Source organism: Rhizobium sp. BK512 (assembly GCF_014194915.1).
In the GTDB taxonomy this organism is placed as follows: Bacteria; Pseudomonadota; Alphaproteobacteria; order Rhizobiales; family Rhizobiaceae; genus Rhizobium.
Window position 1 is genome coordinate 573,454 of sequence record NZ_JACIAS010000003.1, and the last position, 57,197, is coordinate 630,650.

Genomic DNA, 57,197 nt, shown 5'->3' on the forward strand with positions numbered 1-57,197 from the left:
CTGTACCCCTGTCAGGCGCTTGCCGCCGGAGCCGACATCGAATTCCAGCCCGATCGACAATACATCGTCATAGAGATCGAGCGCATCGAACAGTTCGCCCATGATCAGGCGGATGCGATCGGAAGCATCGGCCTGCTGATAGGCGATGCGGCCGAAGAGCACATTGTCCATCAGGCTCGCGGAGGCCGTGAAGCGGCTGATGTCATAACGCTCGATCAGCTCGGCGAGATCATCGGGGATGTTTTGATGGAACTGCTTGCGGGCATTGACAATCTTGTCCATCAGCGCCTGCGTCAAGAGACCGAAGCGGTGCCGCGGTTCGATATAGGCAAAGCTCAGGCGGATGATGCTTGCCCGGTCTTCAGGCGTAGCATCCTCGAAGCGCTTGCCCTGCAGCTTCTGCAGCAATGCCTGGTAGGTCGGAATGTCATCCGCCGTCATGAAGGTAAGCTGCTGGAAGAAGGGGTGGTCCGGCGGCAGGTCGTGGAAGAGTTCCACCGCGTTCTCGGCAATTTCCAGGCCCATCGCGTAAAGGTCTGTGCTCAGCCCGGTGTCGCGGAAGAGCTGTTGGAAATAGGGATGGCCGGCAAGCCGGCGGTTGTTCATCAGCGGCCGTTTCATCGTGCCGAAGAGCAGGTTTTCGCCAACAGTCGCCTGCGTGTTGTAGGCGTCGAAATCAAAGGGCACGACGATTGCGTCAAGATTTTCAGCGGCAAGTCGTTCGCGCAGCGATGTTCTGAGCTCCACGATATGGCTGCCAAGTGCGGTATGCACTTCGGTATTGACGGTCGAGCGCAATGCCAAATCCAGAATGTCCTGCGACATCAGCACGGCGTCGAGTACCGGCCGGATCGCTTTCAGCAGATCTTCAGGTCCCTTGGCGCCGGCAGAGTTATAGTCGACCCAGTCGCTGTTGAGATCGAGGATCGGATTGCCGGCCTTCTGTGATTCCGTGACATGCCATTTATATTCCTGCGCTGTCTTGTCGTCATATTCAGGCTCTTTCATCGGCGCGTGCTTCAGGCCGTAGAGCAGGTTATCGCGCAGCGTGCCGTGGAAGAAATAACTGTCGGCAGAGGCATAGGAGATGCGCCGGCCAGTGATGGATTCGGGTAGATCCAGCAGGTCCTGTCCGTCGATGGTGATGCGGCCGGAATCCGGCCAGACGAGACGGCCAAGCGCTTCGGCGAAGGCTTCCGCACCACTGCCGTTCGGTCCGACGATCGCAACCGTCTCGTTCGGCTTGATCTCGACCGAGACGTGATCGACGAGACGTGCGCCGCTATCGTCGCTGACGGAGAGGTTGGTGACGACGAAGGCGCTCGTCAGGGGTGCCACCGGCGCGGTCGCGAGTTCCTGGATACGGCTGTCGATCAGCGGCTCAACATTGAACTGTTCGTAGACCTGCGCGTACTTGACCTGCACGTCCTGGCGCATCTGGTCCCAGTCGATCAGTTCTTTCAGCGGTCCAGGCAGATCCTTGTAAGCGGAAATAACGGCGACGAGCTGACCGATGTCGAGCCGACCCTGCAGCGCGAGATAACCGCCGATCGCGTAAAACAGAAAAGGTGTGACCTGGGCCAGGAAGTTGTTGATGAACTTGACCAGGAATTTCCACTGATAGAGGTCGTAGCGAATCGAGAAGATGCGTCCGAGGCGGGTCGCGATATCAGCGCGCTCGAAGTTGGATGTGTCGTTGCCGTGGATCGTGCCGATGCCGTCGACGATCTCGCCGACGCGGCCCGAGAGTTCACGTGCGGTCAGCTGGCGCTGACGGCCGAGTTCAAGCAGACGCTTGCGCATGCGGGGAATGACCACCGCCTGCACGCCGACAATGGCAGCCGCGATCATACCGAGCCAGAAATTTTGAATGATGATGAAGGCAAGTGCGGTAATCGCCTGGCCACCGAGAAGTGCGGGGGAGACGAATGCGTCGCCGGTGAAGCCCCCCATCGGCTCCACTTCGTCCTTGATCATGGTGGCGATTTCAGCGGATTTGACCCGCTTGAAATGGGCAGGCGGGAAGCGCAGCACGCGATCGATGAGTTCGAAGCGGATGCGGCGCAACATGCGCTCGCCGAGCCGGCCCTTGTAAGTATTGATGTAGAACTTGAAAAGGCCGTTCAGCACCACCAAGGCCAGGAAGACCAGGCTCAACGCCATCAGCATCTGGAAGCGATTGAGTTCCAGGCCCTTGAAGAACTCGACATGCCCGATCAGCGGGATGTCATAGGCGATGTGCATGAAAACCTGTCTTGCACCAGGCCCGTCGAAGCCGTCACCCTGGATAGGTCCGTTGACGATTTGCTTCGGCAAGTCGAAGGACAAGAAGTAGGGTACCATGGAAGCGGCGACGACCAGCAGAATCCAGAGCTGCTGCAGCCGCGTGTTCTTCCAGATGTAGCGCGCGAGGCTTTTTTCCATGGTTAACCGTCAGACTGTGGGAAAAGTCCGCACTGCAATCCTGATGCTGGGGAAGGGGGAATCTCCGAGTACAGGACCATGCAGTCAGACCGCCGATATCGCAACGAAAACAAGGCGGAGCGGACTGATGTCGAAACGCCGATTCTCGCCGGAATTTTCCTTATATCACATGAATTTTAGAATAGGCGAGGGTTTCAGCCGATCATTGAACGAATGATGGCTGCACTTTTTGCGGCACCGTCTAAATCCAGCGAAACGGCCGGGCGCAACGGTGCTGCAAGTGCGCGTTCGACAGCGGTTTTGACATCGTCGAGCGTCAAGCCCGCCTCCGGCAGGATTTCGGCAAGGCCAAGTGCCTGCAACCGTTCGGCCCGCACGGTTTGCTCTGTCTCGCCTGCCGCCACGAAGGGGATGAGGATCGAGCGGCACTGGGTGCGAAGCAGGTCACCGACCGTGTTGTAGCCAGCCTGCGAGATCGAGACTTTGGCACCACGCAGCAGCGAGGGGAAATCCTTGCGGAACCGTACCAGCGTGACATTGGCAGGCGCATCCTGCGACAATAGGGCAAAATCAGCCGCGGGAAGGTTGGGGCCGGTGATCAGCAGCCATTTGATATCGGCAGGCAAGAGTACCGCCGCATCCCGCGCGGCGCGGATCAGTTCCAGCCCGACGGCGCCGCCGCCTGCCGAAGCGATGATGTCGAACGTCTCGGATGGTTCGGGTGCGGGCGGCGGGGCAACGAGACCGGTGTAACGAATTCGATCGGCGATCTCAGGCGTCAGCGGGAACGTATCCTCCAGACGCACGAAGTTCGGATCGCCATGGACCAGCACGGCATCGAAATGCTCCTTGACCAGCTCGACAGTTTCCTCGTCACGGCCGGGCTTGCGGTTTTCCTGCAGGATATCGCGCACGGAGCTCAAAAGCTTCGGCCGTGGGTTGGCTTTTTCGATCGCATCGAGCAGGGGCAGCAGTTCGAAACGCATCTGCCGGCGGCCAAAGGGGAAGGCCTCGACGATAACGACATCTGGCTTTGCCTCGTCGAAGGCTTTGAGAAGCAGGTCGCGGCGCCTTGAAAGGAACTCCTCGCTTGCTGCCTGCCCATCGGCATAGGCAAGGCCGGAAAAGCCGATATTGCTGGCGACCACCGGCGGCAGCTCGATGGTCTTCACGCCTTCGCCGGGAAAGCCTGGCACCGGCAGGCCGCCGGTGACGACCGTGACGTCGAAGCCATCCTTTACCAGCGCATTGGCGATACGGCTGGCGCGCGCAATATGGCCGATGCCGAGCAGATGCTGGACATAAAAGAAGATGCGGGGAGCCGTCATGACGCCTTCTGCCATTCTGCCTCGAACAGGCCGCTCAACTGCCGGATGCTGGAGTGATAATCGAAATGGCCGCGCACGCGCTCTTCGGCCGCATCCCCCAGCCGCTTGCGCAGATCGGGATTGCGGATCGCCGTCTCAAGCGCTTTTGCAAGGGCTGCCGGGTCTTCCGGTGGCACGACAAGGCCGTTTTCGCCATCGCTCAGCAGCTCCGGCACGCCTGAAACATTGGTGGAGAGACAGACGAGCCGCTGGCTGGATGCTTCGACGAGCACATTCGGCAGCCCGTCGCGGTCGCCATTGGCGGCGATGCGGCAGGCAAGGGCGAAGATGTCGGCGCGGCGATAGTGATCGAGCACGTCTTCCTGCGCCAGTGCACCCTTCCAGGTGATACGGTCGGCAAGGCCGAGTTCAGCGGCGAGCTTCTTCAGCTTGGAAAGCTCCTCGCCGCCGCCGATATGATCCATGCGCCAGTTGATTTCCCGAGGCAGCAGGGCAAGGGCGCGCAGCAGCACATCATAGCCTTTCTTTTCCACCGCCCGGCCGACGCTGAGAATGAAGGCGGGATCGGCGGAATCGCTGCCATCGCGGTTCGAGCGCTCGCCTGCAAAATGGCCGAAGCGGGCGAGGTCGAGGCCGTGATAACTCAGATGTACCGCATCCTTGCGCGCCGTCAGCGCTTTCATGTGTTCGTAGCCGCTGCGGGTACAGGTGACTGCCCAGCGGGCACTTCCGAGCTTCTGGCCAAGGTCCCAGTCGGGCGAAGTCCAGATATCCTTGGCATGGGCCGAGCAGGTCCAAGGCGTGCCCGTCAGGATGCTCGCATATTCGGTCACTGAGGCAGGTGTATGGATGAAATGGGCATGCAGCCACTCGCCCTTGTCGGGCCATTCGCGCGCCAGTACCAGCGCCTGGCCGAGCCTGCGGAAACGATTGCGGGAGATATCGCGCGGCAGATCGGCGAAGAACCGTTTCATCAGTGCGCCGAAGCCTGGCCTGGAAAAACCGGCGAAAAGACCTTTCAATACGCGGATCGGCTCCTCGTGCAGATATTCCGGCAGATAGACGACGCGCGCCTTGATCTCGTCATGCACGGGATGACGCTTCTTGTCGGTCGGTCGACGCATGGAGATCAGCGTCAGGTCGAAGCCGGCCTTTTCGAGGCCGAGCAATTCCTGGGCGATGAAGGTTTCCGAAAGGCGGGGATAGCCTTTCAGCACGACGAGAATCTTGCGGCGTGGCGGCAAAGGAAGGCTCTTTATTCTGCGCCCACGAGAGAAAGGTGGCGTCCACGGCCGTCCAGCCATCCACCAACCGTGCGGGAAATCTGATTCAGCCCCTCCAGGTGCATGTTGCTGCCGCTTTTCGATGGCGGAAGCCGCGAGGGCAGGCGCTTCAGCGTTTCGGCCATGATAGTCGGGTCTCCGGATTGCTCCGGCAGCAGCATGTCGACCAGGCCGAGTTCGCTGGCGCGGCGGGCACGCAGAAGCTGCTCCTCGCGCGGGGCGACGCGGGGGACGATAAGGGCGGGCTTGTCGAAGGAGAGGATCTCGCAATAGGTGTTGTAACCACCCATGGCGACAACGGCAGTGGCACCGTCGATCAATTCTTCCATGTGATTGTCGAACTCGATCACCTCGATATAGGGAATGTTCTCGCCCTTGCGCACGAGTTTCGCGCGCTCGGCGGCCGGCATATAGGGACCGAGCACGACAAGCGCTTTCTGTGTCAGCGTCTCGTCGGCCTCATAGGCGTTCATGACGTCGTGGACGAGGTCGGAGCCATCACCGCCGCCGCCGGTCGTCACCAGGATATAGTCGTCCTTGCGGGCATTCAGCGAGTTCTTGCCCTTGGAAACGCTGCGCTGCAGGAAGCCGACGAAATCCATCTTGCGGCGGACGCCCGAGGGCACGTCGAGGCCGACCAGCGGGTCGTAGAAATCCGGCGGTCCATAGACCCAGATGCTGTCGTAATACTGATCGATCTTCTGCATGATGCCGTTTTTCTTCCACTCGGCTTGGAGCAGATGCGGCGCGTCCATGACCTCGCGAAGGCCCAGCACCAGAGTGGTGCCGCGAGCCTTCAGATAGGCGAGCGTTTCCTCGACCTCGCCTTTTAGCCCCATCGGCTCCTTGTCAACGATGAAGATGTCAGGCTGAAAGGTCTCGGCGGTGTGCCGGATGCTCGATTCGCGCATCTTCAGTGTATCCTGAAGGTCGATATGGCTGGCGAGCGACGTATATTCGCCGTTTCGCAGCTTGATGACGCTCGGGATTTTCACGAAGTCGACTCGGGCACGGTAGTCGAAGGCCCCGGCAATCGTCGCGCCCGATATGATCAGAATATTCAGGCCGCGATAATCCTCGACGAGGGCATGGGCGATCGCCCGGCAGCGGCGCAGGTGGCCAAGGCCGAATGTATCATGGCTGTACATGAGGATGCGCGCATCTTCGAGACGTCTGGCCATCGGTGTGCCCCTAGAGGTGGACGACATACTTCTACCACCCCCGCATGCCGGAGGCCACAATGCGGCGGAGGTGAAACACCTCGCCGAATTCACCGCTATTTGTAGGGATCTGCCGCATCGCGCAAGCCGTCTCCCAGAAAATTGAATGCCAAAATCACCAGGACTACCGGAACGATCGGAAACAGCAGCCACGGATAGAAGGCGATGACGCTGACGCTCTTGGCCTCCGTCAGCAGGATGCCCCAGCTGGTAATGGGTGGCCGGAGGCCGAGGCCGAGGAAGGAAAGCGCCGTCTCGCCGAGGATCATGCCCGGAATGGAGATGGTGGCGGATGCTATCAGATGCGACATGAAGCCCGGCACCAGATGCCGGCCAATGACGCGCGGTGTGCTCGCCCCCATAAGCTGGGCGGCCTGCACATAATCTTCCTCGCGCAAGGCCAGAAGCTTGGAGCGCACGGCGCGCGCAAGCCCCGTCCAGTCGATAATGCCAAGGATGACGGTGATGCCGAAATAGATGACGATCGGGCTCCAGGTCACCGGCATGATGGCAGCCAGCGCCATCCAGAGCGGCAGCGATGGAAGGGATTGCAGGACTTCGATCAGTCGCTGCACGACAAGATCGAAGATGCCTCCCCAATAGCCGGCGAGCCCGCCGATGACGATGCCGAGCACGAAACTGATGGAGATGCCGATCAGGCCGATGGTGAGCGAGATTCTTGCGCCGTAAAGGATACGCGACAGCACGTCACGGCCGAGACGATCGGTTCCGAGCAGGAACATCTGTCCACCGATCGCCGGGCATACAAGATGATAGTTGGCGGCGACGAGCCCCCAAAACTTGTAGCCATCACCACGGCAGAAAAAGCGGATCGGCTGGATGTCGTTTTGCTTGTCGCTGTATAGCCGGTGCAGCGTATCGATATCGAGCGTCATCTGCCGTCCATAGACGAACGGACCGACGAAATTGCCCTCGCTGTCGAAAAGATGGACGCGCTGTGGCGGCGAATGGATGAAATCGACGTTGCGGGTATGGAGCCCGTAAGGCGCCAGGAACTCGACGATCAAGATCATCAGGTAGACGGCGGCAAGGAAAATGCCTGAAGCCAGCGCCAGCTTGTGGCGCTTGAACTTCCACCACATGAGCTGCTTCTGCGAGGCAAGGTGGATACGCGACTGTGCCGAGGTCATCGTCTCCGTTGCGATCGGATCGAACGGGGCAGTCGAAACATAGTGCGGCAGCGGCGCACCGGGCGCGGGTAGGGGCGACATTATTTGGTGCTCCTGCCTTGCAGACGGATGCGGGGATCGAGGAAGCCAAGGGCGATATCGGAAATCAAGACTCCGATGACGTTCAGGAAGGCGAGGAACATCAGGAAGGAGCCGGCAAGGTACATGTCCTGGCTTTGCAGCGCCTTGATCAGCATTGGCCCGGTCGTTTCGAGCGACAGAACGATGGCGACGATTTCCGCACCCGAAATGATCGACGGCAGGATCGAGCCGATATCTGCGACAAAGAAGTTGAGCGCCATGCGCAGCGGATACTTGACCAGCGCCCGCATCGGATGCAGGCCCTTGGCGCGCGCCGTCGTCACATATTGCTTCTGCATCTCGTCGAGCAGATTGGCGCGCAGGCGGCGGATCATGCCGGCCGTACCGGCCGTGCCGACGATGATGACGGGAATCCAGAGATGCGCGAGGATCGACTTCGCCTTTTCCCAGCTCATCGGCTGGTTGAGATATTGCTGGTCCATCAGATGGCCGATGGAAAGACCGAACCAGACGTTGGCGAAATACATCAGGATCAGCGCCAGCATGAAGTTCGGAATTGCAATGCCGAGCAGGCCGAGGAAGGTCAGGCCGTAATCGCCCCAGCTATATTGATGGGTTGCCGAATAGATGCCGATCGGGAAGGCAATCAGCCAGGTTAGAAGGATGGTCGTGAAGGAGACGAGGATCGTCAGCCACAATCGGTCGCCCACGACGTCGGAAACCGGCAGCTGATATTCGAAGGAATAGCCGAAATCGCCATGCAGCATGCCCCCGACCCAGAAGAAGTAGCGCACGATCTCCGGCTGGTCGAAGCCGTATTGATGGCGCAGCTCCTCGATTTCCTGCAGGTTTGCCGTCTCGCCCTGGGCGCGCAGTTCGGCGATCTGGCTTTCGAAGAAGTCGCCGGGCGGCAGTTCGATGATGACGAAGACCAGCGCCGATATTACGAGCAGGGTCGGCACCATGGCGGCGATACGCCAGAGGATATAGCGGATCATCGCTCAGGCCTCCTTGAACCAGAAGGTGTCCGGCATGTAGACGCCGAGGAAAGAGGTCGGATCGAAGCCGTAGAGCGCGTGCTCCGGCACGTTCTGCATTTTGGCGGATCTGAGGATCGGTTGCAGCGTGCTGTTGATGAGGCCGATCGAAAAGACCTGCTGGGTATAGAGGGACAGCATCTTGTGCCAGATAACCTCACGCTCTTCCGTCGTAGCACTTGCGCCCCACTGGTTCAGGAGATCCACAAGCTCGGCCGCCTCCGGCAGATCGGGCGCCTTGCCCTCCTGACCGGCCGAAAGATAGTACATGCCCCAGAGCGGCCATTGAAGCTGGTCATCCAGCGTAGGGGCTAGTCCATAGGGAGACATGTCGGCGGTCGGCACGCCGTTATCCAGCCCGTACCAGATCGACATCATGATCGAACCGCTCATGGCGCGATTGCGAAAGACGTCGCGCTGCGAGGTGCGGGTGAAGAGCGCCAGACCGATATTGGCCCAGTGATCGTGCACGAGTTCCAGAACGTCCGTGTCGAGATTGCTCTCGCCGGCTGTCTCGACGGTGATCTCGGCGCGGCGTCCATCAGGCAGCAGGCGGATACCATCGCTGTCGCGCTTGTCGAGGCCGAGTTCGTCGAGCAGCTTATTGGCCGTGTCAGGGTCGAAATTCACATAGGCGTCGGCATATTCCGGTTTGAAGAGCGGGCTTTCCGGCAGCACCGTATCGGCACTCGCCTTGCCGAGACCGTAGAAGGCCACCATGTTGATCTCATGCCGGTCGATTGCCAGCGACAGGGCTCGGCGGAAGCGTACGTCGCGGAACAGCGCGCGCCAGGTTTCGTCGGCGACATTGAGGTTCGGCAACAGCGTGATGCGCGAGCCGCGCGCCACCTTCCAGAGATTGACCTTCACAGCGAAGCGCTTTTCCGCCTCTTTCAGGAAGGTGTAGTCATTGAAGTCGATGCCCGTCGCCTGCAGGTCGGATTCGCCCGCGCCGGCCTTGGCGGCGATGATCGAGGAAGACGAGACGTTCAGGATGAAGCGATCGAGATAGGGCAGTTGCATGCCATTCTCGTCGACGCGGTGGAAGAAGGCATTACGCTCGAAGACGAACTGGTCGGCCGGCGGCGCCGTGCGGTTCTGCCAGGGATCGAGCGTCGGCAGATCGGGATTGTTGGGCCGGGAAGCGAGCGCCATCTTGATGTGCAGGTCGGCCCACTTCTTGGCGCGGTTCTTCTTCATCAGCTCTTCAAGCTTGGCCTTGTCCTGAAAGCCCTTGTGGAACTGTTTCAGGTAATGGCCCGGGCCATAGATAACGAGCGGCAGAGGTCCGGCAAGCGCCGACAGGAAAACCGGGTTGGGCTTGTCCCAGCTGTAGCGCACAGTCAGCTCGTCGAGCACTTCGAAGCGCGGCAGGGAGCCGTGCGGACGCAGCTCCAGCGCGCCGCCGCCGGGCGTCAGTTCCTTGTTGAGGATGACGTCTTCCCACCAGTAGCGGAAGGCTTCCGCCGTGAAGGGATGACCGTCCGACCATCTGTGCCCCTCGCGCAGCCGGAAGGTGAAGACAGTGTCATTCTCCGAGGTGAAATCGCGCAGGATATCGGGCTGGAACTGCAGCTTGGTGTCGTAGCCAACCAGCCGCGAATAGCCGTAGACGGTCATGTAGCGGATATCGCGCACACCGCCGATGATGGTGCGCACATTGCCGCCATAGGTGCCGGGCACGCGGCCCATCTCCTTGAGATTGACGATACGCGGCTCAGTCGGAATGCGCTCGGCCATTGGCGGCAGACTGCCGTCAGCGACCCTGGCCCTCAAAATTTCTGGCTCGGCGAGCTGCTGTGCCCGGAGCACCGAAGGCGCGATGGCCGAGCCGATCAGGCCGCCGAGAAAGATACGGCGCGTCACCATCAGACCAGTTCCTTCGCATCGGCACCCTTGCGGGCGCGCACCAGATGGCCGCCGCCGAGATCGGCAAAGGCAAGTTCGGAGGCGTCATCGTGGTCCGCCCTGAAGACCGGGCCCCAGTTCTGCTTGTCGGCTGCACCATTTTCCTGCAGCGCCTTGAAGTCGAGCGGCCGGTCGAGATCCGGGAAGGGAACGGCGGCAAGCAATGACCTGGTATAGGGGTGAACCGGATTGCGCAGAATGATTTCGCGCGGCGCGATCTCGACAATACGGCCCTTGCACATGACGGCGATGCGGTCTGCCATGTAGTCGACGACTGCGAGGTTGTGCGAGATGAAGAGGTAGGTGAGCCCCAACTCCTTCTGCAGATCCTTCAGAAGATTGAGGATCTGTGCCTGCACGGATACGTCGAGGGCCGAGACCGGTTCATCAAGGATGACAAGCTTGGGGCCGAGCGCGAGCGCGCGGGCAATTCCGATGCGCTGGCGCTGGCCGCCGGAGAAACTGTGCGGATAGCGGTTGAGATAGCGCCGGTCGAGGCCGATCGCACCCATCAGCGCCTCGACTTTGGCCTTGCGCTCGGCACTGTTGCCGCGATCATGGATTTCGAGAGGCTCGCTAAGGATATTGCGCACCGTCATGCGCGGCGAAAGCGAGGAAACCGGATCCTGAAACACCATCTGGATCTTGGTGCGAAGGTCCTGCAGTTCCGATCCCTTGACCGAGAGGACGTCGATCACATCCTTGCCGTCGTTGAACGTCACCGTGCCACTATCAGGCGTGACCGCGCGCATGAGAATCTTGCTGACGGTCGTTTTGCCGCAGCCCGATTCGCCCACGAGCCCCAGACATTCGCCGCGGCGGATATCGAAGCTGACATCGTCGACAGCGCGCAAGATGGTGGCTTCCTGGCCACCGAAGAAGCTACGCTTGCGCGTCTTGTAGGTCTTGGAAAGATTGGCGACGGAAAGGAGCACGCCGGGCGCTTCCTTTACAGCCGGCTTCTTCTTGCCGATCAGCGATTCCAGATTGACCGGGACGTCCCGCAGGGCCTTCAGCCGTTCGCCTGGCTTCATGTCGAAATGCGGAACCGCGGCCATGAGGGCCTTGAGATAGGGATGTTGCGGATTGCGGAAGATTGCTTCGACCGGGCCGGCTTCCATGATCTCGCCGTGATAGATGACCACCACTTCGTCGGCCATATTCGCGACGACGCCGAGGTCGTGGGTGATCAGCAGCATCGCCATGCCGAGCTTGGCCTGCAGGTCGCGCAGCAATTCGAGGATCTGTGCCTGGATCGTCACGTCGAGCGCCGTGGTCGGCTCGTCGGCGATCAGCAGCGCCGGCTTGCAGATCAGCGCCATGGCAATCATCGCGCGCTGTCGCATGCCGCCCGAGAGCTCGAACGGATACATGTCGTATGTGCGCTTCGGATTGGAAAAGCCGACGAGGCCGAGCATTTCCTCGGTGCGCTCGCGTGCTTCCTTCTTGTCTGCCTTGGTGTGGATCAGCAAGACCTCGCTGATCTGGTTGCCGACCGTGTGGAGCGGCGAGAGCGATGTCATCGGCTCCTGGAAAATAGTCGCCATGCGCCTGCCGCGCAGGTCGCGCATCTCGGCGCTGTCGCGTGACAGCGAGAGAATATCCGTGGCCTTGCCATCCAGCGGGTCGGTAAACAGGATACGGCCGCCAGCATGGGCTGGGGCCGGCAGGATGCCCATGATCGACTGGCTGATAACAGATTTGCCGGAACCGCTCTCGCCGACGAGGGCAGTCACTTTGCCTGGCAGAATCCGAAGATTGGCTTCCTTTACGACACGCAGCCGGTCGCCGAAAACGGAGAAGGCGACGTCCAGATTCTCAATACGCAACAGATCGGCAGCTGACGCCATACCAATGAAATTCCCCAGTCCTTATGTGTTCCCGTTAAGGCACACTATCGTACCGTCAACTGGGTGTCCAGTTGATGACAGGCATGGGGAAAAGCAACCCATGGCGCCTGTTTTACAAAGCGCTTGATGCAGGGGTTGTCATAGACGGCGCTGCGGCCAAAGTGCTGCAATGTTCGCGTGTAGCTACTGGATGAATTTTTCGATAGGCGTGCGTTTTACCTGTTTCTTGTCGCGGTGAAGCATGATGACCTGTTCGGCTTCCGAAAGGCCGTTCTGAACGGCTTCACGGAAACCTTCGTCGACCCGGATTGCAGATGCCGGCGCCCGCGGCTGCAGCACCGTCACCTTCTGGCGGATGCCGCGCAGCTTTTCCTCGCCAAGCGTGATCCATTCGCCGCCACAGTAGCCGGCAAAGGCCTGGCTCGCGACAACCTCGCGGCTATATTTCTTCGTCAGGACCTGTAGACGCTGTACCTCGTTCACTGCCGAGCCAAAGGCGGAGAAGGTAAGACGATCCTTCAGGCCGACATTGCCGAACATGACGTTGCCGACATGCAGACCGATGCCGTAGCCGATTTTCGGCAGCCCCTTTGCCTCGCGATCCTTGTTCAGTTCGGCAACCCGCGCCTGCGCATGATGGACGGCGGAAAGCGCGGCCTCGCAGGCGATTTTGGACGGATCCTTGTGGCGACCGCAGGGATAGACGGCGAGGAAGCCGTCGCCGAGGAAGCTCAGGATTTCGCCGCCGTTGCGGTTGAATGGCGCAGCGATCGCATCGAAAAACTGATTCAGCGTATCGATGTAGGCCTGCCTTCCCTCCTTCTCCGCGTACATGGTTGATTCACGCATATCCGCCATGACGAGGGCGGCTCGGATGGTCTCACCATCGCCACGGCGAACCTGTCCGTTCAAAACGCGCTTGCCGGCATCACCGCCGAGATAGGTGGTCAGCATGTTGTTGGCGAGCTTGGCAAGCACCGCCATCTTGGCAGCGACCGCCAGATGGTTCTGCATGCGCAACAGTGCGTCAATCATGTCGTCGGAAAAGCCGGCCGGGCTGTCGGTCGACCAGGAGCCCATCATGCCCTGCACCGACCCGTCACCGAAGGGTTGCACAAAGGCGAGGTAATCTGTGACCTTTTCTTGCCTGAGATCTTCGAAGATCGGAAATTCACTCGGGCCGTCAGGCATGATGCGGCGGCGGATATGCTGCAGATTGTTGTCGAGAAGATAGAAATAGGGGCTTTGCAGAAAACGGTCCGGCTTCTGGCCGGCCGGCATGCGGAAGCCCTCGATAGTCACGCCGCTCGAGCGCTTCCAGGTAAAGCTCAGCGCGTCATAGAGCGGGTGCAGCATCGAGAAGGTCAGGTGTACGCGCGCGAGTGGCAGGCCGGCGGCCGCGAGCCGCTCGCAGAAACCGCGCACGATGTTTTCAAGGTCGTCACCGGCCAGCGAAGAATTCGTCAGCCATTCAGCAACACGGTCCAACAAAATGGAGGATACGCTGGATTCGATCGTGCTCATTCTTGGTATTATCCTCATGTCGCACGTCCATCCCGAAACGCAAAAAACAGCCCAAACCTGCCCATTCACGATGAACAGATGGTAAGAAAATCAGGATGTACGAGCGGTATTATCGTGTCAACGATTGCCGACAACCGGCTGTGACACCCGCCAGCTTCCGACCTCCTGGAAACGGGCGAGCAATCTTTGCAAAGCAGTTCATTATCATTTGCCAAAATAGGCACGCTGAAAGTGCGAAACAATGGCATCAGTAAATTTTTTGTGCGTTCCGGTTGCCGGGATCGGCCGCCCCCAATCATTTTGTCTATATCCGGCTCACGAATTCAGGCCGCGGGAGGGTCAGGCGCTGCCAAAGAGGCCGGGTTTTATTTGCTGCGATCATGCATTAGATCAGCGTTCGGATTCACTTTTCGCAAGAGGCACGGCCTTGGACGCAAGCTCTTCCACCTTCGAGACGCTTTCAAAGAAGATTGAGGCCCGTACTGCGCGCGCCGGCATCATCGGCCTCGGTTATGTCGGCCTGCCGCTGGCCATGGCCGTGGCGCGAAGCGGCTTTGCCGTGACCGGCTTCGATATCGATCCGAAGAAGATCGTCGCGCTGGATGCCCGCCGTTCCTATATCGATGCGGTGACGAAGGAGGCGCTGGCGGCCGAGATCGATGCGGGGCGGTTCTCCTCGACGAGTGATTTTGCCGGCCTTTCGGATTGCGACGTGATCGTCATCTGCGTGCCGACGCCGCTCACCAAACATCGGGATCCCGATCTTTCCTTCGTGGAAGCGACGTCGCGGTCGATCGCCGCCTATCTGCGGCCGGGCCAGCTCATCGTGCTGGAATCGACAACCTATCCTGGAACGACCGATGATATCGTGAAGGTCATTCTCGAAGGGACCGGGCTGAAATCCGGTTCCGACTTCTTCGTCGGCTTCTCGCCGGAGCGTGAGGACCCCGGCAATCAGCATTACCACACCGAGACCATCCCGAAGGTCGTTGCGGGCGACGGCCCGCAAGCCCTGTCGCTGATGAAGTCCTTCTATGGTGCCGCCGTCTCGACCGTAGTCCCGGTCTCCTCCAATGCCACGGCGGAAGCGGTCAAGCTCACCGAAAACATCTTCCGCTCCGTCAACATCGCGCTCGTCAACGAGCTGAAGACAGTCTACGCCGCGATGGGGATCGATGTGTGGGAAGTCATCGACGCAGCCAAGACCAAGCCATTCGGTTATATGCCCTTTTATCCCGGCCCGGGTCTCGGCGGCCACTGCATTCCGATCGACCCTTTCTACCTCACTTGGAAGTCGCGCGAATACGAGCTGCCGACACGTTTCATCGAGCTTGCCGGCGAGATCAATTCGGCGATGCCGCGCTATGTCGTGGGCAAGCTGGCAGAGGCACTGGATATTCGTGCCGGCAAGGCACTCAGCCGCTCTCGCGTTCTCGTGCTTGGTCTCGCCTACAAGAAGAATGTTGCCGACATCAGGGAAAGCCCGTCGTTGCGCCTGATCGAAATCATCGAAGAGCGGGGCGGCAAGGCGGATTATCATGACCCCTTCGTCGCGGAGATCCCGTCGACCCGTGAATATCAGGCTCTGAAGGGCCGGAAATCCATCGACCTGACACCGGAAGCCGTTGCCGGGTATGATGCGGTTCTCATTGCGACTGACCATGACATGATCGACTACGCGGCTCTTTCGAAGAGCGCCAAGCTGATTGTCGACACCCGAAACGTCTTAAGCCGGCTCGGCCTCTCGGCCGATCATGTCATCAAGGCGTAACGAGCACGCCGGAAAGCTGCTTGCCGGTGATCTGGCTGGCGGCGACGGCGTAACCGCCAGCTGCGCCGTCGATGAAGTGCATGTGGTCGCGCGACAGCGGCGTCGGCACGAAGCAGGTCATCAGTGCCGACGACTGGCGGTGCAGGCCGTAACGCGCCACACCCTTTTCCTGTGCCTGTTTCAACAGCATCTCGATGCGGGCGAGATGTGTGGCGTCAACATCGATTGTCATCTTCAGTCCATCGTCGAATTTACGGAAATCCGAGTTGCCTGAGACGTCCCTCTTGTAGCGGCTTGCGTCGAAATGGGTGAAGGTAATTCCGAATTTATGCAGGAAGACGACCAGGCCGATCTGCAGGAGGATGAAGAGCTTTTGCCGCAGGCGCTTGCCGTCAGGTGCGGTGGCTTTCACCTCGCGATTGATACCCTTCATCGAGAAGGCAAGCTCCGGCCCGTTTTCCGGCACTGGATGCCCGCTCCGGTTCTGTTCTGCGGTGATGGAAACGATGCCGGTAACAAGAGCCTGGAATTCCGGCCCTGGGCCGTCCTCGCCAGGCACGGCGATGATCGAGACGATCTCTCCGTTGCGGGCCTCGATCGGGCTCCAGCGGCAGGAGAGGCCGGTCAGATCCGGCCGGGTGCCGGGTGCGGCCTTCTCGACGCCGTAGCGGCCCATCTTCATATTCTTCTCGGCCCATATCGTGCCACCGCCGGAAAACATCGCATAGGTGACATAAGGACTTGCCGAATAACGGGCGACGCGTACGTCGAGACCCTCCGCGCGAATATCCGCGATCGGTACGATGGCGATGCGCAAATCGAGGTCGAGATCTTCCTTCACCCAGACCTGCGTCGCGGCAAGCGCCTTGCGCGCTTCCTTCTCAAGCGAAACGGGCAAGGCGATCAACGCGCCGTCGCCGGCAAAGACGAAGGGATAGTCGCCCTTGCCGACAGCATTCAGCACCGCGGATATGACGCTGGCACCGGCCATGTTGACGTCCTTGTAGCGGCCGCCGGAAATCGCCTTCGTCGAGCCGACGATATCGGCCATCGCCAGCACCCATCCTTCGGGCAGCGGCTGATAGTTGCTCTCATCGGTCACGCCTTCGAAGTCGCTGAAGACAGGCACGTTGGCGAAGAATGCGTCGTTGGACATCTCGTTCATGGGACTGAGTTTATCACAGACCCGTGTTACCGCTGCAACGGCAATTTGCGTTTCCGACAATCGACTTACACTGCATCGATATGGTAGCACCGCTGACATATTTTATGATGGACGGGACAAGATGAGCCGCCTCGACAGCTTCATTCGCCGATTGACGGCTCAACGCGATATTCTCAACGCGATCATTGACCTGGTGGAAGAGGTGGAGGGGCCGGTGCTCGAATTTGGCCTCGGCAACGGTCGCACCTACGACCATCTGCGCGAGCATTTTCCCGACCGCCGCATTATCGCCTTCGATTGGGAAATACGTTCCTATTCCGCCTCAACACCGCCGGCCGAAAACATGGTGACTGGCAATATCCGCGACACCGGCCAGGCGTTCCTCGGAATCAATGCTGCGCTCGCGCATGCCGATATCGGCACCGGACATGACGAGATCGATGCCGTCACGCTGACCTGGCTGCCGCAGTTGATGGCTGGCGTTCTTACGCGTCACGGAATCGCAGTCAGCGGCTTGCCGCTGGAGCACGCCGAGCTTTTGCCTCTGCCTTTGCCCGACGGCATCAAGGAAGGCCGCTATTTCCTCTACCGCAGGAAATGATCCGCGCTCATGAGGCGCAGGAATAGGGTGTCGCCGAGCGTTCGGCAAATTTTGCCTCGAAGTCGGCCGCGATCTTGTCCAGCGTCACGCTGCCCAACCGCCGCAGGAGCAGCGCCTGTGCCTCCTTCATCGCGTCCTCGAGAGCGGCATTTACGGCTTGCTCCACAAGGCATGTAGGCTGGTCATCGGCCGGCCCGATCGCGAAAAGATGCGGTTCGCCGATGGCGTTATAGACATCGAGCAGGGTGATTTCCGATAGCGGACGCACCAGCGTCCAGCCTCCGCCATGCCCCTTTTCGGAACGGACATAGCCCTGCGCTCGAAGGCCGGCCATGGTGCGGCGGACGACGACGGGATTGGTGTTCAGCATCTTGCCAATCATTTCAGAGGTCGCCGAATGCTCATGCCGATCCATATGGATCAGCACGTGCAGCATGCGTGAAAGGCGGCTGTCATTGCGCATGAGGTTTCATTCCTGTCGATCGAATGCGCCATTATCACAAGCGGATCGTAACAAGACAAGTAACATGATACTTGACCGCTTCATTTCATGTAACTTATGTTGATTCATGATTGAGATGTCGTCGAAGGAGAGTGCTATGTCATACGAGGCTATCGTTGTCGGCGGAAATTTCGCCGGCCTGTCCGCGGCAATGCAGCTCGCCCGGGCGTTGCGCCGGGTTCTGCTTGTCGATGCGGGGGCGCCGCGCAATCGATATTCGCCGGCCTCCCATGGCTTCCTGGGCCAGGATGGCCAGACGCCGGCGGCGATTATGCGGGAGGGAAAGCGGCAGCTTGCGCTTTATCCGACCGTCACCATTCGGGACGGGGAGGTTGTTCATGCGCGTGCCGATGGCGGCGAATTCGTCATCGACATCGAGGGTGGTGGCGAAGAAAGGGTCGCGCGCATCGTCCTGGCAACCGGGATCAGAGATACACTGCCCGAGATCTCCGGTCTGCGGGAGCGATGGGGACACTCCGTGCTGCACTGCCCCTATTGCCACGGCTATGAGGTGAGCGGCGGCAGGCTCGGTGTTCTCGCAAACCATCCGCTTTCAGCACATTCGGCCATGCTGATTCCCGACTGCGGAGAGACAACCTATTTCACCCAAGCGCTATTCGAGCCCGATGAAGAGCAACTCGTGCGGCTGACCGCTCGCGGCGTACGGATCGAGCGCAGCCCCGTCGTGGAATTATTGGGCGATAGTCCCAGGCTTGAGGCCGTTCGCCTCACCGATGGCCGGATCGTGCCGCTCGATGCCGTGTTTGTCGCTCCGAAAACGGCGATGGCCAGTCCGCTTGCCGAGCAACTTGGCTGTGTCTTCGACGATGGTCCGTTTGGTCCTGTCATCCGGACCGGCGATAACAAGGAAACGTCCGTCAAGGGTGTCTTTGCCGCCGGCGACGCGGCGAGCGCCATGCACAACGCCACGCTTGCTTCCGCCTCAGGGGTGCTTGCTGGTGTGCATTGCCATCAATCGCTGGCGATGCAGTCAGCCGGATAGCTCTTGTTCGGTCTAAGGCAGGAACAGCACGTCATATTGATCGAATGCGCCCGGCAAATCACGGACTTTCATCTCTTTCTCGTGGTCCTCGAAGACCACGAGACAATTCTCGTAGAAGCCGGCGAGCATGCGAATGAAGGCTTTTGTGCCCTCAGGGCCGTAGAAGAGCGGCGTGAACTCCATATAGAGCGGCGCGCGGCGGGCAAGCAGCGGCAGCATCGAGCGACAGGCAACCGGCTCATACCCCTCGATATCCATCCAGACGAGACCGATGGACGCCTGATCGATGTCGAGGTCGTCGAGGATGCCGGTCACGGAGCGCACCGGGACGCTGATCTTCTGGTCGCTGGCGCTCTGGCGGATGGCGCTGCTCTTGCCATGATTGGCACTGTTTAGAAAGAAGTCGATCTCGCCTTTACCTTCGCCGGCGGCGCAGTTGACGAGGCGTACCACATCCGCGAGCCCATTCTGACGGATGTTCTGTTCCAAAAGGCGGAAATTGCGAGGGTCCGGCTCGACACTGACGATGCCGGCAAATGCCCGAGCGAGCGCAAAATAGATGGTCTGTGTGCCGATATTTCCGCCGATCTCGAGCAACATGCTGTCTTTTCTCAGCAAGCCGCGCTGGCGCAGGATCACGAGCAGCCGATCGACGGCCTCCCGTTCGAAATGGCCCTTCCGGAAGACCTTGCGGCCGATATAGTCGGCGGGCGAAAAGCTCATCAGGTGATCGCCGGCATCGACCGTCATGGAGATGACGCGCGTCCCGATATTTTCAATCAGCAGCCGGCGGCCAAAACGGGTGTTGAAGAAACGCGTGGCCAGCGCATTGCGCGCCTTGCGCAAACGACGCCTCCAATATTTGCCAGTTAGCCACGCTTGGCCGGACATTATTGCTTTTCCTTGAGCGGTTCGGCGGCCTTCTCTCTCGGAATGACATAGACTTTCAAGGGGAGCGCCCGTCCACGCACATTGATTTCGCAGCTTTCGACCGGTTCCAGATCAATGCCGGCGCCTTTTGCGACCGGCTCGGAGATCACGATCGCGGCATTGAGCTCCTTGGCGGCCGTCTCCAGGCGGCTTGCGACATTGACCGTATCGCCGACGGCCGTCAGGCTGCGCACCCGCCCATAGCCCATCGTGCCGACGACTGCCGGGCCGGCGTGGATGCCGATGACGATTTGCAGCGGCAAAGGCAGTTCGTCGGAAAGTTCGGCGGCGAGTTTTTCCACCTCGGCAGCAATCGCGGTTGCGGCCGCGACAGCCTGTCGGCAGCCTTCCTCTGGCGTGGTGTTGAGGCCGAAGAGTGCCATGGCGCCGTCGCCGATGAATTTGTCGAGCTGTCCGCCGGCCTGTTCCACCGCCTTGCCGACGATCCCGAAATAGCGGTTGAGCAGGAAGACGACGTCGAAGGGCAGGCGGGTCTCGGTCAGCGTCGTGAAATGACGCATGTCACAGAAGAGTACGGCGATGTCGCGCTCGCGGCCGGGGCTGGTTTCCTGGCTATTGGCGGGGAGGGCTGCTTCTGTCTGCGGCACGAGCAGTGGCGCGACGGTCAAGTCCTTGTCCGGGCGGAGCTGACAGGCGAGGCGTACATCGGCTGCCGCATTGATGCGCTTCAGCGTCGTTTGCTCCAGCTTGTCGGGTGGCGGCAGGGTCCAATAATCGCTGAGAATCTGGACCCGGCACGTGGAGCACTGACCCTTGCCACCACAAACCGAATAGTGTGGCAGGCCGCCGAGCCTGCTTGCCTCCAGGACTGTAAAGCCCCGTGGCACACGAACCGTCTCGCCGCCGGGATAGTGAACGGCGACCTGGGTCGCCCGCTCTTTCAACCTGCGGCGCGCCCGTGCCAGAATGACGAGGGCAAGCGCTGCGGAGAAACTGCCGAAGAGCCCGGCGCGGATCTTCGCGATTTCCTCACGCGCCTCGGGATCGTTGTAGTAGCGGGTATTGATTGTTTCTTCGTAGTGGTCGGATTCCGACTGGACGTAGGAGGGATCGGACAGCGTGCGGCCCATCTCGACGAAACCGAGCAGCGCCAGCACCGGCAGGAGAATGGCGATGGCCAGAAGCAGCGACGAGGAATTGACGTACCACGACCGGTAGCGCAGCCAGAAATGGATGCCGATACAGCCGTGGATCCATACGGCAAGCAGTGCGAAAGTCTGGCGTACACCGTCCTTCGGCGAGTTGATCCAGAGCGTGCGGACGATCGTCTCGTAATTGTCGCTATAGCTGTAGAGCGCATGAACGATGCGTGTGCCGATAACATGGTCGATGAGCAGAAGCGGAATCAGAAGGCCGAGAACGATTTGCGCCATCTCGTTCTTCGGCATGATGAGGCTGCGGCGCATATAGAGCCCACGTAGCACCAGCGTCAGATGGACCAGGACCGAGCCGTAGAAGAGCAGAGTGCCGAGCGGATTGCGCCAGATCGCCAGAAACAGTCGGCGCGCATCGTCGGCTGCGGTCAGCGAAACGAGCCCCAACGCATGGTTTGACATATGCAGGATGATGAAGACGAACATTACAAGGCCTGAACCGAGTCTGGCCTTCCTGATCGTACGTTCCGAAAAAATCCCTGTGGCCCAGACCGTGGTCATCAATTCCTGTTCTTGAAGCTCAAATCGCAAATGCACTAGAGAAGACGAAAAAGGGCGGAATTATCGTCTCGTCTAATCACGATCGCTTCGGTATGCCTGCCTGTATCGTTCAAGGATAGTGACAATAGCGGAAATTTTCGCTTACGGCGTGAGCGCCGATTGGAAACACACTGTCATACGCGGAGTGTCGCGATGAGGATCGCTTTCTACGCGCCGATGAAATCGCCTGATCATCCGGTGCCGTCAGGTGACCGCTTGATGGCGCAGCTGTTGATCCGGGCGCTGGAAATGGCCGGGCATTCAGTCGAGGTCGTGTCTCAATTCCGCATCCATGCCGGCACGCCGGAAGCGGCGGCCGAAGCGCTGCCGAGGGCCGGGGAGGAGCTCCAGCGGCTTCGGCACAAATGGCGGGACGAGCCGAAGCCGGAACTCTGGTTCTGCTATCATCCTTACTACAAGTCCCCCGATCTCTTCGGACCGGCGATCGCTGCGGAATTCACCATTCCCTATGTGACCGCCGAAGCCTCCTATTCGCGCAAGCGCGACGCGATGGGCTGGGCATTGTTTCAGAAGCCGGTCGGCGAGGCGATCCGTCAGGCGGCGGTGAATATCGCCTTTACCGAACGCGACCGGAAGGGATTGGAAGACGTCTTTCCCGAAGCGCGTATTGCCGGAGTAAAACCTTTCATCGACACAGTGCTCTTCGAAGCGGCAACGCCTGCTCCCGTTCCGCAACGCTTGGCGAGCGTGGCGATGATGCGGGCCGGTGACAAGATGGAGAGCTACACGATGCTCGCTGCGGCACTGCGCAAGATCGAGGATCGGCCCTGGACGCTCGGCATCATTGGCGACGGTCCGTTAAGAGCTGAGGTGGAGGCGCTGTTTGCGGGCTTTGCCCCCGGTCGTATCGACTGGCTCGGCCAGAGGGAGCCGGAAGAGATAGCCGACCTGCTTTCGAAGAGCGGCATCTATGTCTGGCCGGGCTGCGGTGAAGCCTATGGACTTGCCTATCTCGAAGCGCAGGCGGCGGGGCTTCCTGTCGTGGCGCAGGAAACTGCCGGCGTGCCTGCCGTCGTGGAGGCCGATGTGACCGGGCTATTGACGCCTGCCGGTGATGTGGAAGCCTACGCGCGCGCCGTTGCCGGACTGCTGGATGACCGGACGCGCCGTGACGCCATGGCATCTGCCGCCCGACGCTTTGTTGTCGAAGAGCGTTCGCTTGCCGGCGCATCACATGAACTGGATTTGATCCTCAACCATGCAGGAGCAGCACATGATCGATAGCACCATCCGCGAGCCGTTGTATCGGGAGCTGGAGCGCTGGCGCGACGTTGGCCGCGTCGCACGGCTCTGGCTGCGGGATGACGATGCGATCGAGCCGACGGCGGCGCTCGAGCGACTGCTCGGAGAGACGAGAAACTACGGCATCCCCCTCACGCTCGCTGTCATTCCGGCCTTTACCGGCGTGCCACTAGCTCAGAGGCTTGCGGATGAGACACATGTCAGCGTGGCAGTTCACGGCTGGGCCCATCACAATCATTCCGGACCTGACGACAAGAAGCAGGAACTCGGCGGATCACGGCTGGAAGAAACCATCCTCGGCGAGCTCTACGAAGGTTTCCTGAAGCTGAGGGATCTCTATCCCGCGCGCTTCCTGACAATGCTGGTTCCGCCTTGGAACCGGATAGACAAGGGTCTCATTCCCAAACTGCCGGCGCTTGGCTTCGAATCCCTTTCCACCTACGGACGCGCCAAGGGAGAAAGTCCGATCGCCATCGTCAACTCCCATGTCGATCTCATGGACTGGCACGGCACCCGCGGCGGGCGGCCGATCGCAGAGTTGATCGGCGAACTGGTCGCGGAGTTGCAGGATCGGTTCGAGGGCGGCAACGAGCCCATCGGCGTGCTTGCACATCATCTGGTGCATGACGCGGCGGCCTGGGATTTCCTCGGCGAACTTTTCGAGGCGACGGCAGGCCATCCCGCGGTGGAATGGGTCTCTGCCACCGCACTCGTGCGGGATCAGATATCGACGACCTGATTGTCGCGGGCAGCGAAGGCGCCGGCAAAGGCGGCCTGCGCCTTGCTTTCCATGACGGCAAGCTGCTCATCGGTGCGCGAAGGCGCATGATGGAATAGGGCGAAGCGCTTAGCGCCCGCCATCTTTGCAAGTTCAGTGCCGTGCTGCCACGTGGAGTGGCCGAAGCCCTTGAAGCGCTGCATCTCGTCTTCATTGTAGGTGCAGTCGTAGACCACGAGATCGGCGTCCTTCATCATCTCGAGCGCCACCGGATCGTAGGTGCCCGGAATGTGCTCGATGTCGTAGATCAGCGACACTATGCGTCCCTTCCAGTTGATGCGATAGCCGATCGCGCCGCCTGGATGATTCAGCATGTAGGTCTGCATTTCGACGCCTGCATGCGGCGTCAGCGTCTGGCCCGCATGGAAATCACGGAAGTTCATCGTCGCCTGGCAGATATCGGTCTTTACCGGAAACCAGGGCGGGCTGATGAACTGCTCGACCATCTCGCGCGTGCTCATCTTGCCGTCCAGATGGCCGGACCAGATGTTGACGTTGATCGAAGGGTAGTAGATCGCCTTGAAGAAGGGCAGGCCGATGATGTGATCGTAATGGCAGTGGCTGAAGAAGAGATCGACATCGCGGACTTCGTCAGCAATGAGCGAGAGGCCGGCCTCGCGCAGTCCAGAGCCCGCGTCGAACAGCATCCGGTGCTCGCCGCAGCGAATTTCAATGCAGGAGGTGTTGCCTCCATATCGGTCGAATTCCGGGCCTGACACGGGGATGCTTCCCCGAACGCCCCAAAATTTCACCTGAAACAGATCGTTACTCATTTTCCTTCAAACCAGCTTTCCCGCTTCGTCATCGTAATCACCATCGATCCCGATGCGAAGCTGCAGAATTCCACGGGTTTGCCTATATCCCCTCGCACTCTTCTAACGGCTAGCCGAAGAAGAAGTAGATTTTCCTAAGCAATCGGCTTTTGGCTCAGAATGCAAGCCGGTATGGTTCGTTTTCGGTAAACGTCCCGGCACATGCGAGGTTGCGACATCTCCCGCGGATCATGCATCTTAAATGGTTGCGTGCGACCGAAAATGCAAATTCGTTGCTTTTGGGCGTGCTGAAGCCGCGAAACGGCATGAAAAAACTGCGTTGAAGATGGCCGGTGGCAAAGCGCGGTTACGGGAGGGCTGCGTTCTAATCGTGGATCCCGCATGAATCGCCAACTCCTCTTGTTCAAAAGGTATTGTCACAAAACTGAAATATATCTGTCGCATAGCTGTCATCCGGGGTGCCTAAATGTCGCCATACTTTCTTTAAAGCGACATTTGGTCTTCCCATGAACGCCCCTTCAATTCGATCGTCCTGTGCCGTTGCCGCGGCGGGTCTGGAATTGAGTTACGGGCCGACGCAGATCCTCAAAGGCATTGATTTTAGCCTGGAAAAGGGCAAGACGCTGGCACTGCTCGGGCCTTCGGGCTGCGGCAAGACAACGCTCTTGCGGCTGGTCGCCGGGTTGCTTGTGCCGACCAGGGGTTCCGTTTCGATCGCCGGTACGACAGTTGCCGACGGCTCGACCGGTGCCTTCGTCCCGCCGGAGCGGCGCGGGCTTGGCATGGTCTTCCAGGATTATGCGCTCTGGCCGCATCTGACGGTCGGCGGCAATGTTTCTTTTCCGTTGGAAATGCGTGGCATCGGGAAAGCCGAGCGTCACGAGAGGACGATACGGTCACTCGAGCGCGTCGGGCTTGCTGCCTACGCAGACCGGCGACCAAGCGATCTTTCCGGCGGCCAGCAACAGCGCGTGGCAATTGCGCGCGCCATCGTGGCCGAACCGCAGCTCATCCTTTTCGACGAACCGCTTTCCAATCTTGATCGCGAACTGCGCGAAAACATGGTCGGTGAACTTGCCGAACTCATCTCCACGCTCGGCCTGACGGCAATCTATGTGACGCATGATCATAGCGAGGCACTGACGCTTGCCGATGAGGTCGCAGTCATGCGCTCCGGCCTGATCGAGCAGCTGGCGTCGCCCGATGATCTGATCGAGCGCCCGGCAACGCCCGAGGTCGCCGACTTCCTGCGGCTTGGCTGCCTTGCGGATATCGAGCGGCGCGGTACGGCCTGGTATTTCAAGGGTAGCGATATTGTGCTGACCGAGGCTGCGGGCATCGCCGGCAACAGCGCCCGCGTGTTGCTCCCGGTCGCCTCCATCTCGGCCGGCAAAGTCTCTGCTGATCGCCTTGCCGCCACTGTGCTGCGCTCGCAGTTTCGCGGCGACGGGCACTTGGCGAGCGTTTCGCTCTCCGGCCTGCCCGGCCTGGAATTACAAGTGCTTAGCCGCGTGAAGCTTCGTGCCGGCGAGGTAATCGGCCTTGAGATCGACGCCGCACAGATCCGCTGGTTTCAGCGGGAAATACACCAATCCATAGAGGAGAAATTGGAACATGTTTAAGTCATTGAAGAGCATCACTTTTGGCGTTGTCGCCGTAGCCCTGATGGCCGGCGTCGCCCATGCCGATGTCACCGTTTACACCGCTGGCCCTCAGAGCCTGATCGACAAGCTGTCGGCCGGCTTTACAAAGCAGACCGGCGTCAAGGTCAATGTTTTCCAGGCAACGACCGGCAAGGTCATGGCGCGTATCGAAGCTGAAGCCGCCAACCCGGTTGTCGACGTCGTCATCTCGGCTTCCTGGGATACGGCAAACGACTTCGCCAAGCGCGGCTGGCTTGTCAACTATGCAAGCCCGAACGCTGCCAAGGTGCCGGACTTCCTGAAGTCCGAAGGCGCTGTCGCACAGGGCATCTCGGCTCTCGGCATCGTCTGGAACACCAAAAGCGGCACGCCCAAGCCGTCCGAATGGGCTGACCTCGCAAAGCCGGAATACAAGGATCTCGTCAACATCCCGGACCCTGCGCAGTCCGGTTCGTCCTTCGAGCTGACTGCGGCCCTCGCCGGCCAGGACGACTGGAAGCTCTTCAAGGCTCTGCAGGCTAACGGCGCCATCATTGCCGGTGCAAATGCCGATGCCCTGAACCCGGTTCTGCAGGGCGCAAAGGCCGTCGTCTTCGGCGCCGTCGACTACATTGCTCTTGCCGCCCAGAAGAAGGGCGAGAATATCGAAGTCGTGTTCCCGAAGTCCGGTACGGTCATCGCACCGCGCCCGGCCATGATCATGAACTGGTCGAAGAACCAGGACGACGCCAAGAAGTTCATCGACTACATGCTCTCCGACGAAGGTCAGGCGCTTGTTGCCGGCGAAATGCTGATGCCGTCGCGCACCGACATTGCCGCCAGCCGTCCGCTGATCGGCGACCTGACGCTCCTGAAGTATGACACGGCTGCTGTCTACGGCAAGCGCAAGGAAACGCTGAAGGCCTTCGCTGATCTCTACGGCGCCAAGTAAGGTCTGAACGAATGAGGGGAAACGGCATCGGCGGCACGGCTCCGGCCGCCTGGCTTGCAACAGCGGGTCTGGTTCTCGTCGTCGCCGTTCCCTTCATTGCGGTGGTGCTGCAAGGGATCTTCCCCGAACTTGGACGGGGCTCGTTTGCGAGCCCGTTCTCCTCTCTCTATGCGACCCTCGCCGATAGTTCGCTGATCCGCATGGGCGGCAATACCATCCTGCTCGGCGTTTGCGTGGTGCTCGCCTCTGCATTGGTTGCCGTACCGCTCGGTGTTTTCCGCGCTCTTTACAGGATTCCATTCGCGCCTCTCTGGGACGTTCTCTTGCTCGTGCCCTTCATGATCCCGCCTTATATTGCGACACTCGGCTGGATCATGACCCTGCAGCCGCGCGGTTATCTGCAGCAGCTTGCCGGCTTCAATCTGGCGCCCTTCCTGTTTTCGATTTTCGGCATGACGCTGGTCATGGCCTTCAACACTTTCCCTGTCGTCTATTTTGCAGTGTCGCGCACGGTAGAAGCCGTCGGCGCACGTTACGCCGATGTCGGTCGTGTCTTTGGCGCCTCGCCGGCACGTGCCTTCTGGCGTATCACGCTGCCACTCTCGGCCCCAGGCCTGACCGCGAGCCTGATGCTGGTTTTCGCCGCCGCGATCGAGGAATATGGCACGCCGGCAGCGCTCGGCCGACGCGCCGGGTTTCAGGTACTGGTAACCGGCATCGACCTTCGCGTCACCGACTGGCCGATCGATCTGCCGGGCGCGGCCATCCTGTCGCTCGTGCTGGTCGCCATGTCGCTGATCACCTTCCTCCTGCAGCGCTGGATCCTCGCGCGCCGCTCGTATCAGACGGTCGGCGGCAAGCCGACGGCGAAGGACAAGCGCCCACTTGGCGCGCTGAAAGCGCCCGTGATGATCGCGTTCACGGTCGTCGCCTTCCTTGCAACCGGCGTGCCGATGCTGGCCATCGTCGCGACAGCGTTGGCACGGACCATCTCAGGCGGTCTCGCTTTCGACAATGTCAGCCTCGACAATTTCATGGCGGTCTTCGGCAATAGCGCCGGCGCCGTCACGGCACTGATCAACAGCTTCTCGCTCGGCATCGGTACGGCGCTGATAACGGGCCTGATCGGTGTGACGGCCGCCTATACCGTGGTGAAGACGAAGATTTCAGGCCGCTTGGCGATCGACGTGATGACCATCCTGCCGAATGCCCTGCCGGGTATCGTCGTTGCTGTCGGCCTCATCCTCGCCTGGAATATGCCGGGCCTGCCGTTTACCCCCTATAATACCGCTTTCATCCTGCTGCTTGCCTATTGCTGCATCCTGCTGCCACAGCCGGTTCGCTACACCACGGCCGCCTTCCAGCAGATCGGCGACAATCTGGAGGCAGCAGCCCGCGTCTGCGGTGCCAGCGGCGTCACAGCCTTCCGCCGCATTCTGCTGCCGCTCGTCTTTCCGAGCCTTGCTTCCTCGATGCTGCTTGTATTTGCGCTTGCCTCACGTGAGCTGGTTGCTTCCGTCGTCGTGGCACCGGTTGGCATGCAGACGATCGCGACCTTCATCTGGCGCCAGTTCGAGCAGGGCTCCATCGGCCTCGGCATGGCGATGGCTTTCATCGCCATCTGCATCACGACATTGCTGCCGTTGATTCTGATGGGGCTGATGCGGCGTGGTAATATGGTCGCGGATTGAGGCGTCCTCTAAATTTAAATGTTCTTGTTTCCCGCCAAAATTGCTGGGATAGTTTCCTCAGGCAATCTTTGGAGTAAACATGTCTCCAGTCACGGAGATCCTTATAGGCCTCTCGGCCGTTTCCATCCTGATCGTCGCATTTGCCGTATTCTTGTCCTGGAACCCTCCCTGGTGGGCTCGCCTTCGTTTTCGAGGGCCTTTTGTTCGTGGCCAAGCCGAAGGCGGCATCGGGGTAAGCTTTGATCTCGATGATGGAGGCGATGGTGGTGGCGACGGAGGTGGCGACTAACTTCAGAGCGATGCCGTAATCCCGCCATCCACCATCAGCATATGCCCGTTGATGAAGGACGACGCGTCCGACGCCAGGAAGACGGCCGCACCTACCAACTCTTCCACGTTGCCCCACCGGCCAGCCGGCGTACGGGTCTCGAGCCAGGCGGAAAATTTCGGATCGTCGACAAGCGCCTGGTTGAGCGGCGTCTTGAAATAGCCTGGCGCGATGGCGTTGACCTGCAGGCCATGCTTTGCCCAGTCCGTCGCCATGCCGCGGGTCAGGTTGCGAACGGCGCCCTTGGTTGCGGTATAGGGTGCGATATTCGGGCGGGCGAGTTCCGCCTGCACCGAGGCTATGTTGATGATTTTGCCGCGGCCGCGGCTGATCATCGCCTGTGCCACTGGCTGGCTGACATAGAAGATGCTGGAAACATTGGTGCGGAACAGTTCGTCCCACTTTTCGACCGGAAACTCCTCCAGCGGCGTGCGAAACTGCATGCCGGCATTGTTGATCAGGATATCAATCGGACCGATCTCCGCCTCGATGTAGGCAATGGCGGTTCTGCTGGCCTCGGCATCCGTCACATCGAAAACAGCACTGACGGCGTGGCGTTTCCTTTCGCGGATCGTCTCGGCAGCCGCCTCCGCCTTCTGGGCGTTTCGGCCATTGATGATGACGGAGGCGCCATGCTCGGCAAGGCCGAGCGCCAGTGCATAGCCGATGCCCTGGCTGGAGCCTGTCACCAGCGCACGACGGCCGGAAAGATCGAAGAGCGGAAAGGTCACGGGATTACTCCTGAAATCAACACCCCTGCATAGCCGGTTTTGCAGCACTGACGCAAAGGCGATCAGCTTGTCCCTAGACGTTTGATGTTACCAACGAGTTCCGTTGCAAGCCGCAGTGACGCGGCAGTCGCCATGACCATCTGTGGGAGGACCAGCCATTCAAGTGTCCAGGCCGCGCCGGAGCGTTCCTGCTCATGAACGAGCGCATGGTGGATGGCGGAAAGCTGCGTCGCATTAAGGCGGGCAAGTGCCACCAGCGTTTCGGCGGCGACCGGATTCTGTTTGTGCGCCATTGCCGAGGAGGCGCCGCCGCCCGCAAGCTCGATTTCGCCGCCGCCTTCGGCAAGCAGCGCGATGTCCTGACCGAGTTTCCCGAGGCTGCCTGAAATCAGCGAATAGAGATTGGCGAGATCGGCGATGCGGGCACGCTGGCTCTGCCATTGCGGTTCGTCTGATAGCCCCAGTTCCTGCGCCAACGAACTGCGCACGGTAGCGGCTTCGGCGCCGAGTTTTTCGAGAGTACCGGCAGCACCGCCGAACTGGACCGGGAAGACCTGCTCCGTCAGCCGGTCGCGGTAGGTCTCCAGCGGGACCCGCCAGGCGGCGATACGGTCGGCGGCGGTGATGGGGATGGCGGCCTGCATGCGCGTATGGCCCATCAGGCGATTGGTGCCGAATTGTCGTTCGAGTGCTGCCATTCTACTGACGATGGCATGCAGACGCCCACCAAAGAGGAAGGTCACGGATTTCAGCCGCAGCATCAGGCTGGTATCGATGACATCTTGGCTGGTGGCGCCGAAATGCACATGCTCGGCGGCCTCGCCACCGACTGCTTTCCTGAGTTGCCGGACGAGATCGGGAATGACGACGCCGTCCTTCGCTGTCGCCGTCTTCAGGCTGGCAATATCAGGCGTTAAAACGGCACAGGCCTCGCGGATCCTTCGGGCCGCCTCGGCCGGGATGATGCCATGCACCGCTTCAGCGCGCGCAAGTGCCGCCTCGAAGGACAGCATTGCCCTGACATCGGCATCGGCTGAGAAATAGGTTGCAATTTCAGCGTCGCCGAGCAGGCCGGACAGGAAGGGATGGTCGAAGGGGGAGGTGGTCATGGAGCGTCCCGTTTCATTGCAATCCTCTTCCGCCAGCCTGTGCCGTCTCCCCTGGAGAGGAAAGGGTGAGGGGACGCTACTTGCACTGAGCCTTGCTCGCAAGCCGGCTCAGATATCCAGGAATACCGTCTCCTTCGGTCCCTGCAGATAGATATCGAAGCTGAGCTTGGCATTGTCGCGGGTGGCGATCAGCGTTGCTACGCGCTCGCGGTGCTCGATCCGGGACAGGATCGGATCGCCGGCATTGGCTTCCTGTTCCTCCGGAAAATACATGCGTGTATGCAGGCCAATATTGATCCCGCGAGCGACGATCCAGAAGGTGATGTGCGGCGCCATCTTGCGGCCGTCCTTGAAGGGAACCTTGCCGGGCTTGATGGTCTCGAAACTGTAGACGCCGTCTTCTGCGCGGGTAGGGCAGCGGCCCCAGCCGGTGAAATTTGGGTCGGCCGTGCCGCGGAGTTCCGACGGGCTGTTATAGAGGCCGGCGCTGTCTGCCTGCCAGATCTCAACGACGGCATCACGAACGAGGGCGCCGGCGCCGTCAAAGATACGGCCGCTGACGGTGATGCGATCGCCGAGCGTCTTGTCATTGACCATCTGCGTGCCGAGGTCGGTATCATAGACGCCGGTGATGTCGCAGAAATTCGGCGTCAGGCCGATATGCACATAGGGGCCGGCGGTCTGGGACGGGGTTTCCTTGAGATAGCCGAGTTCCTGCATGTCAGTTCCCCTCCAGCTTGTTTTCGAACATGGTCGAGCGACGGCCGCGCAGCACGATATCGAACTTGTAGGCGCGGCTGTCCATCGGGATCGTGTTACCCCAGTCGAGCGGGGCAATGAGCTGCTCGATAGCCGCCTTGTCGGGGATGGTGCCGACGATCGGACATTTCCAGATCATCGGGTCACCCTCGAAATACATCTGGGTAATCAGGCGCTGCGAGAAGCCGTGGCCGAAGATCGAGAAATGGATATGGGCCGGGCGCCAGTCGTTGACACCGTTCGGCCAGGGATAGGCACCGGGTCGTACGGTGCGGAAGAAATAGCGGCCTTCCTCGTCGGTGACAAAGCGGCCGCAGCCCCCGAAATTCGGGTCGATGGCGGCGAGATAGGTTTCCTTCTTGTGGCGGTAGCGACCGCCGGCATTGGCCTGCCAGAATTCCACGAGAACGCCGGCTTGCGGCCGGCCGCGTTCATCAAGCACCCGGCCATGGACGATGATACGTTCACCGATGGCGCTTTCGCCGGCCCGCGCGAAATTGTGGATCAGATCGTTATCCATCTCGCCGATCATCGAATGACCGAAGACGGGACCGGTGATCTCAGAAATCGTGCCATCAAGCGATAGCAGCGCGCGCTGCGGTGAGCGCAGAACGGATGTCTTGTAGCCCGGCGTATAGGCCGGTGAATGCCAGGCGCGGTCACGAGCGAAGAAAGCTCCGGTTTCTGGCTTGCGGTTCGGTAAGTCCGACATTCTCTCTCCCTCAGGCCACCTTGCCGGCGTCCATCTGCTCGAAAACCTGTTTGGCGATCTTGATCGCGTGATTGGCGGCCGGCACGCCGGCATAGATTGCCACATGCAGCAGCGCCTCGCGAATATCCTCCCGGGAGGCGCCGGTATTGACGGTAGCGCGCACATGCATCGCCACTTCGTCGTCCTGGCCGAGTGCGGCAAGCAGCGCGATCGTGATCATCGAGCGCTCACGCTTCGTCAGTTCAGGCCGCGACCAGACGTGACCCCAGGCCGCTTCGGTGATTAGTTCCTGGAACGGCCTGTCGAATTCGGTCGAGGCAGCCTGGGCGCGATCGACATGGGCATCGCCGAGAACGGAACGGCGGGTCGCCATGCCCTGTTGATAGCGTTCGGACGCGGTGTCACTCATGGGCTTTTTTCTCCAATCGATGACAGGAAGGCGCGGATGATCGCCGTCAGCGCTTCCGGCTGCTCGACCGGTGGAATATGAGCGCAGTCCTTGATGACTTCGTAGCGTGCGTCGGGGATCAGCCTGGCGGTAGACAGCACCAGATCCGGCGGCGTCGAGCCATCCTGATCGCCGACGACACAGATGGTCGGCACCTTGATCCTGGTTGCCGCCTCGGTGAAATCGGCGTCGCGGATCGCGGCGCATGTGGCGTTATAACCTTCCACCGGCTGGCGGATCAGCATGTTGCAATAGCCGGCATAGGCGATGTTTTCCGGCCGGCGGAAAGCCGGCGTGAACCAGCGCTCCATGACCATGTCGACGATGCTCGCAATGCCGTTCTGCTCGACGGCGGCGATGCGGTTGTTCCAGCTTTCGGTCGTGCCGATCTTGTGGGCGGTGTCGCAGAGGATGAGCGCCTTCACCAGGTCCGGACGACGCTGATAGAGCGACTGGGCAATCAGGCCACCAACCGAAAGGCCGCAGATAACGGCATCCTTGACCGACAGAAGATCGAGCAGGCCGGCAAGATCGGTCGCATGGTCCTCCATGGAATAGGGCACCTGGCCGACATCGGAAAGACCGTGGCCGCGCATGTCATAGAGGATGATGGCAAAGTCGCCGGCAAGACGCACGATCACATCGCGCCAGATCCGGAAGTCCGTGCCGAGCGAATTGGCAAACACGATGACCGGCCTGTCAGCCGGCGCACCGATGAGCTGGTAGTGGATCGTTACGTCGTTGATACTGGCGAATTGCACTTTAAATCTCCTCCCCACCCAATTTGATGAGTTGATCCGGTTAAGTAAAATGATATTTTTCGGCTTTTCGATAACCTATGAGTTATGAAAAATATGATCGATAGTCGTATCAAGTTTCGCCATCTGCAGACCTTTGTCGAGGTGGCGCGGCAGAAAAGCGTCATGAAGGCGGCTGAACTCCTGCATGTCAGCCAGCCGGCGGTGACGAAGACGATTCGCGAACTCGAGCTGGCACTTGGCGTCAGTGTTTTCGAGCGTGACGGACGCGGGATCCGGATCACGCGTTATGGCGAGGTCTTTCTGCGCCATGCCGGTGCTGCGCTGACAGCATTGCGGCAAGGGCTTGATTCCGTCTCGCAGGAGCAGTTCGGCGATGCTCCGCCAATCCGCATCGGCGCGCTGCCGACAGTCTCGACGCGCATCATGCCCCGGGCAATGGATCTGTTCTTGAAGGAAAATACCTGGAGCCGGGTGAAGATCGTCACCGGTGACAATACGGTGCTCCTTGAGCAGCTGCGTGTCGGCGATCTCGATCTCGTCGTCGGTCGTCTCGCGGGAGCAGAAAGGATGGCCGGCTTCTCGTTCGAGCATCTCTATTCCGAGCAAGTGGTCTTTGCCGTGCGCACCGGCCATCCGCTGCTTGGCGCCGGCAAATCGTTCTTCGCCGAACTCGGCCGCTATACGCTCCTCATGCCGACCCGCGGTTCCATCATCAGGCCGGTGGTCGAAAATTTCCTGATCGCCAATGGTGTCGCCAGCCTGCCGAGCCAGATCGAGACTGTTTCCGATGCCTTCGGCCGCGCTTTCGTGCGCGATAGCGACGCGATCTGGATCATCTCCAACGGCGTGGTTGCGCGGGATATTGCCGACGGCGTGCTTGTGGCCCTGCCGGTCGATACGAGCGAGACGAAGGGTCCCGTTGGATTGACGGTGCGCAGCGATTCCGTCCCCTCGCTGCCGCTGTCGATCCTCATGCAGACGATCCGTGAGGCTGCGCTGGAAATTTCGGGGCAGCCTGCACCTGCGCACTAACCTTCAAGACAACTGCCGCCTTTGTTCGTAGACTTCGCTCCTGGCTATCCGAGGAGACGGCAAAATGAAAACAGGCTTCATCGGTCTCGGCGTGATGGGTACGCCGATGGCGCTCAATCTCGCGCGGGCAGGTACCGATCTCATCGTCTGGAACCGTTCGCCGGAAAGCGCTGACACGCTAAGGACAGCGGGCGCCGAAGTGGCCGCGGATGTCGACGAAGTGTTTGCAAAAGCCCGGACCGTCATCCTGATGCTTGCAACGGCAGCGGTGATCGACACGGTTCTCGGGCGCGGCACATCAGGTTTTGTCGAACGGGTAGCCGGACATGTCGTCATCCATATGGGGACCACCGCGCCCGAATATTCGAAAGCGCTCGAGGCGGATATTCGTGCCGCCGGCGGCCATTATGTCGAGGCGCCTGTTTCAGGCTCGCGCCGGCCGGCGGAGGAAGGCCAGCTTGTGGTCATGCTTGCGGGAGATCCGGACATCGTCGAAGAGGTTCGTCCGCTTTTGAGGCCCGTGTGCAGGGAAACGGTTGTCTGCGGCGCCGTGCCGAATGCGCTCCTGATGAAGCTTGCCGTCAATATATTTCTGATCACGACGGTCACGGGGCTCGCCGAAGCGGCGCACTTTGCCGCTCGACAGGGATTGGACATGGAGCTTTTCAAAGCTGTCGTCGATGCCGGCCAGATGGCGAGCGGCATATCGCGGATCAAGAGCGGCAAGCTGGTGGAGCGGGACTTCTCAGTGCAGGCGGCGATCTCCGACGCGCTGAAAAACAATCGTCTGGTCGCCGATGCGGCTCGGCATGCGGGCATTGCTTCGCCGCTGCTCGATGCTTGCCATGCCCTCTACGCGGAAACCGAAAGCCTGGGTTTCGGGCGTGAGGATATGGCGGCCGTCATCCGCGCGCTTGAAGCGCGAACCGAGGCAATCAGCCTGCCTTTCGGGGATTGACGCCACACCGCTCTGGCCTTTCGCGTCATGCTGACGCAATCTTGCCTGTGCACAGAGCGGCTTTTGAAGTTGGACGGTTAAATGCGCGTCTTGCTGGCGGAAGATGAACCGGAAATGGCTGCCGTGCTGGTGGCGGCGCTCCGCAACAACAATATCATCACGGACCACGTTTCCACGATCGAGGCAGCCGAGGAGGCCGTGAGGCTGAACAGCTATGATGCGCTGCTGCTTGACCGCAGCCTGCCGGACGGCGACGGGCTGGAGCTGATCGCCGACGCGCGGCGCATCCAGCCGGCCGTTCCCGTCATCATGCTGACGGCGCGCGGCGATCTGAAGGACCGGATAGAAGGTCTCGATCTAGGTGCCGACGACTATCTCGCCAAGCCCTTTGCCGTCGAGGAGCTGATGGCGCGTTTGCGCGCTATTCTGCGCCGTCCGGGGAATATCGAGATCGAGAGCCTTTGCCTCGGCAGGCTGCATTTCGACCTGCGCAACCGCGAGGCCCGCGTCGGCGAGGTAGCGCTCGAACTGCCTCGCCGCGAATTGCTGGTGCTGGAAGCGCTGATGCGCCGGGCTGGGCGCACGGTGGAGCGCTCAAGCCTCGAGGAAGCGGTCTATGGCATGGACGATGAGATCCAGTCCAACGCGCTCGATGCGCATGTCTCGCGGGTGCGCCGCAAGCTCGATGCTGCGGGCGCCGGTGTCGAGATCCATACGATTCGTGGCGTCGGTTACCTGATCCGGCAGGCCCGGCCATGAAGAAGATGAAGTTCTATTCGCTGAAATGGAGGCTGATCCGCCGGCTGGTGGCGCTGCAGGCGGCGACCCTGGTGCTGATCGCGATCGCCTTTGCCTTCGTCTTCTGGATTTCGGGCATGAGCGGCATCTTCGCACCAGATGAACATGCAATCGATGCGGTTTCGGAATCGATTGCCTGGAACGCCGACGGTTCGATGCGTATCACCAACACCGACGATCTGGGTTACCAGCGCGAAAAGGCGGCCGACTTCTGGTTTCTAGTGCGCGATCAGCAGGGCCGCATGGTCAGCGAAGGCAATGTGCCGGCGCAATATCTCGCCATCGCCGCGTCGGGTAGCGATATCGCCGAAGCCCGTTTCAATGGGGACGAGGACAATCCAGCGACGATTGCCGCACGCCTTCAAAAAATAAAGACGGATCACGGCGATCTGCTCGTCATCGTCGGCCGACAGGGCAGCCTTTCGGCCGGCAAACTGCTGGTTGTCTTCATGGCGATCGCTTCCGGTATCGTGCTGCCGGTGATTTTGCTGACGGGCCTGATAACATTGGCGGTCACACCCTTCGTGGCGCGCGGCATCCACCGCGGATTGAGCGAGGTGGCGCAGGCGGCACAGGGCATCGACGGGACGACACGCGGCTACCGTTTGCCGCTGGAAAACGTGCCGGAAGAAGTTGCGCCGCTGGTGATTGCCATGAACGAGACGCTGCAACGGCTCGACGATGACCATAACAAGCAGCGACGCTTCATGCTCGCCGCCGCGCATGAGCTGCGCACGCCGATCGCCATCCTGCAGAATCGCCTAGAAACCATGCCGCCAACTGAGGCGACGAACAGGCTGCTGGAAGATGTCGCCCGCCTTTCGACGCTGGCCCAGCAACTGCTCGACTTGCAGCGGCTCAATCAGGAGCCGGTGCCGGATTGTTCCATCGACCTTGCGACGGTCGCCCGCCGACAGGCCGCAGAACTTGCGCCACTGATCATCGCCGCCGGCTATCAGGCAAATTTCGAGTTGCGCTCGATGCCGGAACGTATCCTCGGTGATGAGACGGCGCTGGAGCGGGCGATCGCCAACCTGGTTCAGAACGCCATCCAGCATGGCGGCAGGAGCGGCACCATCACCATCGCCGTGGAGCACCCGGCACAGATTTCCGTCAGCGATGAAGGTCCAGGTATCGCGCCCGAGGACCGGGAGCGGATCTTCGAACCCTTCCAGCGTGCGAACGGTCGCAGCCAGGGCATTGGCCTCGGCCTCCACCTCGTGCGCGAGATCGTCAAAATACATCACGGGCGGGTATGGGTATCGGATGCGACCGGCGGCGGAGCCGCCTTCAACATGAGCTTCGAGCCGACGGCGCAGAGCGCCTAAAACTTTCAGTGATGCGGATAAACGTCATGCTCGCATCATTTGAAAGGAGGATATCGGCGTCGATCAATCGATGCTGGAGACCTGCATGCAACAGCCGCCGTTGGCCGCCTTCTTTAGTGCCCTTCTCGCCGAGCCCAGGAAAATCGGCGCGATCGTGCCCTCGGGAGGGCGGCTGGCGCGGTTGATGACCAGTGAGATCGAGCCTTCGGCGGGCAGGGTGCTGGAGCTTGGCCCGGGGACCGGGGTCTTCACCGAGGCGCTTCTGAAACGCGGCCTGCCGGCACGAGACCTGACACTGGTGGAACTCGAAACTCGTTTCATCGCTCCGTTGCAGCAGCGTTTTCCTGAGGTGACCGTACTCCAGCGCGATGCGCGCGAGCTTGCGGCCTGCAAGGCAGAACTTGGACTGCAGGCGGCAATCGTCAGCGGACTGCCCTTTCGCAATATGCCTCCGGAGATCATTCGCGCCATTGTCGGCGGCAGTTTCGGACTGCTGGACCGTGGCGGCGCCTTCTACCAGTTCACCTACGGCCGTGCCTGCTCGGTTCCGGCAGACGTGCTCGATGAGTTCGGGCTGCAGGCGGAGAGGCTCGGCCGGGTACGCCTGAATATCCCGCCAGCCAGCGTCTTTCGCATTTCGCGCCGCCTGGATTGACGGATGCGGTTTTGCTGGACTTCGTTGATTTCAGCCCGCTGGCTGGTCCAGCATTTCTGAAGCGTTGTGCGACATGGGCTAGCGCAGCACGGTGCGCAGCGTCGCCTGGGTTTCCCTTAGCAGCGGCAGGTAGCGGGCGACCATCTCGGACGCCGGCACGTGGGCGGCCGGTGCGCCGATGTTGATGGCGGCCACGGTCTGACCGCGATCGTTCTCGACCGGCACAGCGATGGAGCATAGGCCGATCTCAAGCTCCTGGTCGATGAGCGCATAGCCCTGTGCGCGAACCTTGCGGAACTCGGCCATCAGTTCCACAGGATCGGTCTTCGTGTTCGGCGTGTTCGCCTTCAACTCGCTTCGGGAAAGAACTGCCCGTGCCTCGGCTTCAGGGAGGACTGCAAGCAAGACACGGCCCATCGAGGCGCAATAGGCGGGAAGACGGCTGCCGGGCGTCAGGTTGATCGACATGACGCGGCGCTGCGAGGCACGGGCGATATAGACGATATCGGTGCCGTCGAGTACCGATGCGGACGCGCTTTGGCCGGCCTTCTCGGAGAGCGCATCAAGATGCGGCTGAATGAGCACCGGCAGCGGCGTTGCCTCCAGATAGGCATGCCCCAGCCGCAGGATTTTCGGCGTCAGCGTGAAGAACTTGCCGTCGTAATCGGCATAACCGAGATCGGCAAGCGTCAGTAGCGAGCGACGCACCGTGGCGCGATCGAGGCCGGTTAGCTTCGCTGCATCCGTGATCGAAAGCCGGCGATGCATTTCGCCAAAGGCTTCGATCACCTTGAGGCCGCGGGCGAAGCCGCTGACGAAATCACTTTCCCGCATGGGCTTGTGTGGCTCCTTCCCGACAGCTTGGAAGTGTGGCTTCGCGGGATCTGTGATCGGATGGATTATGGATCAGCGTGCCGGGAGCCATTTCTTCGCTATCCGGCAGGCGACTGTATAGGCGGGGTCGAAGACGTTGCCTATATCGTAGCGAACCACTTGGCCGAGCAGATGGCTGGCTGCAATCTTCGACAGGCCGTAATCCGCTACGAGCAGATTCAGCATTTCGGTCGTCGCATGCTGCAAAGCCTGATCCAGCGGCCTGGCGTTGCCGATGGCGATGATATCATCGGCAATTTCGGCTCTCGGCCAGGATATCGGCCTTTGTTTTTCGACGGTGAGACGGACTGTCACCTCAAACGTCGTCTCGACGCCGGTACCGACGATTTCGCCATCACCCTGAACGGCGTGGCAGTCGCCGAGAAAGAACAATGCGCCTGATACCGAGATCGGGAACCAGATCGTCGCGCCCGGACCGAGCAGGCGATAATCCATGTTCCCGCCATAGGCGCCGCTGGTAGCCGTCGAGATCGCCTGGCCGTGGCTTGGTGCCACGCCAAAGCAGCCGATCATCGGCGAGAGCGGCAGAACCAGCTTTTCGATGCCGGCAACCGGTTCCTTCAGTTGGACGGTCATCGCGCGTCGATCGATATGCCAGAGTGTCTTTTCGGATCTCGGAAGATCACGAACCGCCTCGGGATCGATGACATTTGCCGCCAGAACACTGCGCGTGAAGCCCATGTCCCTTGTCGGTTTCATGTCCAGAATTTCGACCTTGAGGCTATCTCCGGGCTCGGCGCCTTCGACGAAAATTGGCCCGTTCATGGGGTTTGGACCGTGCGCCCGCTGAACCTCGTTCTCGTCGTAGCCCCAGGCATCGAGCGTGCGGGTGACGACCGTGTCACCGCTCGCGATCGTCAAAGCCGGAGGCAAGGTTCCAAGAACGTTGTAAAAGGCAGTTGCGACGAAATCGTGGGTCGTCATGGTAGAGTTCCGCTCGGATGTCTGGGGTGTTCTCTGAAGATGGTTCGATGAACTTACGCGTCAGCCGGGCGACCGTCGACGGCAAATTATGCTAACGCGGGTGGATTGTTGAATATGGCGACGGAAGATGGTGGTCTGACGGGGAGTATGTGAATTGAGTTCTACGCCAGGCCCATCGCGCAGCCCGCTGCAGCGGGCCGTCTATCTTTGCCTTGGTCTTGTGATGGTCGGCCTCGGCATTATCGGCGCCATCCTTCCGCTTATGCCGACAACGATTTTCCTGATCCTGGCAGCATGGTTTTTCAGCCGCTCCTCTCCGCGTCTGGAGGCCTATCTGATGAATAGCCGATTTGGCGGCCCGTTGCGCGACTGGCGCGAGAACGGCGCGATTTCCCGTAAATCCAAGATGTTGGCGTTGACAGGGATGTCGGTTGGATACGCGGTATTCCTGATCGCGTCGAAGCCGTCGGTTTTCCTCGCGATCGCCGTCGGTGCATCGATCCTGGCTAGCGCTGCTTACGTCGTCTCGCGGCCGAGTTCGACCGAGCCCAACCGGCCGAAGGAAAGCGACGTCTGATCAGTTTTGCCGGCAAGAGGCACTTTACAAGGGACGCAAACTCAAATTATACGGCCCGCTCACTATTGCTCCCACACCCCAGCATTCCCATCTGAGCGCCATGCCAAAAACTCATAAGCACAAGTTCCTTCGGGAACAGTATCGACGCATGCTTTCGTCCGACCACCATATCGATCCACGCTGGCGCGACAGTTTCGACGCCTTCCTGACGGATATCGACCACCTGGCACCCAACACCGGAAGCCGCCGAATTATTGGTCGCAGGAACCTCAAACTCGGCTTTGTGCCCGGAAATGTCGAGTGGCATTGGGAAAGCACGACACTGCCTGCCTCACGCGAAAGCAGAGGACGCTAGGCCAGGCAGAGCGACACGGTTGAAAACAATCCGGCCAGAGTTCCAACATCTAGGCAGTCAGGATCTTGTCAGCGCAACCGTGTCTTCGTCTTCCTGAATATTCTCTCTGCGGCCGCGCTTAGACCCGCCTTGCTGACAATTTGACTTCATAGAGTATTGGCTTGCTATGACATCCGGTGGATGGCTCCTGGGCCATGGGCACGCACCACTTTCTGCGTAACCCGTCACTTGTGCGCATCTATGTACTTGTGCGATATACGAACAAATATCAAATAACGCACAAAAGTCTTGCGGATGGAGCGGCTCTCGCCTTATCCCTATCCTCAGGGAGGCACGAGACGGCCTCATCCGGCAAGGAGAAATCCCGCATGGACAAGACAATCAGGAGCGCGGCGGAAGCCATCTCCGAAATCGGCGATGGCGCCACCGTCATGATCGGTGGTTTCGGCGGCTCCGGCGCGCCGATCGAACTCATTCACGCCCTGATCGACAAGGGACCGAAGGGCCTTACGGTCATCAACAACAATGCCGGTAATGGCCGGATCGGCATCGCCGCCATGATCGATGCAGGCATGGTGCGGAAGATGATTTGCTCCTTTCCGCGCTCATCCGACCCGCGTGCCTTCACCGACAGGTACCTTGCCGGGCAAATCGAACTGGAGCTGGTGCCGCAGGGCACGCTCGCCGAGCGCATCCGCGCCGGCGGGGCTGGCATTCCTGCTTTCTACACTCCAACGGGCTACGGGACGGAGCTTGCAGACGGCAAGGTCATCGCCGAGTTCGATGGCCGCCATTATGTGCAGGAGCGCTGGCTGAAGGCCGATTTCGCGATCGTCAAGGCGCAGGTCGGCGATGTCCACGGCAACCTGACCTACAACAAGGCAGGCCGCAACTTTAACCCGCTGATGTGCATGGCCGCTGCCAAGACGATCGCGCAGGTCTCGACCATCGTGCTGGCCGGCGGGATCGATCCCGAGCATGTCGTCACACCCGGCATCTTTGTCGACCGCCTCGTCCGGATCGCCAATCCGCAACAGGAAGAAGAGCTCATTCGAGCCGGGGTGGCCTACATATGACCGTCGACACCAGAGAAGATATAAAGCTCTCCAACGCCCAGATCGCCTGGCGGGCGGCGCAGGACATCGCCGATGGCGCCTATGTGAACCTCGGCATTGGCTTTCCGGAAATGGTTGCCCGCTATCAGCCGCCGGGCCGGCAGGCGATCTTCCACACGGAAAACGGCATTCTCAATTTCGGCGAGGCGCCGCCATCAGGTGAGGAGGACTGGGACCTTATCAATGCTGGCAAGAAGGCGGTCACGCTAAAGCCGGGTGCGGCTTTCTTCCACCATGCCGACAGCTTTGCGATGGTGCGCGGCGGTCATCTCGATGTTGCGATCCTCGGCGCCTATCAGGTCGCTCAAAACGGCGACCTCGCCAACTGGCGCGTCGGGGCAAAGGGCGTGCCGGCAGTTGGCGGCGCCATGGATCTGGTGCACGGCGCCAAGCAGGTCTGCGTCATCACCGAACACGTCACCAAGAACGGCGAGCCGAAGCTGGTCGATAAATGCAGTTTCCCGCTGACGGGAGTGGCTTGCATCACCCGCATTTATACGAGCCACGCCGTCATCGACATCAAGGACGGACGTTTCGTGCTGCGCGAAAAACTTGCCGGCATGTCCGTCGAAGAACTGCAGGCCATGACTGGCGCGCAGCTTCATATCGAGGGGCCGGTTGCCGACCTCGTCGTTCCCGAACTTTGAGGACAAGTCCATGACCGAAGCCTTTATCTGCGATTATATCCGCACGCCGATCGGCCGTTATGGCGGCTCGCTTTCCTCCGTGCGCGCCGATGATCTCGGCGCCGTTCCGCTGAAGGCGCTGATGGCGAAGAATGCATCGGTCGACTGGGAGGCGGTCGACGACGTCATCTTCGGCTGCGCCAATCAGGCGGGCGAGGATAACAGAAACGTTGCGCGCATGTCGCTGCTTCTCGCCGGTCTGCCGGTATCTGTGCCGGGCACGACGATCAACAGGCTCTGCGGGTCGGGCATGGATGCCGTCATTACCGCAGCGCGTGCCGTCCGATCAGGCGAGGCCGAACTGATGATCGCCGGCGGCGTGGAGAGCATGTCACGCGCGCCTTTCGTGATGCCGAAGGCGGATACTGCTTTTTCGCGTGCTGCCGAAATCCACGACACGACGATCGGCTGGCGGTTCGTCAATCCCTTGATGAAGAAGCAGTATGGCGTCGATTCCATGCCGGAAACCGGCGAGAACGTTGCCGAGGATTACAAGGTGAGCCGTGAGGACCAGGACGCTTTCGCCGTGCGCTCGCAGGGAAAGGCCGCGGCCGCACAGGCAAGCGGCAGGCTTGCCAGGGAAATCACTCGGGTGACCATCCCGCAGCGAAAAGGCGATCCGATCATCGTGGCGAAGGACGAGCATCCGCGTGCGACCAGCATGGAAGCGCTCGCCAAGTTGCCGACGCCTTTCCGTCACGGCGGCACCGTGACGGCCGGGAATGCTTCGGGCGTCAATGACGGGGCCGCGGCCCTCGTCATCGCGTCGGAGGCGGCAGCCAGGAAATATGGCTTGACGCCGATTGCCCGTATTCTCGGCGGTGCGGCCGGAGCCGTTCCGCCGCGTGTCATGGGCGTCGGCCCGGTGCCGGCTTCGCGCAAGCTGATGGCACGTCTCGGCCTGAAGCCGGAACAGTTCGATGTGATCGAACTCAACGAGGCCTTTGCAAGCCAGGGCCTCGCCGTGCTTCGTGAACTCGGGATTGCCGATGACGATCAGCGTGTGAACCGCAATGGCGGGGCAATTGCGCTTGGCCATCCGCTCGGCATGTCCGGTGCCCGTATCACTGGTACGGCAGCCTTGGAACTTGGCGAAACCGGCGGCCGCTATTCGCTGTCGACCATGTGCATCGGCGTTGGCCAGGGCATTGCCGTGGCGCTTGAGCGGATTTGAATCCGCTTATTCGGGGATCGATTGCATCATGATTTCGCTGCGCAGGGCCGGGGCTTCGGCACCGAAATAGGTCTTGAGCAGCTTCGGAAAATCGTCTGACATATAGAATCCCGTCAGCGTGCGATCGACGAGAAGCCGAAAGGCGGAATCGTCTCGCCGCATGGCGATGCCATAGGGCTCATGCGTGAAAAGGCGGCTGCCGAGTTCCAGTTCGGCGGGGTTGCCCGCCCGGTCAGCAAGGCCGATCAGAAGGGAGCGATCGGCGAAATAGGCATCGATTTTGTGATCCTCGAGCGCCTTCAAACCGTCTTCATGCGTCGCGAAATCGACGATACGGGTCTGTGGGACGTCGGGGCCGATGGCCTCGCGCAGTGTCGCGCCCGTTGTCGTGCCGGCGCGCACGCCGATCGAACTCCGGGCCGGCGACTTCAGGTCAACAGCGCTGACGGGTCGCTTGTCGAGAAAGAGAACCTGCAGGTAATCAGGCGAATCCTTGCGCAACAGCGCGCTGGCACCCGTCAGGAAGATGGGTTGGGAGAAATCGACGCTTTCGCGCCTGGCAAGATTGATCGTGGTCGCACCGCAAAGAAGATCGATCTTGCCATCCTTCACCGCGTTAAAACCATCGGACAGCGTTGTTTCGACATAGCCTCTCTTGAGACCGGCCACGCTCCGGCCGACTTCGTCGGCGATCCGCCGACAGACATCGATCGCATAGCCGGCAGGGCTGCCATCCGTCGTCTTGAAGGAGAAGGGCTTCTCGTCGGCGATGTAGCCAAGGCGGATGGTCTTGCTCTGCTTGATCGTGTCGAGCGTCTGCGCATCGGCCGGCCTGTGGGCTGGAAGACCGAAAGCAAGACATAGAAAAAGCAGCCATTTCACGGGCTTGAGCATGTTTTCCCCTCAAAGAGCGGTAACCCTCACCGCGACGAGAAGCCGAGACTATGGCCTGTCGGTCATTTGTCAACGGCAGTACCGGTTGCCCCAGCTGTTTCCATCTCGCTCTTTCGTGCATTGCTCTTTCGTGATCTCGCCTGCTAAGACTGGCACATATCGTTTCATCACCTATGTCCTTGGTTTTTCGGGAGGCTATTGTCGCCATGGCAGATCTTGCTCAATCGCTTGCATCCATCAAAATTCCTGATCTCGCCGGCAGGGCCGTGCTGATTACGGGTGCCTCCACCGGTATCGGCGCCGCCGTCGCACGCGCCTTCGCTGCGCAGGGCGCCAAGGTCGGTGTGCATTACAATTCAAGCCGCGATCCGGCAGAACAGCTTGCCGACGAGATCCGGGCAGCCGGCGGCACCGTTCATCTCGTGCATGGCGACGTGTCGAGGGAAGGCGAAACGGAACGCGTCGTCGAAGAGACGGCGAAGACATTCGGCCACCTCGATGGCCTCATCAACAATGCCGGCGGTATGCTCGGCCGCAAGCCGACCGCAGAATATACCGACGAGCATTATGAGAAGGTCATGAACCTCAATGCGCGCTCGGTGCTCGCAGCAACGCGCGCGGCCCATCCCTGGCTGAAGAAGCAGGGCGGTTTCATCATCAACACCACGTCGATTGCGGCGCGCAACGGCGGCGGCAATGGCGCAATCCTCTACGCGGCTTCAAAGGGCTTCGTATCGACGATAACCCATGGTCACGCCAAGGAATTCGTCGCCGACAAGATCCGCGTCAATGCGGTCGCGCCGGGCGTCATCGCAACGCCCTTCCACGAGCGCTATACAAATGACGAGCAGATGGAACTGCAGCGCAAATCGATTCCGATGGGCTTCGTCGGCACGTCGGAAGATTGCGTCGGCGCCTATCTCTTCCTCGCCTCGCCGACTTTGTCGGGTTACATCACCGGCCAGATCATCGAGGTCAATGGCGGTCAGTTGATGCCCTGATGGGGCTGTAAGGATCGCTATCTACGGAACTTTCGCACTGCAATGACGTTTCCCGCTTGGCCATTCAACAAGCGGGGGCGTCATGAGCTTTTCCTTTTCCGAACTCGACTTCCTGAAACCGGAACTGGGGGCGGAATACACCGGCTCAGGCACGCATTTTGCTGTTTTCTCCGCGCATGCGGAGCAAATGGAGCTCTGCCTCTTCTCCCCAGACGGCAAAAAGGAAGTCGCGCGACTACCCCTGCCGAAGCGTGAGGGTGATATCTGGTCGGGATACATCGCCGGCGTCGGCCCGGGCACGGTCTATGCCTACCGCGCGCACGGTCCCTACGATCCGAAGAACGGACATCGCTTCAATCCCAACAAGCTGCTGCTCGATCCCTATGCCAAGCAGGTCCTTGGGGATCTCAAATGGGACGATGCGCTCTACGGCTACAGAATTGGCGAGGACGATCTTTCTTTCGATGAGCGTGACAGTGCGCCCTTCATGGTCAAGGGCGTTGTGCAGGATCCGGATTTTGATTGGGACGGCGAGCAGGCGATCCGCCGGCCGTGGACGGAAACGATCGTCTATGAAGCGCATGTGCGCGGCCTGACGATGCTGCATCCGAAAGTGCCGGACCGACTGCGCGGCACCTTCCTCGGCATGTGCAGCGATCCGATCATCGATCATCTCGTCAAGCTCGGCATTTCCGCCATCGAGCTTCTGCCGATCCAGTTCTTCCCCAATGATCGCTATCTCGAAGAGAAGAAGCTCACCAATTACTGGGGCTACCAGACGCTGGGTTTCTTCGCGCCGCAGACACGTTATCTCTCGGGCGACAAGATCACCGAGATCAAGACCATGGTGAAGAAGTTCCACGCCGTCGGCATCGAAGTGATCATGGACGTCGTCTATAATCACACGGCCGAAGGCAGCGAGAAGGGACCGACGATGTCTTTCCGCGGTCTCGACAATGCGAGCTATTACATCCTCTCGCCCGACGATCCGCGCCATACTTTCGATACGACTGGCACCGGCAATACGCTGAACGTCGCCCATCCCATGGTCATGCGCATGGTGCTCGACAGCCTGCGTTACTGGGTTGGCGTCATGCATATCGATGGCTTCCGCTTCGATCTCGCCAGCACGCTTGGTCGGCAGGATCTGGAGTTTGACCGGCAGGGACTCTTCTTTGGCGCGATCCGCCAGGATCCTATCCTTGCCGGCGTGAAACTGATCGCCGAGCCCTGGGATGTCGGCGCCGGCGGCTACCAGGTTGGTGGCTTCCCGCATCCGTTCCGCGAGTGGAACGACAAGTTCCGTGACGATGTGCGCCGTTTCTGGAAGGGCGATAGCGGCATGGTGTCGGAGATCGCGCAGCGCATCACCGGTTCGGCCGTGCAGTTCAATCACTCCGATCGCGGAGCGACATCATCGGTCAATCTGCTGTCGGCGCATGACGGCTTCACGCTGATGGACACTGTTTCCTTCAACGACAAGCACAATGAGGCAAACGGCGAGGACAACAGGGACGGTCATTCAGACAATCATTCGGACAATATGGGGGCCGAGGGAACGACCGACAATGACGATATCAACAGGCTGCGGGCTCGCCGGCGCCGCAACATGATGGCGACGCTGATGCTCTCCCAGGGCGTCCCGATGATCCTTGCCGGCGATGAGGTCGGCAACAGCCAGGGCGGCAATAACAACGCCTACTGTCAGGACAACGAGATAGGCTGGACGAAATGGGACGGCCTCGATGACGCGTTCCTCGATTTCTGCCGGAAGGCCGTCGCGTTCCGCAGGGCTCATCCAGTCCTGAGACAGGAGCGCTTTCTGACCGGCGACAGCACCGATGATGGTCGTATTGAAATCGCCTGGTACAAGCCGGATGCCAGTTTCATGGATGACGGCGCCTGGAACGATGACGGGCTGCAGGTGCTTGGCGTCTATCTCTCAAAGAGTGCACATTCTCCGGACACGGAAGAAATGGACGATCTGTATCTGGTGTTCAACGCTGGCGGCGATTGCGAGGTGCACTTGCCCGAGGTCAATGGCTTGAACCAGTGGGCGCGGGTTCTCGACACCGGCGCCGAGAAAGACGCATTCAAGCTGCATGAACCGGAGGCGCCGATCGTGGTTTATGCCCAAAGCATTGCGATCTTTGCGCCCAAGGGGCAGACCCAGCCGCCCAAGGATGCAAGCAAGGCCGAGCGACACAGGTGGTTTCACTTCGGTCGCCGGAGCAAGTAACAGGTCGATAAGCAGCAATGAATGCAGAAGTCATCACTGAGCTAGGCCTGGTCTATGTCAGCGACACCGAACCGGGCATCCGCAGGCGAAGAAAAGGCAAGGGTTTCAGCTACCAGCTGCCGGACGGTACGACACTTGCCGATGAACTCCAGCGTGCGCGCATACAGGCGCTGGGCCTGCCACCGGCCTATGACAATGTCTGGATCTGCATTTACGAGAACGGCCACCTGCAGGCAACGGGCTATGACGCGCGTGGGCGCAAGCAGTACCGCTACCACAAGGACTGGCAGTCTTTCCGAAGTGCCGGCAAGTTCCATCAGCTTGTCGAGTTCGGCAGGGCGCTGCCCAGAATCCGGCGAACGGTCCTGCGCCATCTCGACACCGGTGCCAACGATATCGACGGCGTACTCGCGGCACTGACGACCCTGCTTGATGAAGCCCATCTGCGCGTCGGCAATCAGGCCTATGTCAAGGAAAACGGCACCTACGGCGCGACGACGCTTCTCAAGCGCCATCTGAAGATTGTCGATGGCCAAATCGAGCTGAAGTTCCGGGCCAAAGGCGGCAAGCGCGTACAACGCAGCCTCAAACATCCGCGCCTGCAGAAAATCCTGGAGGAGATTGCGGACTTACCGGGGCGGCAGCTCTTTGTCTGGAAGGACGAGACCGGAGCGCTGAAGCCGATCGATTCCGGTCGGCTTAATGCCTATCTCGCGGAGATTTCAGGCATCACCATTTCGGCCAAGACCTTCCGCACCTGGGCGGGCTCACTTGCAGCTTTCGGCGCGGCGCGCGGCGCCATGTCCGAGGGGCGGCGACCGAGCGTGAAAGAAATGTCGGAGGCTGCGGCGGAGGCGCTGCACAATACGCCGGCAATCTCGCGCTCCAGCTATATCCATCCGTCGATCATTGCCCTGTCCGGTTCCAGCGAGACGTTGAAAGACGGCGATGCCGAGCCCCTGCGGGGGCTGCGGGCAGATGAAAACCGTATGCTGGACTTTCTGACGCGCCACCCGCTTCCCGAATGACAAAAAAACCCGCGGCCTGGCCGCGGGCTTCGAGTTCAACAGGAGTATAAGTCAGGCGGCGCGCTTCTCGTGGCGGCCTTCCTCGACCTCTTCGACGATCTTATTGACGAATGCTTCGAGATCGTCGGGTGAGCGGGAGGTGATGATGCCCTCGTCCGTGACGACCTTCTCGTCTTTCCAGGTCGCTCCGGCATTTTTCACATCGGTCTTGATCGACCAATAGGAGGTAGCCTGGCGGCCACGCAGGGCGTCGACTTCAACCAGCAGCCACGGCGCATGACAGATGGCGGCAACGACCTTGCCGGATTCGACGAAGTCGCGGACGACTCTCACGGCATTGTCGTCGATACGCAGCTTGTCGGGATTGATTTGGCCACCCGGCAAGACCAACGCATCGAAATCTTCGATTTTTACGTCCTTGGCCTGCAAGTCGACCGGTACGGTGTCGCCCCAATCCGTCTTGTCCCAGCTCTTGATCTGACCCTCCTTAATGGACGCGATCTTCACGGAGGCACCACGCCTCTTCAGCTCGTCTAAGGGCACGCGGAGTTCAGAGCGTTCGTAACCGTCGGTGGCGAGGATGAGGATTTCTGCGGATTTGATGGAAGGCATTACTTCTTCGTTCCTTTGTGTCGAAACTCGGGATCAAAGGCAAAACCGACGGAGGTACTATTCGTTCCCGAAAAATCCAAGGAAGCCGATCAGGAAACGCCAATGTCGAGTTCCGGATAATGGCGGAAAATCCCTTCCGTGTTGAAGGCAAGGCGGCGATCGGATCTGAGGTAGTGAGTTATGTTGGGGCGGCGTTCGACCCTGTCGCGAAGGGCCGCAAGGAGAGGATAACTGCCGCGATAATTGCTCATCGCTTTCGGGAAGGCGTAGACGAGACCCTCGACGATTTGGAACAGCGAGAGATCGACATAAGTGAGCGCATTCCCGACAATATAGTCCGAGCCTTCCGGATTCTGGTTCAGCACCTTTTCGAAATAGCCGAGGAATTTCGGAATACGCTCCTTGATGAAGGCGGCAGACCGGGCCTTCGCTTCTTCCTTCTGATCTTCGTAATAGAGCGAGGTCGCGATCGGGTGGTGTGTGTCGTGCACCTCGGCCACAAAATCGGTGATGGTGAGCTGCAGGCCGTTTACGACATAGCGTAACGCTTCGTCGTCAGGCACCAGCCCGAGTTTGGGGCCGAGATAGAGGAGGATGTTGGCGACATGCGAGATAATGAGATCGCCATCTTTCAGGAAGGGCGGGGCAAAGGGAGGCAGCGCCTCGCCATCGCTCTGCATGATGGCAAGCATGGCGCCAGTGCCGCGCCCGCGACCCGACTCGCGGGTGATGTCTATATACTCGGCACCCGCTTCCTCGAGGGCCAGCCGCACGAATTCGCCACGGCCCTGAATGCCGTCCCAATAGTAAAGTTCGTAAGCCATCTGCCCTCGTGATTTCTCAGTGTCCGGATTCGCGTCCGAAATCCTTGCGCAATTCATCCTTCGCCTTTTCAAGTGTGCCTTTCTGCTTCTTCGTCAACTGGTCACCGGCGCGGTTGATGTAGAAGGTCAGCATCGACATGGCCGAGCGGAAGGGGTTCGATTTGCGCCGCTGGCTGCTTTCAGCCGACTGTTTCAGTGATTCTGCTATCTTTTTCGGATTGCTGGATTTGAAAACGCCTTCTTTGAGGTCCATCGCATCACTGTTTTCGGTCACGTCCTGCGACCATTTCTTAGTCTTCTTCGCCATCGTAAAAATCCTTCGGAGAAATGCCAGGCCTGCGCACCCGCCGCTTTGTTTCTGATCGCTGGCCTCTTAGTGGTGGGCGTGCTGGTCGTTGCGTTTGCGCGTGGCTGCAGCCTTTTTGGCTGATGCCGAGCGCTCTTCTTTCGAACGGGACGCAGAAGCGTGGCCGCCGATGCGCCCGCCCTTCTCGGAGGATTCGTGCGTATCCTTCTTGCCTCGGCCCGAACCGGATTTGTTGCCCCCACCACTTTCCTTATTGACGGTTGCCCAGGCTCGGCGCTCGGCTTCCCCGTGAGAAACACCGCGGTCCTCGTAGCCTTCCTCGATATGCTCGGCCTTCCTCTTCTGCTTATCCGTGTAGGCGGATTTGTCACCTTTCGGCATGGCTGCCTCCTCTGACGTGTGTGAATGAAACTGAACTGCTGGCTTTCTCAAAAGTTCCGGGATTTCGCGCTCCGCTGTGAGGAGAGCGAAATCAGGAAACATGCAGCATGAGCCGGAAGGACTTGTTCGAAAGATATCCGGAACTCGGTGGTTCCCAAGCGGTGCAGCTCTAGGCGATGGGGCGCTGGCGGGCTGCGGTCTTCACTGCGCGGTCGAGCGCTGACGTGGTAAAGGGCTTTGGCAGCAGCACGGAACCGGAAAAGCGGTTCGCATCCGGCAGATTGCTGTTGCCGGTCGCAAAGACGAGGCCGACCGAGGGGAACGCTTCGCGCGCCAGCGCTGCGAAGGCCGGGCCGGACATGCCCGGAAGGCCGACATCGGCAACAATGATATCTATATTCGTATCGATGCCGCGCAGGAGTTCGATGCCCTGTTCGCCGCTGTCGGCCTCGATCACGTCATAACCGAGATCCTGCAGGATTTCGGCAGTGTCCATGCGGATGAAAGTATCATCCTCGACCAGCAGAAGCTTCAGCCTGGCCTGGACGATGCCGCGGGGCTGTCCGCCGCCCGGCAAGGGCACCGGGTTGGTCTGGCGGCGTTGCGCCTGATTGGCGAGAACGTGGCGAACTTTCCGCGCCAAGGCTTCCCGTGTGTAGGGCTTTGAAAGGAGTTCAAGGCCGGGATCGAGGCGGCCGCCATGGACGATCGAGTTTTCGGTATAGCCCGACGTATAAAGCACTGCGACATTGGGCAGGCGCTCGCGGGCCATGCGCGCGAGCTCCGGGCTTTTCAACGAACCAGGCATGACGACATCGGTAAAGAGTAGGTCGATATGCGCTCCGCTCTCGATCACGGTCAGCGCGCTCTGTGCGTCCTTGGCTTTCAGCACGTAATAACCGAGATCGGTCAGCATCTCGACCACAGTTGCGCGCACACCCTCATCGTCTTCGGCGACCAGAACCGTCTCGGTGCCGCCGGTCGCCGGAGCATTGTCGCCGTTGGCGATCCGGTCCTCGCTTTGGAATGAGCGGGGAAGATAGAGCTTCACCGTCGTGCCTTCGCCGACTTCGCTATAGATCTTCACATGGCCACCGGACTGCTTGGCAAAACCGTAGACCATGGAGAGGCCGAGACCGGTGCCCTTGCCCTCCGGCTTGGTTGAGAAGAACGGTTCGAAAGCCTGCTCGATGATCTCGGGTGGCATGCCTGAGCCTGTATCGGTGACGGCGAGTACCACATATTGGCCAGGCGCGACTTCCGGATGGGTACGGCTGTAGGAATCGTCCAGAAAGGCGTTTCCAACCTCGACCGTGAGCTTGCCCGCGCTGTTCATTGCATCGCGTGAATTGATCGCAAGGTTCAGCAGGGCGTTTTCAATCTGTATCGGATCGGCAAGACTGTTCCAGAGGCCGCCGGAAACCATGGTCTCCACCTCGATTTCCTCGCCGAGCGCGCGGCGCAGCATGTCATCCATAGCAGAGACGAGGCGACCGATATTGACGACCTTTGGCTCCAAAGGCTGGCGGCGGCCGAAAGCGAGAAGCTGGCTGGCCAGCCGCGATCCGCGCTCGACGGCGGACAGCGCGTTGGAGATACGCTCTTTGGCTCGGCCGTTGGTCGTCACATCCTTGCCGAGAAGCTGGAGATTGCCCGAAATAACCTGCAGCAGGTTGTTGAAGTCGTGCGCGACGCCGCCAGTGAGCTTGCCGATCGATTCCATCTTCTGCGCCTGCTGCAAAGCCGCCTCGGCCTGCTGGCGTTCGAGAATTTCGGTAGCAACACGGACCTCAAGCGTTTCGTTCAGCTTGCGTAGTTGGTCCTCGGCCTCACGGCGTTGGGCAATTTCGACCCCGGCCGCGCGGATGAGCCGGGCATTGTCGATTGCGACGGCGGACTGGCCGGCCAAGCTGATGAGGCTTGCCTCGGCGGCATCCGAAAAACGACCGGGCTGGCTATGGCCGAAGAACAGGCCGCCAATGACGCTGCCATCGCGCGACTTTACGGGTACGGCGAGATAGCTGCGCACAGGAAGGTGGCCGCTCGGCATCCCGGAATAGGGTGCGTTCTGCCCGTAGCGTGGATCAAGCAGGATATCGTCGGATCGAACGACGCCTTCGCCGCCGAAAGTCGGTGCGAAGACCTTGGTATTGCGCGGCATCGGAAACTTGTCGAAATGTTTGCGATCGACACCCGACAGCGCGTAAAGCATATAACTGCCGCCTTCGCCGTCATCGACATTGTAGAAAAAGGCGCCGAACTCAGCAGCCGTCAACGCCACTCCTGCATCGACGGCGATCTGCGTCAGGCGGTCGACATTGAGCTCGGCCGTGATTGCCGAGCCGGCGCGATTGACGACGGCGAGTGTTGCGGATTTTTCCTGCGCTTCATCCAACGCTAGGCGCTCCCGGCGCTTTGCGAGCACCTGATCCGTCACTTCCATGGTCGCGCAGAGAATGCCGGCTACCTTGCCGTCGTCGTCCCGCAGCGGCGTGTATGAGAAGGTGAACCAGGTATCTTCCGTCTGCCCCTCGCGCCGCATGGGAACGTGCAGTTCCTTGTAGAGCTGCGACTGGCCGTTTAGCGTGGCCTTCACAATCGGTTCGAATTGCGGCCAGATATCCGACCAAACTTGCTGAAACGGCCTTCCGAGGGCGGCGGGATGCCGTTCGGGAAAAATCGCGACATAGGCGTCATTATAAATAAAAGCGAGTTCGGGACCCCAGGCGACGAATTTCGGCTGGCGGGAATTTACAACCATTTCCGCAATATGTCGGAGGGAACTTGGCCATGCTTCGACTGATCCGACGCCGGCTGCATCCAAACCATTCCGGCGCAACAAATTTCCGATTTCGCTATCGCCTCCCGGCCAGCGGTTCCCCACCCGTGCCATCAAAAATCGCTTTCATTCCTCATCCGCCGGTCCATGGCAAAATAGAGGCGTCGATCACGAGGGAAAGAGCGAGCTGAAAATATCGTTAATCGGATAGGTGCCGAATACTTTCAATGAGATCGTTTATATTTGTTATTCTTGATCCAGCTTTCGAGAGGTAATGAAAGCGCGGCTTAGCGCAAAGGAACGAAGCTCACTCGGTTTGCGCGGATCGCGAAAAAAAACGCCGACAATATTGTCGACGAAAAGGATAAGTCCCAGCGCGAAACCGATGTAAAGCACCGCAGCGATGAGAAGAAGCGACATCTCCATCCCTCACACCGAAGCTGGAAAACCGCAGCCGGAAACCGCGGGAATAGGGATGATGAGGAGATGGGCTAAACGGCGGGTCATGACGACTTCCCTGTTTGCCCATAAACAGCCGGAAAATACTCTTGTTCCCCGTTTCGAGGGGCGCACGCAGCTTTTTTAAAGAGCTGTCCAGACGGACGTTTCATTCGGCTTGTGGTCACCCCCGCACAGAAGCTGGCGCTTCATGACCTTATTAGCGCGCAACTAATTCAAACTTATGACAAAAAAAGCCAAGGGGCGCCGTGAAGGCGCCCTTTTTCATCAACATCTGAAGATTTCTCTTCAGGAAGCCGACTTGCGTACGGCCGTCCGCTTTGGGGCCGGTTTGATGATGCCGTTCGTCTTCGTGCTTGCCGCCGCCCGTTTGGCAGGTTTCTTGGCTTCGGCACCATCCGTGATCTCGGCTGCTGCCGGTGCCTGCGTCTTGGCTGCCGCGGCCCGCTTCGCCCGAGGTTTCACTTCCTTGCCGTTTGGAGATTTTGATACCCCCTTGAGCGCATCATGCTCAGCCCTTGCTTTTTCCCAATGGATGGAATCCCTTCCTGTCGGGTGTCCCTCTTCTTCCCAGAGGGCATATGCACGTTTTTGTATCCACTCATCCCGAGTTTCTGCCATCGCTGATCTCCAGTCACAACATGCCGTCGTCCGAACGCGATACTATTGAAAAGGTTCCAGACTATCGGGCCGGTTTCAAGTGGATTTGCCAAGTAAATCGGGAATATTTTTGCGTTGCAATATTTATAGGCAATAACTCGTTCTAGTTGCCTTGATATTGAACAGCGTGGCGCAGATCCGCGATGAAATTCGCGCGCTGGCGCGCGATATCCTCATCATCGCGGATCCTCAGGAGGAAGGAAGGGTGGATAGTGACGAGAACCGGCGGATGGTTCTCCGGCGTGAGGATGTGACCGCGCTCGGGCGTCAGCTTCACCTTCGGGCCGAGAAGAGAGTAAAGCGCCGTCGCACCAAGTGCGACGACGAGATGCGGCCTCACAAGAGTGATTTCGGCGCCAAGCCACCAGGAGCAGCGCTGGATCTCCCCCGCATTGGGTTTCGAATGCAGGCGGCGCTTGCCGCGAGGCTCGAACTTGAAGTGCTTGACCGCATTGGTGACGTAGCATCGCGAGCGCTCGAGCCCGGCCTCCTCGAGGCAGATGTCGAGCAGGCGTCCGGCAGGGCCGACGAAAGGGCGTCCTGCAATATCCTCCTTGTCGCCAGGTTGTTCGCCGACGAGCATAATGTCGGCCTTCTGCGATCCCTCGCCGAAGACGAGCTGGGTTGCGTTCTTGTAGAGTTCGCAGCGTGTGCAGCCTTGCGCTTGATGTTCAAGTTGATCGAGGCTGGCGGCGTCGGCGCTTTCAAGCGTGAAGGCAGGGCCAAATTTCGGTGCGATGTTCATGGCGGCAATCTCTTGGATCCCGCTCTTAACCGGTCACGCAACCGATTGTTCCTGCCTGTTCGGAACAACGCGGGGCCTCAGGAATTTGGTGCTGACTGGAACCATACGGGGTGAGGGATGAGCCAGATCTCAAAGAATGGAACGAACACGGAAAGCACCGGGTGCTGGGGCGCAGAGTTGCTGGCGGACGGGAGCGCGCATTTTCGTCTCTGGGCGCCGAGCGAGAATGCGATTTCGCTGCGCTATCGTGGCCGGGATATTCCGATGCATGATGCTGGAGACGGCTGGCTCGAGGCGACTGTGACGAAAGCCGTCGCCGGTGACGAGTACATGTTCGTCCTCCCGGATGGAAAAGCCGTCCCGGATCCAGCGTCGCGGGCGCAGGCTGGCAAGGTGGACGGCCCGTCGCTGATCGTCGATCCGAGCTACCAATGGCAAAATTCGCGCTGGCGCGGCCGCCCCTGGGAGGAGGCCGTGATCAGCGAAATCCATATCGGCGCCTTTACACCCGAGGGTACGTTCCGGGCGGCAGCGGAGAAACTGAAGCATCTTGCGCAAACCGGCATCACTGCGGTCGAAGTGATGCCGGTGGCGCAATTTGCCGGTAATCGCGGCTGGGGTTACGACGGCGTGCTGCAGTACGCGCCGCATTCCGCTTATGGGACGCCTGGCGATTTCAAGGCTTTCATCGACGCGGCACATGGGCTCGGCCTCATGGTGCTGCTCGACGTCGTCTACAATCATTTTGGACCCGAGGGTAATTACCTGCACACATATGCGCCCGGCTTCTTCCATAAGGATCGGCAAACGCCCTGGGGTGCGGCGATCGATTTCGGTCAGGAACCGGTGCGGCGCTTTTTCATCGAGAACGCACTCTACTGGATCGGTGAATTCCGGCTGGACGGGCTCAGGCTCGATGCCGTCGAGCAAATCCACGATACCTCCGGAAAGCATGTGCTCTTAGCGATTGCTGAAGAAGTGAAAGCTGCTTTCGCCGACAGGCAGGTTCATCTGGTCGTCGAAGACCAACGCAATCTCGTGGAACTGCTTGTCCGTGACGAGAGCGGCGCTCCCAAAGCCTACAAGGCCGAATGGAATGATGATTTTCATCATGTGGCCCATATCATCGCGACCGACGAAATCATCGGTCACTACAAGCCTTTCGCCGATCAGCTCTGGCACAAGCTTCGCCTCGCGCTCCAGCACGGCTTCATTTATCCCGATCGAACCGATCGGTTGGAGCTACCCGTTGGCGAACGCCGCTACCTGCCGCCGACGGCCTTTGTCGATTTCCTGCAGAACCACGACCAGATCGGAAACCGTGCGTTCGGCGAACGGCTGGTGAGCCTTTC

Annotated in this window: 52 protein-coding genes (2 of these 52 only partly in view); 22 read left to right on the top strand and 30 right to left on the bottom strand. The window is 60.1% G+C overall.

Going from position 1 to position 57,197, the window contains the following annotated elements; genetic code table 11:
* The 9 genes from FHX06_RS13510 to FHX06_RS13550 all read right to left on the bottom strand — a co-directional run.
* Positions 1–2,424 carry the 5' portion of an ABC transporter transmembrane domain-containing protein gene (locus FHX06_RS13510; RefSeq protein ID WP_113114512.1) on the bottom strand. Its footprint begins 291 nt before the window's first position, so only the first 2,424 of its 2,715 coding nucleotides appear in the window; it begins with the start codon at positions 2,422–2,424; its stop codon lies beyond the left edge, outside the window.
* A gap of 194 nt (positions 2,425–2,618) precedes the next feature.
* Positions 2,619–3,752, bottom strand: a complete 1,134-nt coding sequence (locus FHX06_RS13515) for a glycosyltransferase family protein (RefSeq protein WP_183879627.1) — start codon at positions 3,750–3,752, stop codon at positions 2,619–2,621.
* Complete coding sequence (locus FHX06_RS13520; protein ID WP_113210097.1) at positions 3,749–4,996, bottom strand: glycosyltransferase; 1,248 nt, start codon at positions 4,994–4,996, stop codon at positions 3,749–3,751. Before FHX06_RS13520 ends, FHX06_RS13515 begins: the two co-directional genes overlap by 4 nt.
* An 11-nt stretch (positions 4,997–5,007) precedes the next feature.
* On the bottom strand, positions 5,008–6,216 hold the full coding sequence (locus FHX06_RS13525) for a glycosyltransferase family protein (protein ID WP_113210098.1): 1,209 nt from the start codon (positions 6,214–6,216) through the stop codon (positions 5,008–5,010).
* Between the two features lie 95 nt (positions 6,217–6,311).
* Positions 6,312–7,487: an ABC transporter permease gene (locus tag FHX06_RS13530; protein WP_162710161.1), complete on the bottom strand. Its 1,176-nt coding sequence runs from the start codon at positions 7,485–7,487 to the stop codon at positions 6,312–6,314.
* Positions 7,487–8,485, bottom strand: a complete 999-nt coding sequence (locus FHX06_RS13535; RefSeq protein ID WP_112546144.1) for an ABC transporter permease — start codon at positions 8,483–8,485, stop codon at positions 7,487–7,489. The genes FHX06_RS13530 and FHX06_RS13535 overlap by 1 nt, the downstream gene beginning before the upstream one ends.
* A gap of 3 nt (positions 8,486–8,488) precedes the next feature.
* Entirely contained in the window at positions 8,489–10,393 is a 1,905-nt protein-coding gene (locus FHX06_RS13540; protein ID WP_112968989.1) for an ABC transporter substrate-binding protein, read from the bottom strand.
* Positions 10,393–12,282 (bottom strand): ABC transporter ATP-binding protein, encoded by a 1,890-nt coding sequence (locus FHX06_RS13545; protein ID WP_113210099.1) that lies wholly within the window; start codon positions 12,280–12,282, stop codon positions 10,393–10,395. Before FHX06_RS13545 ends, FHX06_RS13540 begins: the two co-directional genes overlap by 1 nt.
* Positions 12,283–12,465: 183 nt before the next feature.
* On the bottom strand, positions 12,466–13,806 hold the full coding sequence (locus tag FHX06_RS13550; protein ID WP_112546147.1) for an adenylate/guanylate cyclase domain-containing protein: 1,341 nt from the start codon (positions 13,804–13,806) through the stop codon (positions 12,466–12,468).
* Positions 13,807–14,233: 427 nt separating this feature from the next.
* Between FHX06_RS13550 and FHX06_RS13555 the strand changes: the two genes are divergently transcribed.
* A complete protein-coding gene (locus FHX06_RS13555) occupies positions 14,234–15,577 on the top strand; it encodes a nucleotide sugar dehydrogenase (RefSeq protein ID WP_113210100.1) in 1,344 nt (447 codons plus the stop codon).
* Here the strand turns inward: FHX06_RS13555 and FHX06_RS13560 are convergent.
* Positions 15,567–16,742, bottom strand: a complete 1,176-nt coding sequence (locus tag FHX06_RS13560) for a DUF3095 domain-containing protein (protein WP_112968993.1) — start codon at positions 16,740–16,742, stop codon at positions 15,567–15,569. The two genes, FHX06_RS13555 and FHX06_RS13560, sit on opposite strands and share 11 nt — an antisense overlap.
* Before the next feature lie 121 nt (positions 16,743–16,863).
* On the opposite strand from FHX06_RS13560, the gene FHX06_RS13565 reads away from it, so the two are divergent.
* The gene (locus tag FHX06_RS13565) at positions 16,864–17,343 is read left to right on the top strand and encodes a class I SAM-dependent methyltransferase (protein WP_112546150.1); all 480 of its coding nucleotides are present in this window, start codon (positions 16,864–16,866) and stop codon (positions 17,341–17,343) included.
* A gap of 7 nt (positions 17,344–17,350) precedes the next feature.
* On the opposite strand, the gene FHX06_RS13570 is transcribed toward FHX06_RS13565, so the two are convergent.
* Entirely contained in the window at positions 17,351–17,806 is a 456-nt protein-coding gene (locus FHX06_RS13570; protein ID WP_112546151.1) for an Rrf2 family transcriptional regulator, read from the bottom strand.
* 136 nt (positions 17,807–17,942) lie between these two features.
* Here FHX06_RS13570 and FHX06_RS13575 point away from each other — a divergent pair, with 136 nt between their 5' ends.
* Positions 17,943–18,848 carry an NAD(P)/FAD-dependent oxidoreductase gene (locus FHX06_RS13575; RefSeq protein WP_183879629.1) on the top strand — a complete coding sequence of 302 codons (906 nt, stop codon included), beginning with the start codon at positions 17,943–17,945 and terminating at the stop codon, positions 18,846–18,848.
* Positions 18,849–18,860: 12 nt separating this feature from the next.
* Here FHX06_RS13575 and FHX06_RS13580 read toward each other — a convergent pair whose 3' ends face one another.
* Together FHX06_RS13580 and FHX06_RS13585 are read right to left on the bottom strand one after the other, a co-directional pair.
* The gene (locus tag FHX06_RS13580; RefSeq protein ID WP_113210102.1) at positions 18,861–19,739 is read right to left on the bottom strand and encodes an FkbM family methyltransferase; all 879 of its coding nucleotides are present in this window, start codon (positions 19,737–19,739) and stop codon (positions 18,861–18,863) included.
* Positions 19,739–21,454, bottom strand: a complete 1,716-nt coding sequence (locus tag FHX06_RS13585) for an adenylate/guanylate cyclase domain-containing protein (protein WP_112546154.1) — start codon at positions 21,452–21,454, stop codon at positions 19,739–19,741. Before FHX06_RS13585 ends, FHX06_RS13580 begins: the two co-directional genes overlap by 1 nt.
* A 192-nt stretch (positions 21,455–21,646) precedes the next feature.
* On the opposite strand from FHX06_RS13585, the gene FHX06_RS13590 reads away from it, so the two are divergent.
* Entirely contained in the window at positions 21,647–22,738 is a 1,092-nt protein-coding gene (locus tag FHX06_RS13590; protein WP_113210103.1) for a glycosyltransferase family 4 protein, read from the top strand.
* Complete coding sequence (locus tag FHX06_RS13595) at positions 22,728–23,495, top strand: polysaccharide deacetylase family protein (RefSeq protein ID WP_113210104.1); 768 nt, start codon at positions 22,728–22,730, stop codon at positions 23,493–23,495. Before FHX06_RS13590 ends, FHX06_RS13595 begins: the two co-directional genes overlap by 11 nt.
* On the opposite strand, the gene FHX06_RS13600 is transcribed toward FHX06_RS13595, so the two are convergent.
* On the bottom strand, positions 23,477–24,307 hold the full coding sequence (locus tag FHX06_RS13600) for an MBL fold metallo-hydrolase (protein ID WP_183879630.1): 831 nt from the start codon (positions 24,305–24,307) through the stop codon (positions 23,477–23,479). The genes FHX06_RS13595 and FHX06_RS13600 overlap by 19 nt on opposite strands.
* A 506-nt stretch (positions 24,308–24,813) precedes the next feature.
* On the opposite strand from FHX06_RS13600, the gene FHX06_RS13605 reads away from it, so the two are divergent.
* The 3 genes from FHX06_RS13605 to FHX06_RS13615 are packed head-to-tail and all read left to right on the top strand — an operon-like array spanning position 24,814 to position 28,572.
* The gene (locus FHX06_RS13605) at positions 24,814–25,929 is read left to right on the top strand and encodes an ABC transporter ATP-binding protein (protein WP_113210105.1); all 1,116 of its coding nucleotides are present in this window, start codon (positions 24,814–24,816) and stop codon (positions 25,927–25,929) included.
* Entirely contained in the window at positions 25,922–26,881 is a 960-nt protein-coding gene (locus FHX06_RS13610) for an ABC transporter substrate-binding protein (protein ID WP_112546159.1), read from the top strand. Before FHX06_RS13605 ends, FHX06_RS13610 begins: the two co-directional genes overlap by 8 nt.
* An 11-nt stretch (positions 26,882–26,892) precedes the next feature.
* Positions 26,893–28,572, top strand: a complete 1,680-nt coding sequence (locus FHX06_RS13615) for an ABC transporter permease (RefSeq protein ID WP_113208310.1) — start codon at positions 26,893–26,895, stop codon at positions 28,570–28,572.
* 291 nt (positions 28,573–28,863) lie between these two features.
* Here the strand turns inward: FHX06_RS13615 and FHX06_RS13620 are convergent, their stop codons facing one another.
* The 6 genes from FHX06_RS13620 to pcaD form a co-directional block, all read right to left on the bottom strand.
* Positions 28,864–29,631, bottom strand: a complete 768-nt coding sequence (locus FHX06_RS13620) for an SDR family oxidoreductase (protein WP_113210106.1) — start codon at positions 29,629–29,631, stop codon at positions 28,864–28,866.
* A 62-nt stretch (positions 29,632–29,693) separates the two neighbouring features.
* A complete protein-coding gene (locus tag FHX06_RS13625) occupies positions 29,694–30,740 on the bottom strand; it encodes a 3-carboxy-cis,cis-muconate cycloisomerase (RefSeq protein ID WP_113210107.1) in 1,047 nt (348 codons plus the stop codon).
* A 108-nt stretch (positions 30,741–30,848) separates the two neighbouring features.
* Positions 30,849–31,460 carry a protocatechuate 3,4-dioxygenase subunit alpha gene (gene pcaG / locus FHX06_RS13630; RefSeq protein ID WP_113210108.1) on the bottom strand — a complete coding sequence of 204 codons (612 nt, stop codon included), beginning with the start codon at positions 31,458–31,460 and terminating at the stop codon, positions 30,849–30,851.
* A 1-nt stretch (position 31,461) separates the two neighbouring features.
* Entirely contained in the window at positions 31,462–32,211 is a 750-nt protein-coding gene (gene pcaH / locus FHX06_RS13635; protein ID WP_113210109.1) for a protocatechuate 3,4-dioxygenase subunit beta, read from the bottom strand.
* Between the two features lie 10 nt (positions 32,212–32,221).
* On the bottom strand, positions 32,222–32,620 hold the full coding sequence (gene pcaC, locus FHX06_RS13640) for a 4-carboxymuconolactone decarboxylase (RefSeq protein WP_112969007.1): 399 nt from the start codon (positions 32,618–32,620) through the stop codon (positions 32,222–32,224).
* A complete protein-coding gene (gene pcaD, locus FHX06_RS13645; protein WP_183879632.1) occupies positions 32,617–33,420 on the bottom strand; it encodes a 3-oxoadipate enol-lactonase in 804 nt (267 codons plus the stop codon). Before pcaD ends, pcaC begins: the two co-directional genes overlap by 4 nt.
* 93 nt (positions 33,421–33,513) lie before the next feature.
* Here pcaD and pcaQ point away from each other — a divergent pair, with 93 nt between their 5' ends.
* The 5 genes from pcaQ (at position 33,514) to FHX06_RS13670 (ending at position 38,191) form a co-directional block, all read left to right on the top strand.
* Positions 33,514–34,452 (top strand): pca operon transcription factor PcaQ, encoded by a 939-nt coding sequence (pcaQ, locus tag FHX06_RS13650; RefSeq protein WP_113208423.1) that lies wholly within the window; start codon positions 33,514–33,516, stop codon positions 34,450–34,452.
* Positions 34,453–34,516: 64 nt separating this feature from the next.
* A complete protein-coding gene (locus FHX06_RS13655; RefSeq protein ID WP_183879634.1) occupies positions 34,517–35,410 on the top strand; it encodes an NAD(P)-dependent oxidoreductase in 894 nt (297 codons plus the stop codon).
* Positions 35,411–35,491: 81 nt separating this feature from the next.
* Entirely contained in the window at positions 35,492–36,169 is a 678-nt protein-coding gene (locus tag FHX06_RS13660) for a response regulator transcription factor (RefSeq protein WP_113014494.1), read from the top strand.
* Positions 36,166–37,536 carry a sensor histidine kinase gene (locus FHX06_RS13665; RefSeq protein WP_183879637.1) on the top strand — a complete coding sequence of 457 codons (1,371 nt, stop codon included), beginning with the start codon at positions 36,166–36,168 and terminating at the stop codon, positions 37,534–37,536. The genes FHX06_RS13660 and FHX06_RS13665 overlap by 4 nt, the downstream gene beginning before the upstream one ends.
* An 85-nt stretch (positions 37,537–37,621) precedes the next feature.
* Positions 37,622–38,191 (top strand): class I SAM-dependent methyltransferase, encoded by a 570-nt coding sequence (locus FHX06_RS13670; RefSeq protein WP_183879639.1) that lies wholly within the window; start codon positions 37,622–37,624, stop codon positions 38,189–38,191.
* A gap of 78 nt (positions 38,192–38,269) precedes the next feature.
* Here the strand turns inward: FHX06_RS13670 and FHX06_RS13675 are convergent, their stop codons facing one another.
* Both FHX06_RS13675 and FHX06_RS13680 read right to left on the bottom strand, forming a co-directional pair.
* Positions 38,270–39,025, bottom strand: coding sequence for an IclR family transcriptional regulator (locus tag FHX06_RS13675; RefSeq protein WP_183879641.1), 756 nt, complete (start codon positions 39,023–39,025; stop codon positions 38,270–38,272).
* 72 nt (positions 39,026–39,097) lie between these two features.
* The gene (locus tag FHX06_RS13680; RefSeq protein WP_113114491.1) at positions 39,098–40,009 is read right to left on the bottom strand and encodes an acetamidase/formamidase family protein; all 912 of its coding nucleotides are present in this window, start codon (positions 40,007–40,009) and stop codon (positions 39,098–39,100) included.
* Between the two features lie 154 nt (positions 40,010–40,163).
* On the opposite strand from FHX06_RS13680, the gene FHX06_RS13685 reads away from it, so the two are divergent.
* From FHX06_RS13685 to pcaF, 5 genes are all read left to right on the top strand, one after another.
* Positions 40,164–40,586: a YbaN family protein gene (locus FHX06_RS13685; protein ID WP_112546172.1), complete on the top strand. Its 423-nt coding sequence runs from the start codon at positions 40,164–40,166 to the stop codon at positions 40,584–40,586.
* Between the two features lie 148 nt (positions 40,587–40,734).
* Positions 40,735–40,941 (top strand): hypothetical protein, encoded by a 207-nt coding sequence (locus FHX06_RS13690; protein WP_113114490.1) that lies wholly within the window; start codon positions 40,735–40,737, stop codon positions 40,939–40,941.
* 368 nt (positions 40,942–41,309) lie between these two features.
* Positions 41,310–42,017 carry a 3-oxoacid CoA-transferase subunit A gene (locus FHX06_RS13695; RefSeq protein WP_113114489.1) on the top strand — a complete coding sequence of 236 codons (708 nt, stop codon included), beginning with the start codon at positions 41,310–41,312 and terminating at the stop codon, positions 42,015–42,017.
* The gene (locus FHX06_RS13700; RefSeq protein WP_112969017.1) at positions 42,014–42,703 is read left to right on the top strand and encodes a CoA transferase subunit B; all 690 of its coding nucleotides are present in this window, start codon (positions 42,014–42,016) and stop codon (positions 42,701–42,703) included. The genes FHX06_RS13695 and FHX06_RS13700 overlap by 4 nt, the downstream gene beginning before the upstream one ends.
* A gap of 10 nt (positions 42,704–42,713) precedes the next feature.
* Entirely contained in the window at positions 42,714–43,916 is a 1,203-nt protein-coding gene (gene pcaF / locus FHX06_RS13705; RefSeq protein ID WP_183879643.1) for a 3-oxoadipyl-CoA thiolase, read from the top strand.
* Between the two features lie 6 nt (positions 43,917–43,922).
* On the opposite strand, the gene FHX06_RS13710 is transcribed toward pcaF, so the two are convergent.
* Positions 43,923–44,810, bottom strand: coding sequence for an amino acid ABC transporter substrate-binding protein (locus FHX06_RS13710; protein WP_183879645.1), 888 nt, complete (start codon positions 44,808–44,810; stop codon positions 43,923–43,925).
* Positions 44,811–45,016: 206 nt separating this feature from the next.
* On the opposite strand from FHX06_RS13710, the gene FHX06_RS13715 reads away from it, so the two are divergent.
* The 3 genes from FHX06_RS13715 (at position 45,017) to FHX06_RS13725 (ending at position 49,078) form a co-directional block, all read left to right on the top strand.
* Positions 45,017–45,811 (top strand): SDR family NAD(P)-dependent oxidoreductase, encoded by a 795-nt coding sequence (locus FHX06_RS13715; RefSeq protein WP_112546178.1) that lies wholly within the window; start codon positions 45,017–45,019, stop codon positions 45,809–45,811.
* A gap of 82 nt (positions 45,812–45,893) precedes the next feature.
* Entirely contained in the window at positions 45,894–48,050 is a 2,157-nt protein-coding gene (gene glgX, locus FHX06_RS13720) for a glycogen debranching protein GlgX (RefSeq protein ID WP_183879646.1), read from the top strand.
* 17 nt (positions 48,051–48,067) lie between these two features.
* Positions 48,068–49,078 (top strand): DNA topoisomerase IB, encoded by a 1,011-nt coding sequence (locus tag FHX06_RS13725; protein ID WP_183879648.1) that lies wholly within the window; start codon positions 48,068–48,070, stop codon positions 49,076–49,078.
* 51 nt (positions 49,079–49,129) lie between these two features.
* On the opposite strand, the gene FHX06_RS13730 is transcribed toward FHX06_RS13725, so the two are convergent.
* The 7 genes from FHX06_RS13730 to FHX06_RS13760 all read right to left on the bottom strand — a co-directional run bounded on the left by FHX06_RS13730 (position 49,130) and on the right by FHX06_RS13760 (position 55,845).
* A complete protein-coding gene (locus FHX06_RS13730) occupies positions 49,130–49,690 on the bottom strand; it encodes a DJ-1/PfpI/YhbO family deglycase/protease (protein ID WP_183879650.1) in 561 nt (186 codons plus the stop codon).
* A gap of 89 nt (positions 49,691–49,779) precedes the next feature.
* Positions 49,780–50,514, bottom strand: coding sequence for a glutathione S-transferase family protein (locus FHX06_RS13735; protein WP_183879652.1), 735 nt, complete (start codon positions 50,512–50,514; stop codon positions 49,780–49,782).
* A 16-nt stretch (positions 50,515–50,530) separates the two neighbouring features.
* The gene (locus tag FHX06_RS13740) at positions 50,531–50,821 is read right to left on the bottom strand and encodes a DUF3175 domain-containing protein (protein ID WP_183879654.1); all 291 of its coding nucleotides are present in this window, start codon (positions 50,819–50,821) and stop codon (positions 50,531–50,533) included.
* A 66-nt stretch (positions 50,822–50,887) separates the two neighbouring features.
* Positions 50,888–51,202, bottom strand: coding sequence for a plasmid stabilization protein (locus tag FHX06_RS13745; RefSeq protein WP_112969024.1), 315 nt, complete (start codon positions 51,200–51,202; stop codon positions 50,888–50,890).
* 169 nt (positions 51,203–51,371) lie between these two features.
* On the bottom strand, positions 51,372–54,095 hold the full coding sequence (locus tag FHX06_RS13750; RefSeq protein WP_183879657.1) for a response regulator: 2,724 nt from the start codon (positions 54,093–54,095) through the stop codon (positions 51,372–51,374).
* Positions 54,096–54,728: 633 nt separating this feature from the next.
* The gene (locus FHX06_RS13755; RefSeq protein WP_183879659.1) at positions 54,729–55,061 is read right to left on the bottom strand and encodes a DUF2934 domain-containing protein; all 333 of its coding nucleotides are present in this window, start codon (positions 55,059–55,061) and stop codon (positions 54,729–54,731) included.
* Positions 55,062–55,203: 142 nt separating this feature from the next.
* Positions 55,204–55,845: a UdgX family uracil-DNA binding protein gene (locus FHX06_RS13760; RefSeq protein WP_183879660.1), complete on the bottom strand. Its 642-nt coding sequence runs from the start codon at positions 55,843–55,845 to the stop codon at positions 55,204–55,206.
* A 117-nt stretch (positions 55,846–55,962) separates the two neighbouring features.
* Here FHX06_RS13760 and treZ point away from each other — a divergent pair, with 117 nt between their 5' ends.
* Positions 55,963–57,197: the 5' portion of a malto-oligosyltrehalose trehalohydrolase gene (gene treZ, locus FHX06_RS13765; protein WP_183879662.1), read on the top strand. The gene runs 595 nt beyond the window's last position; 1,235 of the gene's 1,830 nt are visible here — the first part of the coding sequence; its start codon is at positions 55,963–55,965; the stop codon falls past the right edge of the window.

Coding starts and splice junctions, on each gene's coding strand:
- FHX06_RS13580 (WP_113210102.1), bottom strand. CDS start 19,739: ATGTCCGGCCAAGCGTGGCTAACTGGCAAATATTGGAGGCGTCGTTTG.
- FHX06_RS13540 (WP_112968989.1), bottom strand. CDS start 10,393: ATGGTGACGCGCCGTATCTTTCTCGGCGGCCTGATCGGCTCGGCCATC.
- FHX06_RS13595 (WP_113210104.1), top strand. CDS start 22,728: ATGATCGATAGCACCATCCGCGAGCCGTTGTATCGGGAGCTGGAGCGC.
- FHX06_RS13600 (WP_183879630.1), bottom strand. CDS start 24,307: ATGAGTAACGATCTGTTTCAGGTGAAATTTTGGGGCGTTCGGGGAAGC.
- pcaC (WP_112969007.1), bottom strand. CDS start 32,620: ATGAGTGACACCGCGTCCGAACGCTATCAACAGGGCATGGCGACCCGC.
- glgX (WP_183879646.1), top strand. CDS start 45,894: ATGAGCTTTTCCTTTTCCGAACTCGACTTCCTGAAACCGGAACTGGGG.
- FHX06_RS13565 (WP_112546150.1), top strand. CDS start 16,864: ATGAGCCGCCTCGACAGCTTCATTCGCCGATTGACGGCTCAACGCGAT.
- FHX06_RS13670 (WP_183879639.1), top strand. CDS start 37,622: ATGCAACAGCCGCCGTTGGCCGCCTTCTTTAGTGCCCTTCTCGCCGAG.
- FHX06_RS13665 (WP_183879637.1), top strand. CDS start 36,166: ATGAAGAAGATGAAGTTCTATTCGCTGAAATGGAGGCTGATCCGCCGG.
- FHX06_RS13745 (WP_112969024.1), bottom strand. CDS start 51,202: ATGCCGAAAGGTGACAAATCCGCCTACACGGATAAGCAGAAGAGGAAG.
- FHX06_RS13570 (WP_112546151.1), bottom strand. CDS start 17,806: ATGCGCAATGACAGCCGCCTTTCACGCATGCTGCACGTGCTGATCCAT.
- FHX06_RS13675 (WP_183879641.1), bottom strand. CDS start 39,025: ATGCGGGAAAGTGATTTCGTCAGCGGCTTCGCCCGCGGCCTCAAGGTG.
- pcaH (WP_113210109.1), bottom strand. CDS start 32,211: ATGTCGGACTTACCGAACCGCAAGCCAGAAACCGGAGCTTTCTTCGCT.
- FHX06_RS13530 (WP_162710161.1), bottom strand. CDS start 7,487: ATGTCGCCCCTACCCGCGCCCGGTGCGCCGCTGCCGCACTATGTTTCG.
- FHX06_RS13590 (WP_113210103.1), top strand. CDS start 21,647: ATGAGGATCGCTTTCTACGCGCCGATGAAATCGCCTGATCATCCGGTG.
- FHX06_RS13735 (WP_183879652.1), bottom strand. CDS start 50,514: ATGGCTTACGAACTTTACTATTGGGACGGCATTCAGGGCCGTGGCGAA.
- FHX06_RS13750 (WP_183879657.1), bottom strand. CDS start 54,095: ATGGCACGGGTGGGGAACCGCTGGCCGGGAGGCGATAGCGAAATCGGA.
- FHX06_RS13525 (WP_113210098.1), bottom strand. CDS start 6,216: ATGGCCAGACGTCTCGAAGATGCGCGCATCCTCATGTACAGCCATGAT.
- FHX06_RS13615 (WP_113208310.1), top strand. CDS start 26,893: ATGAGGGGAAACGGCATCGGCGGCACGGCTCCGGCCGCCTGGCTTGCA.
- pcaQ (WP_113208423.1), top strand. CDS start 33,514: ATGATCGATAGTCGTATCAAGTTTCGCCATCTGCAGACCTTTGTCGAG.
- FHX06_RS13730 (WP_183879650.1), bottom strand. CDS start 49,690: ATGCCTTCCATCAAATCCGCAGAAATCCTCATCCTCGCCACCGACGGT.
- FHX06_RS13545 (WP_113210099.1), bottom strand. CDS start 12,282: ATGGCGTCAGCTGCCGATCTGTTGCGTATTGAGAATCTGGACGTCGCC.
- FHX06_RS13560 (WP_112968993.1), bottom strand. CDS start 16,742: ATGAACGAGATGTCCAACGACGCATTCTTCGCCAACGTGCCTGTCTTC.
- pcaG (WP_113210108.1), bottom strand. CDS start 31,460: ATGCAGGAACTCGGCTATCTCAAGGAAACCCCGTCCCAGACCGCCGGC.
- FHX06_RS13680 (WP_113114491.1), bottom strand. CDS start 40,009: ATGACGACCCACGATTTCGTCGCAACTGCCTTTTACAACGTTCTTGGA.
- FHX06_RS13575 (WP_183879629.1), top strand. CDS start 17,943: ATGTCATACGAGGCTATCGTTGTCGGCGGAAATTTCGCCGGCCTGTCC.
- FHX06_RS13715 (WP_112546178.1), top strand. CDS start 45,017: ATGGCAGATCTTGCTCAATCGCTTGCATCCATCAAAATTCCTGATCTC.
- FHX06_RS13625 (WP_113210107.1), bottom strand. CDS start 30,740: ATGACCACCTCCCCCTTCGACCATCCCTTCCTGTCCGGCCTGCTCGGC.
- FHX06_RS13760 (WP_183879660.1), bottom strand. CDS start 55,845: ATGAACATCGCACCGAAATTTGGCCCTGCCTTCACGCTTGAAAGCGCC.
- FHX06_RS13690 (WP_113114490.1), top strand. CDS start 40,735: ATGCTTTCGTCCGACCACCATATCGATCCACGCTGGCGCGACAGTTTC.
- FHX06_RS13740 (WP_183879654.1), bottom strand. CDS start 50,821: ATGGCGAAGAAGACTAAGAAATGGTCGCAGGACGTGACCGAAAACAGT.
- FHX06_RS13655 (WP_183879634.1), top strand. CDS start 34,517: ATGAAAACAGGCTTCATCGGTCTCGGCGTGATGGGTACGCCGATGGCG.
- FHX06_RS13605 (WP_113210105.1), top strand. CDS start 24,814: ATGAACGCCCCTTCAATTCGATCGTCCTGTGCCGTTGCCGCGGCGGGT.
- FHX06_RS13725 (WP_183879648.1), top strand. CDS start 48,068: ATGAATGCAGAAGTCATCACTGAGCTAGGCCTGGTCTATGTCAGCGAC.
- FHX06_RS13515 (WP_183879627.1), bottom strand. CDS start 3,752: ATGACGGCTCCCCGCATCTTCTTTTATGTCCAGCATCTGCTCGGCATC.
- FHX06_RS13550 (WP_112546147.1), bottom strand. CDS start 13,806: ATGAGCACGATCGAATCCAGCGTATCCTCCATTTTGTTGGACCGTGTT.
- FHX06_RS13660 (WP_113014494.1), top strand. CDS start 35,492: ATGCGCGTCTTGCTGGCGGAAGATGAACCGGAAATGGCTGCCGTGCTG.
- FHX06_RS13695 (WP_113114489.1), top strand. CDS start 41,310: ATGGACAAGACAATCAGGAGCGCGGCGGAAGCCATCTCCGAAATCGGC.
- FHX06_RS13585 (WP_112546154.1), bottom strand. CDS start 21,454: ATGACCACGGTCTGGGCCACAGGGATTTTTTCGGAACGTACGATCAGG.
- FHX06_RS13610 (WP_112546159.1), top strand. CDS start 25,922: ATGTTTAAGTCATTGAAGAGCATCACTTTTGGCGTTGTCGCCGTAGCC.
- FHX06_RS13700 (WP_112969017.1), top strand. CDS start 42,014: ATGACCGTCGACACCAGAGAAGATATAAAGCTCTCCAACGCCCAGATC.
- FHX06_RS13755 (WP_183879659.1), bottom strand. CDS start 55,061: ATGGCAGAAACTCGGGATGAGTGGATACAAAAACGTGCATATGCCCTC.
- FHX06_RS13535 (WP_112546144.1), bottom strand. CDS start 8,485: ATGATCCGCTATATCCTCTGGCGTATCGCCGCCATGGTGCCGACCCTG.
- FHX06_RS13710 (WP_183879645.1), bottom strand. CDS start 44,810: ATGCTCAAGCCCGTGAAATGGCTGCTTTTTCTATGTCTTGCTTTCGGT.
- pcaF (WP_183879643.1), top strand. CDS start 42,714: ATGACCGAAGCCTTTATCTGCGATTATATCCGCACGCCGATCGGCCGT.